Here is a 57,671-nt window from a genome sequence, read left to right on the forward strand (position 1 = left end):
ATCACCGTTCTGTCACCACACGCTAATGCATCTTTCATTGAGTGGGTCACCATCATTACGGTCAGGTTAAACTCTTTCACTATTTTCTTGGTTAAATCAATAATGAAAGCAGCCATACGAGGGTCTAGTGCCGCTGTATGCTCATCGAGCAAAAGCAACTTACTGTCTGAAAGTGTTGCCATTACAAGACTAACCGCTTGACGTTGACCACCAGAGAGCAAACCTATGTTGTCGCCAAGGCGATTTTCTAAGCCTAAGCCAAGAATGCTGATTCGTTCTTGAAAGAGTTTACGACGATTAGTAGAAAGCGAATGCTTCCAGCCACGACGTTTACCACGCATGTATGCGAGCGCCATATTCTCTTCAATCGTTAACGCACCACAAGTACCCGCAAGAGGGTCTTGGAATACGCGAGCACATAGACTTGCACGTTGGTCAACACTACGACGAGTAACATCAATATTGTCGATATTGACTTTGCCACCTACCATCGGCGTTTCGCCTGTCACCGCACCGAGCAGTGTTGATTTACCTGCACCATTTGAACCGATAACGGTAAGAAACTGATGCTCTGGCACTTGCAGATCAACGCCTCTTAACGCGCGGTTCTCAAGGATAGTGCCAGGATTAAATGTAACTTGAATATCTTCTAAACGGATCATAATACTTCTCCTGACGCCTTAACCTGCTTAGATACAACCGACTTCTCAGCAGGTGCACTACCCTTTTTTGGCTTTCGATTCCTTTTCATTTTCGGCATGATTAACGCCAGCGCAACAAGCACTGCGGTAACCAAGTTCAAATCTGATGCTTGTAATCCAAACATTCCAGAACTTAGTGCAAACGCCACTGCCAAACGATATAGAACCGAACCAACAATAACCGCGGTTACTGCCACCCAAATTTTACGACCAGGAATAAGTGTTTGGCCGAGAATTACCGCCGCCAAACCAACAACGATGGTACCCACGCCGGAAGTCACGTCAGCGAAGCTGTTTGTTTGTGCAAACAACGCACCTGCAAAGCCAACAAAACCATTTGAAAGTGCCAAGCAAAAATAGGTGTAAAACGCTGTGCTTGCACCTTGCGCTGCAACCATGCGAGCGTTAACACCCGTTGCACGAAGACCCAAACCAAAGTCACTGTTCAGCAAACGAACAACAAACAACGCCGAAATCAGTACTAATACCGCAACGACCAGAGGACGAATCAGCATAGGATCACCCATGGATTCGAATGGTGTCAAAATTGTATCTTCACCCAATAGCGCTAAGTTAGGACGTCCCATAATGCGGATATTGATTGAAAACGCAGCAATCATTGTTAGTATTGATGCTAACAGATGCAGTATTCCACAACGAACGGTTAGGAATGCCGTAACCCAGCCAGTTGCTGCACCAGCGATAATTGCTAAGCCCGTTGCAATCCATGGGTCGATACCAGCAACAATCGCTGTTGCTGCTACTGCAGCACCCATTGGGAAGCTACCGTCAACACTTAAATCTGGGAAATCAAGAACTCGGAAAGTCAGGTAAACACCCAGTGCCACCAGACCGTAGATAAGGCCAACCTCTAAGGCGCCAAAAAAGGCAAAAGCAGACATACATACTCCCTTTTCTGCTTAATGAAGTTGGCGTATTGCTACGCCAACTCTTTTAACAATGGTGCTACTTAACGCTTGTTGCACGATCCATAACAGATTTAGGAATTTCTAGACCTAGCTTATCGGCCGCAGTCTTGTTAATCACCAAATCAGAACCTTTAGCAACTTTAACATCCAAAGAACCAGGAGCAGCGCCTTCCAAGATAGCAGCTACATAATCTGCGGTTTGTACACCAATTTGGTAGTAATCAAAACCAAGACTAGCTACAGCACCACGCTCTACGTATGAAGTTGCAGCACCAAATACAGGTGTTTTTGCTTGGTTTGCAGCAACGATCATGCCTTCGATTGCACTAGCAACTGTGTTATCGATAAGTGCATAAATGATGTCAGACTTAGCCGAAATCGCTTGTGTTGCTGACTGAACATCCGCACTTTTCAGTGCAGTTGCTTCAACTAGAGTAATACCGTGTTTTTGAGTAGACGTTTTTAGCAGTTCCATCAAGCTTACTGCGTTTGCTTCACCCGGGTTGTAAACCACACCGATAGATTTCACGTTTGGCATAATTTCTTTAATTAGCTCAACGTGTTGTTCAACTGGAGAAAGGTCAGAAAGACCGGTAACGTTCTTTCCTGGTTGTTCCATTTTAGAAACTAATTTAGCACCTACTGGATCAGTAACCGCAGTAAATACCACTGGAATTGTTTTGGTTGCTGAAACTAAAGCTTGCGCAGTAGGTGTTGCAATACCAACTAATACGTCTGGCTTTTCACCTACAAACTGACGGGCAATTTGTACAGCGATTGCAGGGTTACCCTGTGCGGTTTTAAAATCAAACTCTAGGTTTTTGCCTTCTTCATAGCCTTTTGCTTTTAGGCCATCAAGCAGACCTTGACGTGTTGCATCGAGTGCTGGGTGTTCAACGATTTGTGAAACCGCCACTTTAGCGGTTTTAGCCATAATGCTGTGGGAAGAAAGTAATGCAGCTCCGGCTAGAACGGCGGTAGCAATGACCTTGCTTGCTTTCATCTTAACTCCTTGATTTAAAGCATATTATTATTTGATGTTGTGTGATGTTTTTTAGTTATTGTGCAATTAGCATGCACTTAGCAACATTATTACCAGTAAGTATGCGTAAATGGAAGAAACATTTAACCGAGAAATAACAAAAAGAGAGTAATAAACAGAGTCTTGAGTTAACAAAGAAAAAGTACAAAAACGATGAACCGTTTTCAGCAAATTTTTTTGTTGCTGATGAGAGATAATTCAACGGAGAAAGAGATATGAAAAAGGCTCCATATGAAACAAGAGCCTTTATGAATTTGTTAAATTAGAACCAGCGATCTAATGAGGTTTTATCAAGCTGACGGAAAGCTCGATTAAGAACCATTGCTAGCTCTTTGTATCGTGGTCGCGATTTTATTGGCTCGAGAGCAGAACCTGTTTCAATGATTTTTGCATGTATCTCACGATACCAACCTGCCAGAGCTGGTGGCAACTGGGTGTTTGCTCTATGACCTAACCACCACATACCTTGCAAAGGTAAGCTAATAGCAAATAAAGCGACAACAACAGCTTGCGGCATAGCTTGAACATTTTGAAAACTCATCTGAGTTAACACGCTAATAGCGGCAACGGCTGGCATCACTTTGATACCAAAGCGGGTCGCTTTAATGATTCGCGCTTCCGGAAAAAGAAGGTTCAACTCTTTCCGCATAGGCCAAACTTGCATGTACTTTTGGCCATCTTTCAAGCTGTGGATGATTCCGACACGATTGCTCATACCACTTCCTCACTCTCAGGTTATCGCCTCTTTTGGGCGAATTCGCTAAAAAATAGTTGAATAGTTCAACGAATAACGTAAAAATTTGATAAAAGCTAATATTGATTCAAATTTTTTTTGTTATATTACCCCATTATCGCTATCCTTTGCGGACTCTCAATCTCATTGTTGCTGTTATTTACAATTTAGGCAACTTTAAGACTTATCTGCAAGGAACGCAGCAGACGATTTCAATGACGAAGTCTCGTCTCAAGATAGGGAAGTTAAAGCTTTATTGATTAAGATTAGTACCAACTGCTTATGCATCTACTATTCTTGTCATTGATTTTGTCCTAACCGATTATTACAGGTAGTCACTCATGTCTAAGCTAGTTTTAGTTTTAAACTGCGGTAGTTCTTCACTTAAATTCGCTGTTGTCGATGCACAAAACGGCGACGAGCATCTTTCTGGTCTTGCAGAATGTTTACACCTTCCAGAAGCTCGTATCAAGTGGAAACTTGATGGTAAGCACGAAGCACAACTAGGTGAAGGCGCTGCACACGATGAAGCTCTATCTTTCATCGTAGAAACTATTCTTGCTTCTAAGCCAGAACTTGCGGCACAACTTAAAGCTATCGGTCACCGTGTTGTACACGGCGGCGAGAAGTTTACTAAATCTGCTCTAATTGATGATGCTGTACTTCAAGGTATCGAAGACTGCTCAACGCTAGCACCACTTCACAACCCAGCACACATCATCGGTATTAAAGCGGCACAGAAAGCGTTCCCTGCACTGAAAAACGTTGCTGTATTTGACACAGCTTTCCACCAAACTATGCCTGAAGAAGCGTTCTTATACGCACTTCCATACAAACTTTACAAAGAACACGGTGTTCGTCGTTACGGCATGCACGGTACTTCTCACCTATTTATCGCTCGCGAAGCCGCTGAGCGTCTAGGTAAGCCAGCTAACGAACTAAACATCATTAACTGTCACCTAGGTAACGGCGCATCTGTATGTGCAATTAAAAACGGTGAATCGGTTGATACTTCAATGGGCATGACTCCACTTGAAGGTCTAGTGATGGGTACTCGTTGTGGTGACATCGATCCTGCGATCATTTTCCACCTACACGACGCTCTTGGTTACTCAGTTGAGCAAATCAACAACATGCTGACTAAAGAGTCTGGTCTTCTAGGTCTAACTGAAGTGACTTCTGACTGTCGTTTCGTTGAAGACAACTACGGTACTAAAGAAGAAGCAACTCGTGCGATGGACGTATTCTGCCACCGTCTAGCTAAGTACGTAGCTGGCTACACTGCAAGCCTAGACGGTCGTCTAGACGCTATCGTATTTACTGGTGGTATTGGTGAAAACTCTGCACCAATCCGTGAAATGGTTCTTAACCGCCTAGCTATCTTTGGTATCAAAGTAGACAGCGAAGGTAACCTAAAAGCTCGTTTCGGTGGCGAAGGTGTGATCACTACAGCTGACAGCCGTATTCCTGCAATGGTTATCTCAACCAACGAAGAGTTGGTAATCGCTGAAGATACCGCAGCTCTAGCAGGTCTTTAATTTATCTCTGGCTAACCTAACGGTTAGCCAGATTTCTATAGGGGCTTAGAAAATATTCATTTTTGTCTGATTAACTAAGCTTTATATCAATCCAATCTATATCTTAGATTGCATCCAATAGTTTGAGGTACCTTACAGATGTCCCGTACTATTATGCTTATCCCTATCAGTGCTGGCGTAGGTTTAACCAGCGTGAGCATGGGTATTTTACGCGCTATGGAGCGTAAAGGCGTAAACGTTTCTTTCTACAAGCCTATTGCTCAACCACGCAGTGGTGAAGATCTACCAGATCTAACTTCTACTATCATCGGTCGCAACAGTGATCTTAAAATTGCTGAACCTTTAGCAATGTCTACAGCTGAGACTCTAATCGGCTCAGAGAAAATGGACGAGTTGCTTGAGACTATCGTTGAGCGTTACAACCAAATCAACAGTGAGTCAGAAGTTACTCTGATTGAAGGTCTAGTACCTACTCGTAAGCACCCATTCGCTAACCAAGTAAACGCTGAAATTGCGGCAACACTTGGCGCTGAAATTGTATTCGTTGCTACTCCTGGTACAAACAACCCAACACAGTTGAAAGAGCGTATTGAAATCGCTTGCTCAAACTTTGGCGGTACTAAGAACAAGAATATTAAAGGTGTAATAATCAACAAGCTTAACGCACCTGTTGATGAAGCTGGCCGTACTCGTCCAGATCTATCTGAAATGTTCGATGATGCTGATAGTGCGATTCAAACTAATCTTGAAGTGATGCAAATCTTCAATACTAGCCCTATTCGTGTTTTAGGTTGTGTGCCTTGGAACATAGAACTGATCGCGACACGTGCAATCGATATGGCTAAGCACTTAAATGCTGAAATCATTAATACTGGTGAAATCAAAACTCGCCGTATTAAGAGCATCACTTTCTGTGCACGTTCAATCCCTCACATGATTGAACACTTCAAGCCTGGTTCTCTACTGGTAACTTCAGCAGACCGCCCAGACGTAATCGTTGCAGCTTCTCTAGCAGCGATGAACGGCGTCGAAATTGGTGCTGTACTTCTTACTGGTGGTTACGATATCCCTTCAGAAATCGTTGACCTATGTAAACCTGCATTTGATTCTGGTCTACCAATTTTCAAAGCACAAGGTAACACTTGGCAGACTTCTCTGAACCTGCAAAGCTTCAGCTTAGAAGTACCTGCTGACGATAAAGAGCGTATTGAGTTCATCAGCGAACACGTAGCAAGCCACATTGATGGCCCTTGGATTGACTCTCTATCTGAAGGCACTCAAGGTATCCGTCGTCTAAGCCCACCAGCATTCCGTTACCAGTTGACTGAATTTGCTCGTCGTGCAGGTAAGCGTATCGTTCTTCCTGAAGGTGATGAGCCACGTACAGTAAAAGCTGCGGCTATCTGTGCTGAGCGCGGTATCGCAACGTGTGTACTATTAGGTAACCCTGACGAAATCCGTCGCGTTGCAGCGCAACAAGGCGTTGAGCTAGGCGCTGGCGTTGAAATCATTGATGCCGATTCAGTTCGTGAAAACTACGTTGCTCGTCTTGTAGAGCTACGTGGCTCGAAAGGTATGACCGAAGTGGTTGCTCGTGAGAAACTGGAAGATTCAGTTTTCCTAGGCACGATGATGCTTGAAGCAAACGAAGTTGACGGTCTAGTGTCTGGTGCTGTGCATACAACAGCGAACACTATCGTTCCTCCGTTCCAAATCATCAAGACTGCACCAAATGCGTCTATCGTTTCTTCAATCTTCTTCATGCTACTGCCTGATCAAGTATTGGTGTACGGTGACTGTGCAATCAACCCAGATCCAACAGCTGAACAACTTGCTGAAATCGCTATCCAATCTGCTGACTCTGCAGCGGCATTTGGTATCGACCCACGTGTTGCAATGATTTCATACTCTACTGGTGAATCTGGTAAGGGTGCTGACGTTGATAAAGTACGTGAAGCAACTCGTATTGCTCAAGAGAAGCGTCCTGATCTTATGATCGATGGTCCTCTACAGTACGATGCTGCAATCATGGAAAACGTAGCAGCTTCTAAAGCTCCTAACTCTCCAGTTGCAGGTAAAGCGACAGTATTCGTCTTCCCTGACCTAAACACGGGTAACACGACTTACAAAGCGGTACAACGTTCTGCGGACCTAGTATCTATCGGTCCTATGCTACAAGGTATGCGTAAGCCTGTTAACGACCTATCTCGTGGTGCGTTAGTAGACGATATCGTATACACAATCGCTCTGACTGCAATCCAAGCTGACCAAGAAGCAAAATAATCTTCACTATCTGCTAGTTAAGCCGTGACATATGTCGCGGCTTTTTTACACCAGATCTCTCCCATGAGGAGATTCCAAATCCAATACTGGTCCCATCGGAACCACTTGCGTCGGGTTAATACTGGTATGACTAAAATAATAGTGGCGTTTAATGTGGTAGAAATCTACCGTCCCTTTTACTCCAGGAACTTGGTATAGCTCTTTCAAATAACCATTCAGATTTGAGTAATCCGCTATTCTTTTCTTATTGCACTTAAAGTGCCCAACGTACACTGCGTCAAATCGAACAAGTGTGGTAAACAGACGCCAATCAGCTTCAGTAATACTTGAACCCGCTAAATATCTATTATGTGCTAGATGAGCATCTACTTTGTCTAACGCTTCAAACAATGACTCATAAGCTTCTTCATATGCTTCCTGAGTCGTTGCGAAACCACATCGGTAAACACCATTATTGATATTCGGATAAATGTAGTCATTCCACTCGTCGATAACACTACGTAGAGAATCAGGATAATAGTCGTCTTTGTTACCGGTTAGTTCATTAAATGCGCGGTTAAACATTCGAATAATTTCAGACGATTCATTGCTGACAATAGTTTGATGTTTTTTGTCCCACAATACAGGTACTGTCACGCGTCCTGTATAATCAGACTTAGCTTGTGTATAGATTTGGTGAAGTTTGGTATGCCCGAAAAGAGGTTCAGGAATACCGAACTTCCAACCTTCATGGAGCATATCTGGGCAAACAATGGTTACGTCGATAATATCTTGCAGCTGTTTTAACTCTCGGAATATTAACGTGCGGTGAGCCCAAGGGCACGCGAGAGAAACATATAAGTGATAACGACCAGCTTCAGGCTGAAACTGAGAATTGGGTCTGCCGTCTATCCAATCTCGAAATCCAGCATCTTCTCGAATGAATTTACCGCCACTGCTTTTGGTGTCATACCAAACATCTTGCCAGACACCATCAACTAATTTCCCCATCACTCACCTCATCGACGTTCAAACTTCTGGGTTATTATAGTTGATTGAGAGTTACACTCACCCGAGTGGTTTTGGCTTAGTCATTCGAATTTTTTGAAGGTTTCATTGGATACAAAAAAAGCGCGACTCAAAAAGAAGCCGCGCTTATGCCCGTCACAGGCTGAATTTACATCTCAACATGTAGACACGAAACTGCATGGGTATCACTACCTTGAATTTGTGGCTTGGTTTGAGCACAGATCTCTGTTGCCTGTGGGCAACGAGTTCTGAAAACACACCCTGATGGCGGGTTGATTGGTGAAGGCAGATCGCCTTCAAGCATTTGAATAGTCTTAGAACGTTCCAGCTTTGGATCTGGAATAGGAACCGCAGACATCAATGCTTTGGTGTACGGGTGTTTAGGGTTTGCAAATAATGCTTCAGATTCGCCTAGCTCTACTGCATTGCCTAAATACATCACCAACACACGATCAGAAATATGTTTCACTACAGACAAGTCATGCGCGATAAATACAAGGCTTAAACCCAGTTCACGTTGCAGTTCCTGTAGAAGGTTAACAACTTGAGCCTGAATTGACACATCAAGCGCCGACACAGGTTCATCACAGATGATCATCTTAGGCTTAAGAATCAATGCACGTGCAATACCGATACGTTGGCACTGACCGCCTGAAAACTCGTGCGGATAGCGGTTGATTACGTTAGGTAACAAACCCACTTTCGCCATCATCTCTTTCACACGATCTTTAACTTCCTGCTTAGAAAGCTGAGGATAGAAAGTCTGTAGAGGCTCGGCAATGATGTCCCCGACGGTCATACGTGGGTTCAATGATGCTAGAGGGTCTTGGAAAATCATCTGAATCTCTTTACGAGTTTCACGACGCTTCACTTCCTGCATACGAGTTAAATCTTGACCAAGCCAAACCACTTCACCTTCCGTCGCTTGTACTAGACCGATAATTGCACGCGCAAAAGTAGATTTGCCACAACCAGATTCACCCACAACGCCTAGCGTTTCACCTTCATAAAGGCGAACATTCACACCATCAACCGCTTTCAGTTTTAGAGGTTTAGCCCAAGGCCATGCTGATTTAGTCGCGATGTCAAAGTGTACTTTGAGTTCTTTAACATCTAACAGTAATTTTTTATCTATGCTCATTTCGTCCAAGTCTCCCAGTCAGAAAAACAGGCGCGTTGACGACCAGTTCCAAATGGAGTCAGGATCGGCGCTTCACGTTTACAGCGATCCATCACGCGATGACAACGTTCTTGATATGGACAGCCTGTTGGTAGACGAAGTAAGTTTGGCGGGTTACCCGGAATCGTTGGTAACACGTCGCCTTCAGTATCTAAACGAGGAATCGCTTTTAACAGACCTTCTGCATATGGATGGCTAGGTTGATAGAAAATTTCATCAACGGTGCCATATTCCATTGTACGGCCAGCGTACATCACTAGCACTTTGTCACAAGAACCTGCGACAACACCTAAGTCGTGAGTAATCATGATAATCGCTGTGTTGAACTCTGTTTTCAGTTCGTTCAACAACTCCATGATTTGGGCCTGTACTGTTACGTCAAGTGCCGTTGTCGGTTCATCGGCAATCAGCAGTTTAGGACGACATAACAGAGCCATTGCAATCATTACACGCTGGCGCATACCGCCTGAGAACTCGTGTGGGTACATAGTGATACGCTTACGAGCTTCTGGGATTTTCACTGCTTCTAGCATGCGCACAGACTCTTCGAACGCCTGTGCTTTGCTCATGCCTTTGTGCAGCATCAACACTTCCATTAGCTGATCGCTAACTTTCATGTATGGGTTAAGCGACGTCATTGGATCTTGGAAGATCATCGCAATTTGTTCTGCTCGAACTTTGTTCAGCTCTTTCTCTGGCAGGTTCAAAATCTCCTTGCCTTCGAATTTTGCGCTTCCTGAAATGATACCGTTTTTAGCCAAAAGGCCCATGATAGCGAATACAGTTTGAGATTTACCCGAACCTGATTCGCCTACGATACCTAATGTCTCACCCTGGTTAAGTGAGAAGTTCAAATCGTTTACTGCGGTAACAATACCATCTTGGGTAGTGAACTCTACACGCAGGTCTTTGACATCTAATAAAGCCATTAGTACTTCCTCAATTCTTATCTGTCTTTTGGATCCAGCGCGTCACGTAAACCGTCACCCACATAGTTAAAGCAGAACAGTGTTACCACCATGAATGCCGCAGGGAAGCCAAGCTGCCAAATTGCGATTTCCATCGTGTTTGCACCTTCTTGCAACAGTGCTCCCCAGCTAGTCATAGGCTCTTGAACACCTAAACCAAGGAAAGATAAGAACGATTCAGTCAGAATCATGCTTGGAATCAATAGCGTAGAGTATACGGCTACAATACCTAACACGTTTGGCACGATATGACGAGTAATGATTTTCCAGTTACTGACGCCACATACGTGCGCAGCTTCAATAAACTCTTTGCTACGCAGGCTTAATGTTTGACCACGAACGATACGAGCCATATCAAGCCAAGCGATAGCACCGATAGCAACGAAGATCAAAACGATGTTACGGCCGAAGAAGGTTACCAATACGATAACCAAGAACATGAACGGTACTGCGTATAAGATTTCAAGAATACGCATCATGATACGGTCAACACGCCCACCGATGAAGCCAGAAGCCGCACCGTAAAGCGTACCAATCAGTACGGCAACCAACGCGCCCATGACACCTACCATTAGGGAGATACGGCCACCGATCAAAGTACGAACATAGATATCACGACCTAAACTGTCTGTACCAAACCAATGCTCAGCGTTTGGTGCAACGTGCATTGCATACCAGTCGGTATCATCATAAGTATAAGGTGCGATCATTGGCAGAAATATTACTGCCAAGGTCATAATCGCGAGGATAACAAGACTCACCATCGCTGCTTTGTTTCGCATGAAGCGGATACGAGCGTCCTGCCACAGACTGCGACCCTCGATTTCAAGACTTTCGGAAAACTTTTCAATTGCTTCCAGATTTTCTTTTTTCGTCAACATAGTAATACTTCCTTAGTAACGAATTTTCGGGTCAATCGCTGCCAACAAGATATCTACAATTGCGTTGAACAGGATAAATAAGAAACCAATAAGAATGGTTACACCCATTACCAGAGAGTAGTCACGGTTAAACGCCGCGTTTACGAACAGCTTACCAATACCCGGAAGGCCAAAAATCGTCTCGATAACAACCGAACCAGTAATAATACCTACGAATGCAGGTCCCATGTAGGAAACTACAGGTAACATAGCTGGTTTTAGCGCGTGCTTAACGACGATGTAAGGATAGCTCAAACCTTTAGCACGAGCGGTTCTGATGAAGTTGCTGTTCAGCGTTTCAATCATAGAACCACGAGTGATACGAGCAAAGGTCGCTACGTATAGCAATGACATACCAAGTACAGGAAGCGCCATATACTTGAATGAGCCATCTAACCAGCCCCCTGCAGGGAACCAGCCTAAATTAATTGAGAACAGATAAATCAATACTGGTGCAAGTACGAACGAAGGCATAACTACACCAATCATAGCCGTAGCCATAATTGAATAATCAAGCCACGTGTTTTGCCTTAAAGCGGCAATAGTACCGACAAAGACACCCATGATTACTGTAAAGATGAAAGCGGCAAAACCAACTTTAGCTGACACTGGTAACGCTGCAAAAATCAGCTCGTTTACTGAGTAATCAAGGTACTTAAATGAAGGACCAAAATCACCTTGCAAAACGTTAGTCAGATAGGTGGTGTATTGCTCTAATACAGGCTTATCCAGTCCATATTTCGCTTCGATGTTCGCCATAACTTCTGGCGGTAGTGCGCGCTCACTTGAGAAAGGGTTTCCCGGTGCAAAACGCATTAGAAAGAACGAAACGGTAATCAAAACCAACATGGTTGGAATTGCTTCCAGAATTCGTCTGATAATGAATTTAAACATAAACTCACTCTTCCAGTCTGTGACAATTTAAAACAAAAAAATACTGCATGTACCATCCGCGAACCTCAAGTACATGCAGAATATTACTTAATTATAATTTTATAGCTTGGCTATTTTATTCAGCTTTGATGTACAAATCTTTTGAGTAGATTTTTTCTTCTGCGTTGTTTGCAGGGAAACCACCTACTTTCTTAGATAGTAGACGAGTTTTTACATACTGATAAATCGGAGCAATTGGCATATCTTTCGCCATCAGAGCTTCAGCATCTGCATAAAGTTTTTGACGCTCTTCTTCAGAAGTAGAAGTCAGTGCTTTATCGATGATTGCATCGTAGTCTTTATTACCCCAGTGTTGACCACCAGTTGTGTTATTACTTGTCATCAAAGTTAGGAACGAAGATGCTTCGTTGTAGTCGCCACACCAACCTGCGCGAGCCATTTCGAAGTTACCTTGGTCTTTAGAAGACAGGTACGTTTTCCACTCTTGGTTTTCAAGAGTCACGTCGATACCAAGAGTCTTCTTCCACATAGAACCGATTGCTACAGCCACTTTCTTATGGTTTTCAGAAGTGTTGTATAGAAGGGTAAACTTAAGTGGATTATTCTTATCGTAACCCGCTTCTTTCAGTAGACGTGCAGCTTCTTCGTTACGCTCTTTCTGAGTCATCTTGCCGTAAGCTGGCATTACTGGGTTGAAACCAGAAGTGATCTCAGGCGTTAAGAAGTAAGCTGGCTTTTGACCTTGTCCCATGATTGCATCGCTAACGATGTTACGGTCAATCGCGTAAGAAATCGCTTTACGAACACGAACGTCGTCAAATGGCTTTTTCTTAGTGTTGAACGAGTAGTAGTAAGAACATAGGTTACCTACTACAGAAACCAATTCTGGGTGCTCTTTCTTCAAGCGACGGAAGTGTTCAACTGGAACCTCGTAGCTGATATCGATCTCACCCGCTAGGAAACGGTTCATTTCAGCAACTTGGTTTTCGATCGGTAGGAAAGTTACTTTGTTGATTACAGTGTGTGAATCATCCCAGTATTGAGGGTTACGTTTAAGTACTAAACGCTCGTTCACTACCCAGTTTTCAACAACGTATGCGCCGTTACCAACAAAGTGTTCTGGCTTAGTCCATTGGTCACCAAATTTCTCTACTGTTGCTTGATTAACTGGTTTCATGGTTGTGTGACCAGTCATCATTACGAAATATGGAACCGCAGAATCAAGTTCAACAACTAGAGTATTTGCATCTTTAGCGTGTACACCTAGTTCGCTCTTGTCCTTTTTCCCTGCAATGATATCTGCTGCGTTCTTCATCTGGGTCATTTCCATGTACCAAGAGTATGGAGAAGCAGTTGCAGGATCTACAGCACGTTGCCAGCTGTATACGAAATCTTGTGCAGTTACAGGTTCGCCGTTAGACCATTTAGCACCTTCACGAATGTGGAAAGTGAATGTTTTGTTGTCTGAAGTTTCCCAGCGGTCTGCAACACCAGGAATAACCTTACCGTCAGCATCTTGGTTTACCAAGCCTTCTAGTAGGTCACGAATAACGTGTGATTCTGGAACACCTTGAGATTTGTGCGGGTCAATGGTCGCTACTTCTGTACCGTTACCACGAACGATCTCTTGCACTGGAGCTAGCTTAGTACCCGCAGGTACGTTCGCAGCAAAAGCTGTAAGAGAAGTTGTTGCCACCGCTAGACCAGCACCTAGTAAAAGTGCTTGTGTGATTTTGTTCTTATACATCTGTATAAACTCCAAGTTTTAGTATTGCATCCATGACTTCTTTGCATTTCGGCTAGAACGGCTAACCTAAAAGATGCTGGAATAGACTGAATATAGACATATTCCATACAAAGAATGCGGCAAACATTATCAAGCATTGAAGCAATTTGCCATAAAATTAGAATAAAAAGAGATTATATTCTTACTGAAACTTAATAATTAGAGATAAAATCCAATTCAAAGCCAACGCGCAGGACAACAGCGGAAAGTAATCCTTTACATTAGATATAAATATCGATTTATCTAACTAAAAACGCATTCTCAGCATCTTGCACTAGAAAATAACAATGATTTTAACATTTTGTGCACAATAACAGGGAGGTTGTGTGATTATCATCTCATCAGACGAGAAGAATTTGTGAGCAAGCTCACTCACATGCACTACCTTAGACTTAAACGCCCAATTTTAGCGCATATGAAACCTTAGATTCAGTGTTAAATGGCTATGCAGAACCACACTATGCATCCATACGCTCTACTAAAAAGGCTATGTTAACTACTTCGGATAAGCTCAGCCAAGCTAGTCAGGCGACGTTTTGAATCCTTAACATAAGGATTCTTGATATCCCATGCATAGCCAGCCAATATTGAGCAAATCATCTGTTTAATACGATCATTTGGGGTTTCATAGTAGATGACATCTTGAAACGTGCCATCATACCAACCCTCAACATAAGTTCTAAATGCATTAACTCCGATCATGAGCGGTGTTTCATAGTCGGCTTTCCAATCAACATTTTCACCTTTTATTTGGCGAATGACGCATTTTACAACCAATTGTGCCGATTTCATCGCAATTGTGACACCAGATGAAAAGACAGGATCTAAAAACTCGCCAGCGTTACCCAGTAAGGCATAATGCTGCGTCGCCAGATGCTTAACATTTGCGGAATAGCCTTTTAGCTCACCAGCTGCATTCGGAAACTCTGCGTTCTCAAGCAGTTGTGAAAGAGAGTGTTCTTCTTGAACAAGTTGTTTAATCGCTTCAATTTTTTCTTCAGCATAACCGTCAAAAAATTCAGGCGTCGCTACGATACCTATTGAACAGACACCATTTGAAAAAGGTATTAGCCAGTACCAAACATCAGAGTGCTGGGGATGAACAGAAACAAGAATTTTGTTTCTGTCATAAAGATATTTCTGAGAATCGATATGATCAATGATGTGAGTAAATATCGCTTTACGGGCGGGTAAACAAGAAGGCTCTTCGATATCCAGCAGTTTTGGCAAAACACGACCAAAGCCACTCGCATCTAAAACATAGCATGCGTGAAGCATGTAACAGTGACCACTTTCATCAGCAACAGTAATGATAGACGTTGAGCCCTCAAATTCGATGCTTTTCACTTCATGCTGATAACGAATTTCGACACCTTGTTGCTCTGCACTGTCCGCAAGAACTTTATCGAAATTAGCTCGCTGCACCTGAAAAGTTGTACCCGGGCCGGTTGTAAATTTATTGCAAAAATCAAATTCGGTATAAACGCCATTTTTTCTAAAGGCGGCACCGTTTTTAAACTGAAAACACGCCTCTTCGACAGCTTGAAGCATGCCCGCGTCCTCAAGCACTTCCATACAGGCAGGAAGTAAACTCTCTCCAATAGAGAAACGCGGGAACTTCAACTTCTCAATGACCAGGACCTCAATGCCTTGCCTATGTAACAAAGCTGCGGCTGTCGACCCTGACGGTCCAGCACCGATAATTACAACTTGGCGTTGTTGTATATCCATATACTATTACTATGCCTCTGAGTATTATTTTGCTTTTAACTCTAATAGGGTGTGACCTAAGCCAATATTATCTGTTCGTTCAACGACTTCTAAACCCGCAGCTTCAACGATTTCTAAGAAATCATCACTGCGATAAAAACGGCTGTTACCATTTGCTAGACAAGTAAAATAAAGTGATGTGGCATTTAAACTGTATGACGCTGCATCGTATTTTTGAGCGTCCCAAAATAATTCCAAAATATACACTTTTGAATCTGGCTTAAGCTGTTGTTTAACTCTTTGTAGAATACTCAGAATTTCCATTGGTGAAAAACAGTCCAAAAACTGGCTCATCCACCACACATCAGCCTGCTCAGGTAGCAGTTGATTGCGATCGAGCATATTGGCCGGATAACCACTTACTCTATTTGAAAAGCCATTGTCCTGCGCATTTTTCATTGCCATTTCAAGTTGCTGAGGCAAATCTACAATAGTCACCTGAACATCTTGATCGTAATTACAACACTTCATCGCCCATTTACCAGTATTGCCCCCGATATCAACCAAGGTTTTAGGCTTCGAAGCAAATACTCGCTCAAGAAGAATTGGGAAAGAACGATCAGAATAGAAGTGATCAAATTGGAACCAGCTTTGCTTGGCTTTTTCCGGTAAACGAGAAAGACCTTGATAAATCGTCTCCCAATCGCCCAACTCTTTCAGGCCAGCAGGTTTACCTTCGGTAATAGATTCGGTTAAATGCATCATTGCGGCGTAACACACGTCCGCAGTGAAATCCATATTCGCGCGAGTCATCCCATCATGAAGAATAAAATGTCCCAGATTTGCCAACATATAATTCGGCTTATCCCACGTTACGATATGTGCACTAATCGCCATATCCAAAAGGACCTTTACACCATACTCTGATACACCAGTTTTTTTAGCAAGCGCCTCTGCGTTCGCACCTTGCGAGCCAGCATTATCTAGAGCAGCCAATATACCTAAATCACGCAATGTACGTGCAGTATGAAAAATAATTGGCGCAAAAGATAACTTTTGCGCCTCAGTTTTAGCTTCTAGAGCATTATAAGGATCTTGTTTTTGTTCAAACACGAAAAAACCTAATGATTAGTTATTAAAATTATTTTACTGACGCTCTCGCCAAGTATTTCTGAATATCAACGTTTAAATTATTAATCCAACGATTGTAATTTCGATGAATAGTACCGTCACTAGCTAGTAAGTTTGTAGACGTAACGTAGTTGATTGAATAGTATTTCGCACTATAAGGGATGCTAATTTCTGCACTATGATCTCGAGACAGAAGTTTGAATCCTAGCTCAGTTGAGGTGTTGTTTGAAATAATCCAACCTCGATTAGTTGCTGCGGTAATAATTGCTGCTTTAACTTGTTCACTTTGAAGATTATAAGCGACTGGGGTATTCTCAACATTCATTACAGGCTGAACTCGCCCACAACCAACTAGAAGAACCGCTAACAGGATAGAGACCGTATATTTTATTGCTTTCATAGCATTTCCTTGCTTTGATTAGGGAATAAAGATAAACAAGCATAGTATTCAGCTCACCAAAAAACAAATCAATATCTTATGTCAAATCAATTGCAATTAATCTCATTTAACATCGATTCTTGGTCAGCTAATAGTTTAGGCCTAAATGATCTAAGCTCTTGGGAACAATGGTCCCAAAACCATATGTGGCCAGATAATACAACGATAGAAGCAAGCGCCATTCCTGCGATGATGCGTCGCCGAATGAGTTCACTAAGTAAACTCGCCGTACAAACAGCCATAACACTTATGCAAGAACAGCCAATTGATTACTTGGTTTTTTCAAGCCGTCATGGTGAACTACATCGAAGTACAGAACTCATCAAAAGCATTATTTTGGGAGAAGAAGCATCACCGATGAACTTTTCTCAATCAGTCCATAATACCGCAGCTGGATTATCCACAATAGCAACAAAGCAGGCTATTCCAGTAACTTCTATTTCATCAGCTGAGAATACATTTCATAGTGCTCTGATCGAAGCTTGGCTCTATTTAAAACAATACCCAAAAGCAAAGGTATTGTTAGTAGACTTTGATGAACCATTACCCACAGATTATTCTGAATATGAAGATAAACAGTTCAAAGGTTACGCTTTAGGGCTTGTTTTGTCCGCTGGCAATACATGGCAAGTTGCACAAAGTCCAAAAACAGATACTATCAGTCCCCTTCCGCAAGCTCTGAACTTTTTGACGTACTATTTACGCAAAGATTCAAGCTGGTTAATTGCGAGTAAAAAGGGATCATGGGAATGGCAACGGGCATGAATGCTGTGAACAAATATTGGCGAGTATTTGCTACTGGATTTTGTTTTACAATTTTTGGCATAGGTGGTTTAACACTTAGCTTCATTATTATTCCTTTGATTAGGCTTTCGACAAAAAATACGATTCAACGAGAATATCGAGTACAAAACGTCATTCGATTCACATTCAATCTATTTTGCCGATTAATGAAATTTACCGGTGCTATTGACTACCGCATTGATGGATCAGATATTCTCGCTAATGATAAAAACTGTCTCATCGTGGCTAACCACCCTAGCCTTATCGATTACGTGTTAGTGGCTTCGCAACTCAAGCAATGTGACTGTTTAGTTAAAGCGGCTATTTGGTCAAATCCATTTATGAAGCACATTGTCAAAGCGGCAGGCTATATTCCCAATGAGACACCTGACGACCTGCTTGATTTATGCGAAACGCGTTTTGAACGAGACAATGTTTTATTGGTGTTCCCAGAAGGAACTCGAACTACACCAGGAATGGAACCTAAACTGCAACGTGGCGCAGCCCAAATTGCCATTCGTACCCAAAGAGATTTGCGAGTCATACATATTACAGTTTCACCTAGCTTTCTAACAAAAGAAAAAAAATGGTATCAAGTTCCCGATACCAGACCTTTTTTCCATGTTGAAGTTAAGGATAAAGTTGAGGTTCTGCCCTTTATAGAGCAAACTAACAATCCAACTTCAGCGGCAAGAAGGCTTAATAGCTATCTTGCGAAAGCAATTTTTCCAACATTAAATAATAACTAAGTAGGTTCACGTGGAAGTACTACATAACGAAATTAAGCAGTTGATCATCGACGCACTAAACCTTGAAGATATCTCTATTGAAGAGATTGAAACCGATGCGCCATTATTTGGTGACGGACTTGGCTTAGATTCTATAGATGCGCTTGAACTTGGCTTGGCCATTAAAAAGAAATATAACGTTGTCATCGATGCTGATGATTCAAATACGCGCCAACACTTTTCATCAGTGGCTAACTTAGCCGCGTATATTTCATCTCAAACTGGCAACTAATTTGTAGACAACGATTATGACAGAATTAAATAAGCAACAGGTTTTTGACCAAGTTAAAGATGCATTGGTTGAGCTATTCGAAATCGATGAAGCCGACATTCAACCTGAAGCGCATCTGTATCAAGACCTTGATCTTGATAGTATTGATGCCGTTGATCTAGTCGTTCACCTTCAGAACGTAACTGGTAAAAAAATCAAGCCAGAAGAGTTCAAAATGGTACGCACTGTCGATGATGTTGTTGAATCAGTTCTTGAGCTGCTGAAGGAAGCCTAATGCGCCATTTGCTGACAGGATTGTCTGTAGTCGTCCTGCTCGCTTATCCATTTGCTATATACTTCGGTATCGAGAAATTTGGGCTTAGTATTTTAGGTGGAATCCTTGCTGTCTTCTTTGTATTACGAATTTTCACAGCAGGTCAAACCAAACTAAAAGAATTTAAACAGCTCGCAATTATAAGTGGTCTTGTCGGGATCACTTTAATTGTTCTAGGTGTACTTTTTCGCAGCAACGGTTGGCTACTGTTTTACCCTGTAGTTGTAAATGCATGTATGCTGATGGTCTTCGCCAGCAGTTTAAAGCAACCTCAGACTATCATCGAGAGACTGGCAAGACTTCAAGAGCCAGATCTCCCGAAAAGTGGTGTTCAATACACAAGAAAAGTGACGCAGGTTTGGTGTCTATTTTTCTTATTCAACGGAATTACAGCGCTCTACACCTGTTTCTTACCTATAGAAATTTGGACGTTTTATAACGGACTCATTAGCTACATCCTAATTGGCGCTTTGTTCGCTATCGAATGGGTGGTGCGTCAAATTGTTCGCAAGGATTAAAATTTAATGGCATTTAGTTGTACTGAACTTAGCCCACTCTCCCATTTGTTATTAAATCAACGTCCCAATTCCGCCGTGGCATTTGGTTCTGAAGGCGAAATTAATTGGGCTCAGTTTGTCGCTGATGTCGGTTATCACACCAACTTGCTTAACCATGAAAAGCATCAAAATATCGCACTTTGTGCACGTGACAGCTACTTGTTCACTGTTGGATTGTTTGCACTTTTCCATGCAGGGAAAACTGTTATCTTGCCGGGCAATTATCAACCAGAAGCGTTAGAAGAATTAAGCTCGCAATTTGATTTTTTGCTCTGCGATGACGCTATTTCACCATTACGATCAACGCCAACTCAGAGTTTAACTACCGGACATCAAGACAGTTTACAGATTTTCCAGTCTTTAGACTTAGAAAGCATCCAGCTTATCTTATTTACTTCAGGCTCAAGTGGTACGCCCAAAGCAATTCACAAAACGTTACATCAGCTCAATGTCGAAATTGAAATTTTGCATTCTCTGTGGGGAGAGAAAGCCCTTAACAGCAGATTTGAAAGTACTGTTTCGCATCAGCATATTTATGGTCTGCTGTTTAGAGTTCTTTGGCCAATCTGCGCAGGAAACCCTTTTGCTCGACACAGTTTGGAATTTCCAGAACAAATTACTCATCATGCAAATAACGACACAGTGCTCGTGAGCAGCCCAGCCCTGCTCAAACGTTTGACAGAAGAACATCAACCAACACAGTTAAGATGTCTTTTTTCATCGGGTGGACCACTGCCTTTTGTAGCAGCAAGCCACGCTGAGGAGCTATTTGGTATTCGACCGATAGAAGTGTTTGGTAGCACGGAAACTGGTGGTATTGCTTTTCGTCAGCAGACAACAGAACAATTGCCATGGACACTGTTTCCAAAAGTAGAAGCACAATTGAACCAAGAAAATTGCTTGCGTTTACGTTCATCACACATTGACCCAAGCGGTTGGTATCAAACCGCTGACGAATGTGAATTCGTGTCTAAAGATCAGTTTATTTTGAAAGGTCGCACGGATCGGATAATCAAAGTTGAAGAAAAGCGCGTATCACTGGTAGAAGTAGAAAAGCGTGTTGACCAACTGGACTACGTTAAAGAATGTGCCATTATCCCGATACAACAAGCAGAGCGTTTAATTCTGGCGGCAGCAATTGTGCTGACTGACAGTGGCAAAACAAAGCTTGTGGAACTAGGTAAAGGAAAATTTTGGCTCTTGCTTCGTAATGAACTAAGAAACTGGCTAGAGCCTATTGCTGTACCACGCAGTTTTAGAGTGGTAAAAGAGATCCCATTAAACAGTCAAGGTAAGCGACAAGTCGCTGAGCTTGAAAAATTATTCCAATAAAAACGAAGAAAACGCCGACACTATGATGGCTAAAAGAAAACCAACGTTACTGGCTTGCGAGCAATCAGAGCAACATGTGTTGCTGACTTTTAAAGTGGACGCAGACATCCAAGATTTTAAGGGGCATTTTAACCACTTTCCCCTACTGCCTGGTGTCACTCAAATTGATTGGGCAATCTTTTACTCTAGTCAGTATTTAAACACTCCGGTTAACTTTAAAGGCATGGAAGTAATTAAGTTCCAAGAACCTATTTTGCCAAACGCCGAAGTAACCCTTAGCCTGACTTGGGATGAAAGCAAACATAAGCTAGCTTTTCACTACCAATCTCAAAGAGACGGTGGCGTGGTAACGCATTCATCAGGCAAAATGAAGCTGGGAGATGCTAGTGAGTAAGCTTGATTACCGTCCATGCTTTTTAATTCCTTGTTATAACCATGGTGGAACCGTAGCCGGTGTTTTAGATTCGCTTACAGCGTTTAATCTTCCTGTATTCCTTGTCGATGACGGAAGTAATAACGAGACTAAATTTGCATTGCAAGAAGCAGCTCAGCGCGCAAATGTTTCGCTGATTACGTTACCTAATAACCAAGGCAAAGGCGCTGCGGTAATGGCGGGTATACGCCACGCTAATTGGCTTGGTTTCAGCCATGTGATTCAAATTGACGCTGACGGCCAACATGACATCGCAGCATTACCGAATCTTATTGAGACCTCCAAGAACAACCCAAACCACTTAATTTCCGGACAACCAGTTTACGACGAGAGTGTTCCCAAAGCTCGTCTGTATGGTCGATATGTCACTCATGTGTGGGTGTGGATTGAAACACTTTCGCTGGAAATTAAAGACAGCATGTGCGGTTTTCGCGCTTATCCGGTTAAAGCAGCTATAGATGTCATGAATAACAATGACATCGGTAGTCGCATGGATTTCGATACTGAAATTTTTGTTCGAATGTTTTGGAATGGTGCACAGTTTAAGTTCATCAATACTCGTGTGATTTATCCTGAGAACGGAATTTCCCATTTTGATTCACTTTGGGATAACCTCAAAATCAGTTGGATGCATACCCGATTGTTCTTCGGTATGTTGCCGAGAATTCCGAAGCTATTGCTGCATAAAAGAACGTCAGATGGCGATGAGCACTGGTCAAAGCGTCAAGAACGCGGAACCGTTTTAGGTATAAAAATACTGATGGCGATATACAAGCTGTTGGGTAGAAAGGTATTCCGTGGAATTTTAAAGCTGGTGATGGGTTATTATCATCTCACAGGCAAACAAGCGAAAACATCTTCAGAACAGTTTTTAGCTCAGCTTAAAACCTATGCCAAAGAGCAGCAGGTAACTCTCGACAAAAATCTGACCAGCTATAACCATTTATTGTCGTTCGGCGAAACCATGCTAGACAAGCTGGCAGCTTGGCGCGGAGATTTCAATGTCGACAATCTCACTGTGCATGGTCAGGAACAACTAACACCACTAATTGAACAAAAGCGTGGCGTGCTGCTGTTAGGTTCTCACTTAGGCAATATCGAACTGTGCCGAGCGTTAAGCCGACGCCATACGCATCTTAAAATAAATGCGTTAGTGTTTACTGAGCATGCCGAGCGATTTAATGCGGTAATGAAAGCCGTCAATCCGACATCAGAACTCAATCTTATTCAAGTTAGCAAGATAGGTCCTGATACCGCCATCATACTCCAGCAAATGATAGAGCGTGGAGAATGGGTGGTCATTGTTGGTGACAGAACATCGACTAGCGTAGAAAATCGGGTTGTTTGGGCAGAATTTCTCGGCAAGCAGGCACCGTTTCCACAAGGTCCTTTTATGCTGGCTTCCGTATTATCTGCGCCTGTATACCTTATTTTTGGATTGCGGGATGATCAAAGCAAGCAACCACATTTTGATGTCTACTTTGAACATTTTAGCGATGGTATCAAACTACCACGTTCAACTAGACAACAATCTTTGCAGCAAGTCGTTCAGCAATACGCTGATCGCTTACAACACTACACACTGAAAACTCCATTACAGTGGTACAACTTCTTCAACTTCTGGGAATTAAGTAAACACCATGACGAAGACCAACGACAATAACATTTTATTCGGCGCACAGCGTCTGACCATTGAGGACGTCGTTTCAATCGCACAAGGCGCTTCAGCTTCTATTAACTCTTCAGCCGAATTTACGGCCAAGATTGACCGTGGAGTGGCGTTTTTGGAACGTCTACTTAAAGAAGAAGGCGTGATTTATGGCGTAACAACGGGTTATGGCGATTCATGTACTGTAGCGATTCCAACAAACTTAGTTGAGGAGCTACCACTGCATCTAACCCGTTTTCATGGCTGTGGATTAGGTGAGATATTAACTCACCAACAGTCACGTGCGGTATTAGCAACTCGCTTATGTTCACTTGCACAGGGTGTATCAGGTGTGTCACACGATGTTCTCAATCAGATTATTCATCTGATTAATCACGATATTGCACCTCGTATTCCGCAAGAAGGTTCTGTGGGTGCAAGTGGTGACTTAACACCCCTGTCATACGTTGCTGCAACACTGATTGGTGAACGTGAAGTTCTCTACAAAGGTGAAATTCGCCCAACTCAAGACGTCTTTGCTGAACTAGGTTTAACGCCAATTAAACTCAAGCCAAAAGAAGGTTTGGCTTTGATGAACGGCACATCAGTTATGACAGCCCTCGCCTGCTTAGCCTATCAGCGCGCAGAATATTTAGCACAGCTATGCACTAAAATCACTGCACTGGTTTCAATCGGCATGCAAGGTAATGACTTCCATTTTGATGAAGCATTATTTGCCGTAAAACCTCACCCAGGACAGCAACAAATTGCAGCTTGGCTACGCGCAGATCTACAGGCAGAACGCCCACCTCGCAATAGTGACCGCTTACAAGACCGTTACTCGCTACGTTGTGCACCACATGTTATTGGTACTGTGCAAGATGCTCTTCCTTGGTTACGTCAGCTTATTGAAAACGAACTTAACAGCGCGAATGACAACCCAATTATTGATGGTGACAACGAGCGCGTGCTTCACGGTGGTCACTTCTATGGTGGTCATATTGCAATGGCGATGGACACTCTAAAAACCTGTATTGCTAACCTTGCAGATCTTCTTGACCGCCAGATGGCGCAGTTGATGGATTACAAATTCAACAACGGTTTACCGTTTAACTTAACGGGCGCCGAGGGAGAACGTAAACCAATCAATCACGGCTTCAAAGCGGTACAAATTGGCATTTCAGCGTGGACAGCAGAAGCATTGAAACATACCATGCCAGCAAGCGTGTTCTCTCGATCAACAGAGTGTCACAACCAAGATAAAGTAAGCATGGGCACTATCGCTGCTCGCGATTGTTTGCGCGTACTACAACTTACCGAGCAAGTTGCAGCGGCATCTTTGCTAGCATCCATCCAAGCCATCGAAATACGTAAACGCCACAATGAAATTGATGAATGTCACATGAGTGCCAGCGTGAACCAAATTATGGCGCAAGTCGAAGAAGACTTTAAGTTTGTGGTGGAAGATCGTCCGTTAGAGGCTGACCTTCGCTTGTGTATTGAACGTATTCAATCTCAGCACTGGAAGCTGTACTAGGAGTGGTGATGGAAAACATCAGCTTCCCATTAGAGACCGAAGTGGTGGTAACCACTTCGTTTCAAGATGCAGATCCTATGGGAGTTATCTACCACGGCAACTATTTCCGCTACTTCGAGGAAGCCCGTCGTGTATTACTGGATAAAATCGCTTACGGTTACATCGCAATGAGTGAATCAGGCCACATGTGGCCTGTCATTGATACTCGAGTGAAATATATCAAAGCCATTCCTTTTAATCATGAGATACGCATCTGTGCCAAGTTGACCGAGTGGGAAAACCGTCTACGTATTGATTACATCATTTTTGACGCGCAGACGGGTAAAAGAATGTGCAAGGCTTACACTACACAGGTTGCCGTAAGCATCAGTGATCAGGAAATGTGTTTCGTGTCGCCAAAACTCTTCTTGGATAAAGTTGAACATTGGCATCTAACAGGCGAGTGTTTGCAATGATTAAAGCACTAAAAAGCATAGCAATGTCTATCTGTTTGAGTTTACTCACTGCAACGAGTTCTTGGGCTCAAGTGGCAGACCTAGCCTCATTGCAAACCCAACTACAGCAACATCCAATTGTTCGTGGTAGCTTTACCCAAAGCCGCACCTTAGCGATGTTTGAACAGCCTTTAGTCTCTGAAGGCTCGTTTCTGCTTGAAAAACAAAACGGCTTATTATGGCAACAAAGCACACCGTTTCCTGTCAATCTGGTGCTAACACAAGACAAGCTACGCCAAACTTTTGCTAATCAGCCAGCTCAAGTCATTACTGCCAAAGAGAATCCTATGGCGTTTTACTTCAGCAAAATCTTCTTATCTGTTTTTCATGGGGACACACAGCAACTGAAAAGTCAGTTTGTTCTTCAATTCGAATCACATACTGAACACTGGCAGTTGGTATTAATCCCGAAGGAAGCGCCGCTGAATGCCGTTTTCAGTTCCATCGTTATACAAGGCAATCAAGATATCGATTCATTAGTTTTAGAAGAAGTGAGAGGCGATAAAACTGAGATCACCTTTACTAATCAGACTCACCAACCTGAGAATTTAACGGATGCTGAACAAGCTCAGTTCCAGTTTTAACCATTCCAAGCTCGCTCTAATCTGGCTTATATTGGTCGTACTAAGCTGTGCTCTACTGCTAAAACAGTGGGGCTTTAGTTCATCGGTACCGATCGAAACTGACATCATGAAGCTGCTTCCGCAAAGCCGGCAAGATCCCTTAGCTCAAGTTGCGTTTGATAAAATCACCAGTAGTGTCAGTGACAAAGTAGTTTTTGTTCTTAAAGGCAGTGACGACCAGAAACTGTTTGCCGCTGCTGAAACGTTTCAAGATTCGCTTTTAAAGCTAAGCGAGTTTGTCCAAATTACTGGCAAAATTGATCAGCAAAAACAAAACGCTTGGAGCCGTTACTACTTCTCTCATCGTTTTCAGTTTTTGACCGATGAACAGCGTACACGTTTACAAAAAGCACCTGATCAGCAAGTTCAAAAAGTCATTCAAACTATCTACAACCCTTTTTCTGGTGTTACTGGATCAGAGTTATCCAGTGACCCCTTTTTGCTGTTTCGCGATTATTTGAGCCAATTAAACCAACTGACAACACAATTTCAGATTCAAAAAGGTTTTCTGACGACTCAATATCAAAACGATACCTTTGTGTTGATTACGGCCACTTTGGCCGATTCACCGTATAGCATGAGTGCACAGCAAGTTGTGCCTAAACTGATGAGTTTAGAACAGGCACTAAAGACTAGCTACGACGTTGAAAGCGCTCATACCGGAGTTCTGTTCTATGCCGACTTTGGTACCCAAAGTGCGAAATCAGAGATCAGCACCATTGGTCTTTTCTCACTGCTAGGCGTTGTTGTTGTTATCCTATTTGTGTTCCGTAGCGCGGCACCTTTGCTAATGGCTCTGCTCTCTATCAGCGTAGGACTGTTGGTCGCCCTTGTCGCGACCACCGCGATATTCGGCAAAGTTCACCTGTTCAGCTTGGTATTTGGTGCAAGTTTAATCGGTGTATCTATCGACTATGCCTTCCATTACCTGACAGACCGCCTAGCCGCTCAGGACAAATGGGACAGCATAAAAGGACTGAAACACATTTTCACCGCGATTACTCTCGGACTGATCACCAGTTTAATTGGCTATTTAGGTTTGCTCATTGCGCCATTTCCTGGCTTGCAGCAACTGGCGTTGTTTTCTGCTCTTGGTTTAATTGCAGCTTATGCTACCGTCGTCGCTTGGTATCCAATCCTCGCTCGTAAAGCGACACCTCAACGAACATTACCAGGCAAGAAGCTTTGGCGTTGGTGGTTAGCACTATGGCAAAAACGAAGTACAAGAATAGCATTACCTGCTGTACTTCTGCTTTTGAGTGCAGTTCAATTGGTACAAGTGAACTACGACGATGATATTCGTCAGCTTCAAGCCATGCCTCAGGCGCTAAAGAAACAGGAAGACATTATTAACCAAGTCTCCGGGGTGAAATCTTCTCAGCAAATGTTGGTGGTCCGTGCACCTAGTGATGAGGCCCTACTCACTAGACTTGAGCAACTAGATAACACCTTAGGTGATTGGAAGAAACAACAAGCCATCATGGGCTATCAGAGTTTGAGTCAATATCTGCCCTCAATGTCCAGACAAAAGACTGATTATCAACTGGTGCAAACTCTTTATCAGAATTATGCCTCTTCACTGGCTCAGTTATTAAAATTGTCAGCACAACCATCACTAGATGAAACAATGGCCCCTGTTAGCCTTGCTGATTACCTGAAACAGAGTGTTTCAGAACCAGTACAGTTCCTTTATTTAGGCAAAGTTGGTGAGGATTTTGCGTCCGTTATCATGCTCAGAGAGGTGAACAACGCTGAACAAATAAAAGCTTTTGCTAACAAAAATATGGATATAAGTTACTTAGATAAAGCAGAAGAAATATCAACATTGTTTGGTGAATACCGAACTAAAGTGATGGAGTTATTAATCGCTGCTTTAGTCGGTATTTCTCTGCTACTGGCTAGACGGTATGGCTTTTCACATATGTTACGCATCGTGTTCCCATGTGTGATCGCCTGTTTAGTGGGGATAGCGGTAACCACATTAACCGGTTCTACGCTCAACCTGTTTAACTTACTCGCACTGGTTCTCGTCATCGGTATTGGTATCGACTACACATTGTTTTTCGCCGAACAAGCACAAAGTCGCAGTACTTTACTGGCGATTACTCTATCAGCCATGACAACCCTACTGTCCTTTGGTCTACTGTCACTCAGTGAAACCCATGCGATACACAGCTTTGGCTTAACGACTCTAAGCGGCATTTTTGTCGCGTGGCTGCTTTCGCCACTTGCAATTAAAAGGCAAATAAATCAATGAAATGGCTAACAACACTTTTGGCTTGCCTATGGCTAATGGGTTGTAGTTTGCAACCACAATCCTCTTCTACAACCGTGGAAATCGCACAAGATGTTTGGGTAGAGCTCCCTGCGCCAAATGCACTGGGTCAGTCCTTAAACGCTACTCAATTAATTTCGGCACAGTGGCAAGACGAGCGCGGTAATACGCAAACTCAACAATTACCAGTGCAGTTACAGATCGATGCTCAGCACGTTGTTTTAGCGGGTTTCTCATCTTGGGGAACGCGATTACTATCACTTGATTACGATGGTGAAAATATTTCAACACAAGTGTTAAGTGGTTTAGAAAATACCCTGCCGAAACCAGAACAAGTGTTATTTAATTTGATGATCACCCTATGGCCTCTAAGTGCTTGGGAAGCACCATTAAATAAGGTAAGGTGGTCCATTATTGATGACCAACATCAACGCATTATTAAGAACAATACTGGAGAATCAGTGTTGATCATTAGTTATGATGGTGAAACACCACTTGAAGGTGATATTCATTTTTTAAACAAGCCGTTGAATTATTCGATCACGATACAAACATTGAACCATCACGCAAATTTAACAACGACAGAATAGTAGAAAACCTAGATGAATTCAGCAACTTCGTTTCCAGTGTTTATTCATGATTGTGGCTTCCACTCAGCTCTAGGGTGTGAGCCAGCCTCTATTCATCAAGCGCTACAGACCGGGCAATCAAAAGGAATGCTCATCGACGATGGTATCCTAAACACTCACACATCTACTGTTATTGGGCGAGTGACTGAGGCGCTTCCAGAAATCCCTCAAGCATTATCACAACATTCAACACGTAACAATCAGCTTGCTTTGTCAGCACTTTTGCAGATCAAAACTAGCGTAGAAGATGCGGTTCTGCAGTATGGTTCAAATCGAATTGCCGTTATTGTCGGGACCAGTACCTCTGGAATTGCCGATGGTGAGGTCGCGTACGCCCAAAAAATCGATCAAGGGGTATTTCCAGAAAATTACCACTACTCCAAGCAAGAATTGGGGGACAGTGCTAATTTTGTTGCGGACTTATTCAATATCACAGGACCATGTTACACCATTTCGACGGCATGCTCTTCAAGCGGTCGCGTTTTTATCAGCGCAAAACGCATGCTTCAGGCAGGTATTGTTGACGCAGTAATCGTTGGGGGTGTCGATACTATTTGTAGACTCACCCTTAATGGATTTAATGGCCTAGAAGCACTTTCTAACCAACTATGCCAGCCATTTAGTGCTGAACGTTCAGGTATTAATATCGGTGAGTCAGCTGCATTTATGCTATTAAGTACCAAGCCAAGTGATATTGCATTACTAGGTGCAGGTGACAGCTCTGATGCTCACCACATTTCGGCGCCACATCCTGAAGGTAACGGCGCAGAACAAGCCATGCGCGCAGCACTTGATGATGCATGCTTAACACCTGATCATATTGGATACATCAATGCTCACGGTACCGCTACGCCACTCAATGACAGTATGGAAAGTAAAGCTATTTATCGGGTATTTGGCGACAAAGTACCTGTCAGCTCAACCAAACCTTTAACTGGACACACTCTGGGTGCCGCTAGTGCGACAGAGGCGGCGATTGCTTGGCACATTTTGCGTCATCAATTGCCATTGCCAATCCAGCGCTGCACCAACAAAGCAGAAGATATTGAAGTTGCCCTCGTAGAAAACGAGCAATATCTTGGCAGCAAAGCAATTCTTAGCAACTCATTTGCCTTTGGTGGCAATAATATCAGCTTAATTTTTGGATATACTCATGGTTGAACTCCCAGCAATTGAAACACTACTGCCTCATGATAATCCAATGATTTTGGTCGATCGCGCTTTGTCTATCGAAGCGACATCCATCCACAGTCAGGTTGATATTGACAAGCATCTTATGTTTTTCAATCCTGAAACTAATACGGTTCCAGCTTATGTCGGCATTGAGTTTATGGCGCAATCCATCGCAGCTTGGTCTGGATATCAAGCATTACAAAATGGGGAAGAACCGCCTATCGGTTTCTTACTCGGCAGCCGCCGCTACACAACAGAATGCGACAAGTTTACTCAAGGACAAACTCTCGATATCTTCGCAGAACAAGTAATGGAAGATAACGGTATGGCTGTATTTTCAGCCCGAATAGAATACCAAGGGGATACATTCGCTCAGTGCCAACTGAACGTTTATGTTCCTACACAAGAAAAATTACAAGAAATGAAAATTAGGAGTCATGTATGACCCGACAGGTTCTCGTCACTGGCGCTAGTAAGGGAATAGGCAAGGCTATTGCTATTCAGCTAGGTAAAGATGGATTCGACGTCGTCGTTCATTACATGGGAGACCAAAATGGTGCCCAAGCAACACTTGATACGATAGTTGAAAATGGTGGTTCTGGCCGCTTAATTCAGTTCGATATTAGTCATCGAGAAGAATGCCGAAATAAAATTGAAGCAGACATAGAACAACACGGTGCATACTACGGTGTGGTTAACAACGCAGGGATCACTCGTGACACAGCTTTTCCGGCAATGACAGAAGAAGAATGGGATGGTGTCATCCATACCAACTTAGACAGCTTTTACAACGTACTCCACCCTTGCGTAATGCCGATGGTGAAACTACGTAAAGGTGGACGTATTGTTACGCTAGCCTCTGTTTCAGGTATTGCCGGCAACCGTGGTCAAACCAACTACAGCGCAGCAAAAGCGGGGGTGATTGGGGCAACTAAATCGCTTGCACTAGAGCTGGCTAAACGAAAAATCACCGTTAACTGTGTAGCTCCAGGTTTAATTGATACTGGTATGGTCGATGAACATGTTAAAGAGCATGCACTACCACTTGTTCCACTAAGACGCATGGGTGAACCAGAAGAAGTCGCTGGACTTGTCAGCTATTTGATGTCAGATATTGCAGGATATGTCACTCGCCAAGTTATTTCAGTAAACGGAGGTCTCGTATGAGCCGTAGAGTCGTCGTAACGGGTATGTCTGGTGTAACCGCATTTGGTAACGACTGGCAGAGCATTGAACCTCGCTTACGTGCTTGCGAAAATGCAACTCAATACATGCCGTCATACGAACAATATGAGGGTCTGAATACAAAATTGGCAGCCCCTGTTAATGATTTCGAATTGCCAAAACATTACAAACGTAAGCAAGTTCGCGGTATGGGTCGTGTATCCATGCTAGCAACGGTGGCAACTGAGAACGCACTGATTCAAGCAGGTCTCATTGGTAACGAAGTGCTTACTAACGGTCAAACCGGGATTGCTTATGGCTCTTCGACAGGCAGTACCGACGCAGTAGGTGCGTTTGGCGTAATGCTAAATGAAAAATCTACCAGAGCCATTACTGCAACAACCTATGTGCAGATGATGCCTCATACTACAGCGGTAAACGTTGGCCTGTTTTTCGGTCTCCGTGGACGCGTAATTCCAACCAGCAGTGCCTGTACGTCAGGAAGCCAAGCTATTGGTTATGCCTATGAAGCCATCAAACATGGTTATCAAACAGTAATGGTTGCGGGGGGCGCTGAAGAGCTTTGCCCTACAGAGTCAGCAGTATTTGATACCCTGTTTGCTACCAGTCTGAAAAATGACGATCCCAAAAGCAGCCCTAGCCCATACGATAGAGATCGTGACGGTCTGGTCATTGGTGAAGGTGCTGGCACGCTAGTTCTAGAAGAGTACGAACACGCAAAAGCTCGCGGGGCAAAAATTTACGCAGAAATCGTGGGCTTTGCCAGCAACTGCGATGCGGCACACGTCACTCAACCACAAATGGAAACTATGCAGATTTGTATGGAGTTGGCTTTGAAGGACGCAAACTTATCTCCGGATAAGATTGGCTATGTGTCAGCTCACGGCACTGCGACCGATCGTGGTGACATAGCAGAAAGCAACGCGACAGAGAAAGCGGTAGGTAGAGTTCCAATCAGTTCACTCAAGAGCTACTTTGGTCATACCCTAGGCGCATGTGGTGCGGTCGAAGCATGGCTCAGCTTAGAAATGATGCACACAGGCTGGTTTAACCCAACACTCAATCTCAACAACTTAGACCCTGAGTGTGGTGACCTTGATTACATCACAGGTTCTGGTCGTGACATGCAGATTGACTATCTGATGAGCAACAACTTTGCGTTCGGTGGCATCAATACGTCAATCATCTTCAAGCGTATCGCAGAGTAAACCTCAGAAAGCATTCTAAAGCCGTCTTTTTTGTCATGATAAAGGCGGCTTTTTTAATTCGCTGTTTTTTATCTCTGCTTGCTTATACCATTCTGGAAAATTTCGCGATCAGTGAATGGGCGTCGATAAGCAAACCCTCCGAGCCATGAATGGCTCGGCGGAGCTTCAGGGACGAATGAATGCGCGTTTGCGTTTGACGCCTATTCGCTGTTCTACCGATGCTCAGTCTGATCATATTTTTATCTAGGATGGTATTATCTCATCCTTGTTTACTTTTCTACTTCGACTGTTTATCGGTTTGCTTTATGTATTCCAATTAGTGAATTGCCCAAATTTGTTAACTCAATTAAATATTCCAACCATTTTCGGGAACGTTACCGAAAACTGAATTATACTAGCGGCATTTTAAGTGTATACCCAAACTACTTGGAGTCGCAGATAGGCGGCAAGTAAGTGAATCCCCATGACCACAAATTACCATGCGTGATTGGGGTGAGCGAACGTAGCCCCCCATAGCAAAACATAAAGCCCTGCAGCTTCAAGTAGGAAGGGGATTGATTCAACGGAGAAACACAATGAATACAGTTTGGGTTACGGGCGACGCTGTCGTTGATTTGATTCCTGACGGTGAAAACCATTACCTCAAATGCCCAGGCGGCGCTCCTGCAAACGTTGCAGTAGCGATTTCTCGCTTAGCGGGCAAAGCCGCTTTCTTTGGTCGAGTAGGTAATGACCCGTTAGGAAGATTTATGGAACAAACCCTGACGCAAGAGCAAGTGGATTGCGAATATCTGGTACTGGACAGCGAGCAACGTACCTCAACAGTCATCGTCGATTTGGACGACACTGGCGAGCGTAGTTTTACCTTTATGGTCAAACCAAGCGCTGACCAATTCTTGCAATTGAGTGATATCCCTAACTTCAGCCAAGACGACTGGCTTCACGTGTGTTCTATTGCATTGGCAAATGAACCTAGCCGTCGTAGTACATTTGAAGCTATTGAACGCATTAAACGCTCTGGTGGCTACTTCAGTTTTGACCCGAACCTACGCCCTGAAGTTTGGCAAAAACCGCAAGAACTGATTGAGACTGTCATGAAAGCAGTCGCAAAAGCGGATGTGGTGAAGTTCTCTGAAGAGGAAATAACCTTGTTGACGAATACTGATTCTATCGAGCAAGGCATCAAAGCGATTCAAGCTTTGAATATTCCTCTAGTGATCATCACCCAAGGTTCTAAAGGAGCACTTGTGGTGACACAAGATGGTCAAACGCTGGTAAGTGGAAAAGTGGTAAAACCTATTGATACCACTGGCGCTGGCGATGCCTTTGTGGGTGGCTTGCTTTACCAGTTGTCACAATTGCCAAATTGGCAGAGTAAAGAGAATATTGCTCTTGCGGTAGAAACTGCACACGGCTGTGGAGCTCTAGCGACAACCCAGAAAGGCGCAATGACAGCTCTACCTAATCAGCAAGCGCTCAAAGCCTTCCTGTTATAGTCTTAAAACCAATTAAATACGAAAAAGCCACCTTTGATTCGGTGGCTTTTTGTTTTTGACTCATTTGGGTATACAGAGCGTGTTTTGGTAAACGGAGTGTGTTTTGTCACCAACAAACTCTAAAGTTACTGCATAGGAGCAAACGTTGAAGCGACTACTGATTTTAGCGCAGCGAACTCTGCGTTGGCACAAGCACCATTTAACGCAATATGTGTTGCACTCGCAGGTGTAAACACTCGTCCTGTCATAACGTGTTCACCGTGATTAATAAACACCTCTAGCGATGAACTATCGGCAAGTATTTGCAAATGGACGTCTTTTTCAGTGTCTAAAGACAGTTCGCGAACGACATCACCTTGACGAATCTCTGTATTAGTACGGTCAAAACGCAATACGCCTTGCGCTTTATCAAGCTCCAATAGCACACCAAATTTTTCGTCTGACATCAATTTCAATGCACTACCCCAAGGTAAAGTAACATTTAGCTCGTAGCTCTTAGTGGCCAAGTCGATACCATGCTCATCCAAACTCAGTATCGTTTGAGATTCTCTCAACTCAGCTAACTCGCGAATTGGGCTTTGCACGATTCTACCGCCATACCATTTCAGCTCTCGCAAAGCCGTGAATTGATGTATCCAACCATTGTCACAGCTCGGTTGATCAACTTCATCAGGAAGCCCCATCCACCCCACCATGACTCTTCGCCCATCTTCCGTCTCCATTGTCTGCGGAGCGTAGAAATCAAAACCCGCGTCCAGTTGCCAACCATCACCGAAATGAAACCTGCCTTGGTTGTCCTGCTCAATATTGAAAATGCGGTTTTGGTGTTCAATGGTGTGATTCGGGTTTTGTGACTTAATCCCTTGCGGGCCAAACACAAAAAACAGTTTGCCGTTAAGTTCGAACATATCTGGGCATTCCCACATATAGCCAAAAGGCGCAATGTCGTCTCCATAAAGGGAATCAAACGACCAGTGCATCAAATCATTTGAATGATAAACCGCTAAACGTCCTTGAAGGTCAGTTGTCTGAGCGCCCAGTAACATATGCCACTTATCTTGACGGAAAAGGATTTTCGGATCACGGAAGTGCTCCGTCACGCCTTCTGGCAACGAACGGATAATCGGACCTAACTTTTCAGCCGAGTTATCAGCGTTTAAACGAGCAACGCATTGCATTGTCTGTCTTTTTCGGTCATGACCTAGACGAGTGTTACCTGTGTAGAACAGCAACAACTCGCCTTCATGGCTAACAGCATGACCTGAAAATACGCCATGACTATCAAACCAATCTGAAGGTGTGAGTGCGATGGATTGCCAATTCCAGTTAACCAGGTCTTGGCTTTTTAGAAGAACCCAATACTTGTCCTTGTGCTCACAAGCATAGGGATACCACTGGTAGAACAGGTGATATTCGCCATTGTGAAAGATAAATCCATTAGGGTCGTTTAATAAGCCTTGTGGAGGAGAGATATGCCATTGAGGGCGATATGGACAATCCGTAGGTTTTAGGTAGTTTTGCGCGATAGCTTTCTGTTGCTTAGCGATTAAACGGCCTAGTGTCGCTAAATCCTCGTCACTGATACTGTTGCATCTTGGCATTGAAAGTTGCCATTCGCCCAAAACGGACTCTTCAACAACAAAATCGGGTGTTGGGAGTACTTGCTTAGCGTCTCGAACTGCAACGACGACACGCCCTTCCGGAGCCAAAATACGTGAAATGTTGTCTACACCACCAGCAAGTTCAATGAGGAATTGTAATGACATGGCCTTACCTAGCTAAATTGTAGCGAAAACGAAAATAAGTGTTTTCTGCAAATTATTTCGGGAACGTTCTCAAAATATAAAACAACCACTCGATTAGCAAGTATTTAAGCGAATAGGAAGGCATAGAGTATGGTTTGTGTGAAGCTGGGCACAAAGCCCAGCGTATTATAAGTGCTCAATGAATATGTTGAGCTAGCAGGTTTCGCGATCAATACTTTGGAAGGTTAGTACAACTTTGCTCATCTCTTGTCCTTTACCCGCTATACGTTCAAGGAGCATCTTGGCGGCATTTTCTCCCGCTTTATCAAAGGCATAATTGAATGTTGATAAGCTTGGCGTGCTCACAGAAGAAAGCTCATCGTTACCAACACCTAACACTTTTATTTGTGTACCCACTTTTACACCCTGCTCTTGCAGTGCTCGTATGGCGCCTAGAGCCAACCGGTCTGTGGCACAAAACAGACCATCTAATTTTGGATGTGCTTTTAACTGCTCTTTGGCTAAGCGATAGCCTGATTCTATGGAGAAATCGCCGTGTGCATGGAACAAAAGTGGCTGATGGTGAAAACTCAAAGACTGCTCTAATCCTTGTGAGCGCTGAACATCCACAGCAATATCATCGGATTGTACGCCAATAAAACCAATCTGTTTGCATCCCGCGGCGACCAGACGGTTACCCGCTTCATAGCCAACACGTGAGTCATCGTGCACCACACTCGGAATGTTATACAGAGAGCCATCTTGCCCCACCAGTACGACAGGCACCTGTGAACTCTGAATGGCTTTCACTAATGGCGCATCCAAATGCGTAGCGTAGAAAATAATACCTTCGACTCGTTTTTGGTTAAATATTTGAATATATTCAAGTTCCTTTTCATGAACCTGATGAGTGTTAGCCAACAACACATGTTTTCCAGCTTGCTCAAAAATAGCGGTTAATCCATCGACCCCTTGAGCTGTCGCATGTGAACTCACACGCGGAACAATCACACCCACCAAGTTAGTCTTCTGAGATTTCAAGTCTTTAGCAACCTGATTGACTACGTAACCACACTCCTCAACTGCCTTTAACACTTTGATTTTAGTTGATTCTTTTACGCCATACTCGTTATTGATAACACGAGACACTGTAGATTTCGATACACCAGATAATCTAGCAACATCGTGCAAACTTGCCATACTGCTCCCTGTTCCATTCAAATTGGGATTGTTTGCAAACTAGTTTGCCTTCGTCCCATCTATTTATCGTGATTTTAACCTTGTTTTTGTCATTTCTTACCTTCCTTTTGGCGATCATCTTCACAATATTTACTGTTTGCTTTTGACCGCGAGGAAATTTTTCACAAGAATTCATTTTGCAAACGTTCCCAAAAATATAATTAAGAACCAAACTTTAACTATACTGATTATTAACATGAACCGGGGTGAGTTATGGACTATCCAGTCATAGCGAAACAACTTCTCGACCTTTTGGGCGGACAATCCAATATCCAAGCTTTAGCACACTGTGCTACACGCTTACGCTTAGCCTTAAAAGATGATGATCTTATCGACGAGCGTGCGATTGAATCGCTTGAAGGCGTAAAAGGGCAATTTAAAGTTGCTGGTCAGTACCAGATTATTTTTGGTTCTGGCATCGTGAACCAAGTTTATGCGGAGATGGCAAAACTGACAGGGATGGCAGAAATGTCAACTAACGATGTCGCTGCCGTTGGCGCAGAAAAGCAGAACCTTCTGCAACGTGCAGTAAAAGGACTGTCGGATATTTTCGTGCCGATTATTCCTGCCATTGTTGCTGGTGGCCTATTAATGGGTTTGTTTAACGTACTAACAGCGCAAGGTCTGTTTATCGATGGACAATCGCTGATTGATGCAAATCCTGGTTTGGCCGATCTCGCTAGCATGATTAACACTTTTGCCAACGCCCCTTTTGTATACCTTCCGGTATTGCTAGCCTTCTCAGCTTCCCGCAAATTTGGCGGCAACCCTTTCCTTGGTGCGGCACTTGGTATGCTCATGGTGCACCCTGATCTCCTCAATGGCTGGGGATTCGGCAGTGCATCAGTTTCGGGCACTGTCCCAACTTGGAATATTCTTGGTCTGGAAATTCAAAAGGTTGGTTACCAAGGTTCAGTTCTGCCTGTTCTGGTATCGGCATTTATTCTAGCCAAAGTCGAAAATGGTCTTCGTAAGTTTATCCCTTCGGTATTGGATAACCTTCTTACTCCAATGCTGGCAATCTTCATCACTGGTTTTCTAACCTTCACATTGGTTGGTCCTATCACTCGTGATGTTGGCTTCATGCTAGGTGATGGACTGAACTGGCTTTACGATTCAGCAGGTTTTATTGGTGGCGCACTGTTTGGTTTTATCTATGCTCCATTTGTTATTACCGGTATGCACCACAGCTTCATCGCGATAGAAACCCAACTTTTAGCAGATATTGCCGTCACTGGAGGTACTTTCATCTTCCCTATCGCTGCAATGTCTAACGTCGCTCAAGGAGCAGCCTCATTGGCCGTTGGTTTCATAACAAAAGATATCAAACTAAAAGGTATCGCCGTTCCCTCAGGCATCACTGCTCTACTCGGTATTACAGAACCGGCTATGTTTGGTGTGAACTTAAAACTTCGCTATCCATTTATCGCGGCAATCACTGGCGCAGCAATATCTAGTGCATTTATCACGTTGTTTAACGTAAAAGCACAAGCACTAGGTGCAGCAGGCTTACCGGGTATTATTTCTATCACTCCAGATAAGATCAGCTATTACATCGTAGGTATGGTGATTTCATTTGCAGTGGCATTCGGTATGACCGTCGCTCTTGGCATTCGTGAAAAAGCAAAACAGAGTACCCAAGCCCTAGCGTAATCACCCTCAACGGTTACGCTTTGTATTGCCCACTACACTTTGTAGTGGGCATTTTTTATGACAGTAAAGTGAACGATTAAGATAACGCGGCAATGATTTGCGGACGGAAAATGAAAAACACAGCACCGAGAAGACAAAGCCCTGCCCATACGAAGTCCATGCGGAAAGGTTCTTTCATATAAATCAGTGCAAAAGGTACGAATACGGTCAAGGTGATCACCTCCTGCAATATTTTCAGCTGCCCTAGGTTTAATACCGTATAACCAATACGGTTAGCAGGAACCTGAAACAGATACTCAAACAGAGCAATTCCCCAACTGAGTAACGCAGCAATAATCCACGGCTTATGCCCTAACTCTCGTAAATGGGCATACCAAGCAAAAGTCATAAACACGTTGCTTATCAGCAGTAAACCAATGGTGATTAGCATCGGAGGGACGGCAAACATTCAATAAAACTCCACGTAAATTTATACTCAAACTACTTGGAGTTGCAGGTAGGCGGCAAGTAGGAAGAGCATAGTGACATTATTTGCTCGGAGTGTGCGCCTAACGATCTCTATTAGCAATAATAATTGCAGAGCATTTATGAAGTGAAATTGATACGGACATCACGACCATCTGGATACTCTTCAATAGTACAATCCCAGCTGTAGTGACGTATTATTCTGTGGGTTAATTCTAATCCTAAGCCAAATCCGAGTTGCTCTTGCGTATCTCCACAGCTAGTATCGCGATTTTTAATACTCACCTCCGCCCCTAATTGGGTAATGACCACAGTGCCACGTAAAGTATGTTGATAAGCGTTACGAATGAGGTTACTAAGAACAATTCGGCATAATGTCGTTGGCAGTTCAAATACCCCGCCTTCGACAGTTATTTCTACCTGTACATCTTTATCTCGAATCAGATAGTTGAGCTCTTGGCTTAACTGTTTTAGCAGCTCACCCAGATGAAGCTGAGACAGCGGCAACTGATTGTGGTGACCTCGGTTAAGCCACAGCAAAGTCTCACAAAGATCGGTCATGGTGACGCCCGCTCGCAAAATGCGTTCTAATACCTCTTTCTGCTTTTCGATAGAATTGGGTTTATCAACCAACTTCGTCATTAGCTCGGTATTACTGCGTACGACAGCAATTGGCGTTCTCAGTTCGTGGCTCGCATGCGCAAGAAACTTGTGCTCACGACGCAAACTATCTTCCACTGAAGATAGGCTGTTTTTGACAATAGTAGCCAAACGGTTGAGCTCGTTGTAATGGAAATCAGGCAAAGGGTGATTGAGCTGACAAGGCGTTAGTGTTTTCGCCCATTTAGCAAGACGCTCTATTGGCTGAGCTACTAACTGCATCACGAAATACATGCACACGGCAAACATCGCTAATGCTATCGTCGCATAGCCTAGGATCTGGCACAAATGAGGTAAATCATCTTGATTAAGCCGAGAGCTGAGATCGGCAGCTTCAATATCATCTACAATACGAGAGATATAGAGTACTTCGTTGTTACTGCGTTCATATCGAAGTAGGAACAGAGCGCCATTCGGCTCTGAATACCAATGATCGCGGTAGATTTTTTTATAGAATTCGAGATGTTTCGTTGGCTGAGCGAACACTTGCCTAATTTCAGGCGTTACCTCTTGCCATTGATGAACGATTTGAAAACCCAGTGTGTATTCTTCTTTATCAGAATTAGCCGGAGAAAATCGTCCAATTTCCTGCATGGTCATCCTAACGCCACCATCCAGTCCTTTTTCAAAATAGTTCGCAGTCAGTGTGGAGAACCCAACGACAGTGATCGTCGCCATACCCATGATGGCGCAAACAATAAATATTTTAAGACTGCGACGAATCTTCATGGTAAATCCTGAGGCTGGTGTTCCTGAAAACTGATACCAAAACCGAACCCTGGAATGGTTTGAATGAGTGGTGACCAATCATTTTGGTCAACCTGTTTACGCAAGTTGAAAATATGTACTTTTAAACTGTTACTATCTGGTTGCTCGTCGCCCCAAATGATTTGTACTATCTTCTCTCTGGAAACACCTGAAGGGTATTCTCTCATTAATACTTCAAGAATTTTCAAAGCAATAGGTGAAAGTTTAAGTATCGTCCCAGCTCTAATTGCTTGACGATGACTGAGATCCAGTTCGAGATCAGCGATAGTCAGTTTAGACACTTGCCCGCTACGACGTTTAGCTAACACCTTCATACGTACGAGTAGTTCTTCCATCGCAAAGGGTTTAACTAAATAATCATCCGCGCCACGGCTAAAACCTTCCAACTTATCGTCAAGCGTATCGCGGGCTGTCAGCATAAGAACAGGCGTTTCTACCCCGTTGTTGCGAATGCGTTCACACACCGCTAAACCTTCAATTTTGGGTAAGTTTAAGTCGAGAATAATCACATCGTAGCGATTAGACATAATCAGGTTATAGCCCACTTGACCATCTGCAGCATAGTCGCAATCAATGTCTTCCAGAGACATATAATCAATTAATGCCGTCGCAAGATCCAAATCGTCTTCTACTAATAATGCCTTTAACATTTCCCAAACCTAACCTTTTTCACGGCATTGCCAGCCGCTTGCCCTCGAAACAGACGCGCCAAGGATACTATTTTCATTCATCCCCGCATAACGATTCGTCGTGTCCAATTTCACAAATACACTTATCACTTATATCAGGCTAGATCATAAGCAGTTAAGGAAAGGTTAATATAAAAATGCCCAACACTTGTTGGGCATTTTGAAAGTAATTACGTCAAATTGGGCAAAAACAGCATTAAATGACAGGCTTAAAACTCATAGTTAAGTTTTAGCTCGATAGTACGTTCAGCACCGTACCAGCAGTTCGTTTTGTCGTAGCAAGTGTAATACTCTTCATCAAACAAGTTACTACTGATAATGTCTGCACTCGCACCAGCTAGAGAATCGCTGATCTCTGATAAATCATAGCCTAGAGACAAGTCAGCTACGATGTAGCTTGGTACTTTACCTTGGGTATTGGTTGCGTCCATATACATCTGACCAACATAACGTCCGCCCGCACTAACTCTCACACCACTAAGTGCACCCTGTTCAACATTATAGGTAGACCATAACGTCGCGCTGTGCTTCGGAACATAGATGGGAGTCGTGCCTTGTAAACCATTCGCACTGTCCTCGGTGACTTCTACATCGGCGTATGTATAGTTAGCCGATACGTCCCAATTTGGCATCAGCCACCAACGACCTTCAACTTCAACTCCTTGGGAACGAACTTCACCTACCTGAACTTCATCTTGATAGTTTGCCGATGTAGGGTCTGTCACCACCATATTGCTCTTTACGATACGGTAAAGTGACGTTGTCAGCTGTTTACTCATGTCCGCAGAGACATACTTAACGCCTACTTCGACCTGCTCACCAACTTCTGGTTCAAAAGGCTTACCAAATTTCGAATCAACACCCGCAACAGGCGAGAAGCTTGTAGCAAAGTTCACAAACGGCGAAATTCCTGAATCAAACTGATATAACGCACCTAAACGATAAGAGAACTCATTATGGTCTGCTTGTGAATTACTCCCAGAAAAATTATTGGTGCTTTTATAGTTATCAAATCGACCACCAGCGATAAACACCCATTGGTTCCAAAGTAGCTGGTCTTGAAAATACGTACCAAGCTGTTCTACCGACACTTCATCGTTGCCTGCGTAGACTTCGCTGACATTGGAGCGATTCAACAAATGATTATTGGCGTTGTAGATATTAAATTGATAGAAACCGCTGTCACTGGTTGAGTACTCTTTGTAAGCAGAATCTCCGCTAAGAGTTTGATAATCGAGACCTAGGAGGAGGTTATGCTCTACGCTTCCCCAGTTCACAATCCCCGAAAGCTGGTTATCTACCACGAGACCTTCATAGTCTTCTTCAGTGGTATAGATGTTACGACTTAACGTCCCTGTACTCTCATTAAAACCCGATGCTGAGTGATACGTGTTTTCCTGATAGAGCGATGCATCTGTATAACGAAGGTTTTGCAAAAAGCGCCAATCATCATTGAATTGATGTTGGATTTTATAACCCAGCATCATGATTTCGCGCTCGAAATGGCTCCAATTAGTATCACCAGCAAAGGTTGAAGCTGACGTTGTACCGTTGGTTATCGCAGCAAGCGGCAGCGAAGAGTTCATCCCCATTGCCGGATCATTCTGATAGTACATATTAAGATTTATTAGCGTGTTCTCGGTCGCTTGCCAATCAATAGATGGGGCGATGAGATATCGCTCTTCCTCTGTGCCATCCACCTGACCATCTTGTTTACGAGCTTTTGCAATCAAACGATAGGAGACATTGCTGTCACCGAACTGGCCAGTGGTATCCAACGTTGCTTGTGTTAGGTTGCGAGAGCCTGTAGAAGCGGACACTTCTGTGTGGTTTTCACTTTGTGGTGACTTAGCTATGGTGTTAACCATACCGCCCGGAGGCATAGAGCCGTACAAAACCGATGTCGGTCCTTTGAACACCTCTACCCTTTGTATTGCTAATGGGTCAATTTGTGGCTGTAAGTTCCAGCCTTTTAAATATTGAAGTACCAAACCATCGTAATAGGTCTGATCAATTCGAAAACCGCGAATGTAGAAGTTATCGTACATAGTGACCGCACCACCTTTGGTTTCAGTCACAACCCCTGACGCATATCGCAATGCCTGGCCAAGTGATGTTACACCGCGTTGCGCGAGTTCTTCTTGTTCAATCACTGAAATAGCTTGCGGCGTTTCTTCTGGCTCCAACGCCGTTTTGGTTGCGGTGTTTCGGTAGGTTTTTCCTAGAATGGTTACCGTTTCGACAGAATCAGAACTCTTTTCTTGAGCGAACGCTAGCGGAGCACAAAAAGCCGCGAGTAATGCCAACGCAATCGGCGAAAAATGCATTTGTTTTTTTCTATCCATAATGTTTCAAATACCCTGCTTTCTTTATAAGAATAAATATCATTTGCATCTTACTCATCAATACAGAGAAAAAGTTAACAATTTGGAGCATCTTGCATCTGAGAGAAAAAGGTTAAAGGCTTAAACGGGTAAAATTGGCAACCAGTATTCCATTTCGGCGTCTTGTTTCTCACAATCATAGCCTTGTGGATAACGTTCTAATTCAAAGCCGTCCACGCCTCGATAGTCTGACTGAGGTAGCCAATGAAAAATGAACCATTCCAAAGTTTGTGCAAGTGCCGAGACAGGACCTCTATGTTTGATTACCGCATAAGTCTGCGCAGGTATTGTTAGCTGCTCAATATCGACAGCCGATATCTGGATACTTTCCGTTACACCTGCCAAGTAGCGAAGATTGTTACCATTAGAACTGGCACAAGTGACATCAATCACTCCCGTTAATGGGTACTGCTTAACATCTGGGACAATGTGATACAAACGTTGCCAAAGCTCAGGAACTTGCTGAGAAAAGTTTGGTTGTGAAGATAAAATGCCACGAATATCGCCAATCACACCATAACAGTGAAAATCACTATAGGTTTCCACTCTGACTTCAATCAACTGTGGCGAAAGATGATGTTCTGGTTGATGCGCATCGAGCGATGAAAAGGAGGTGAGCAAGGGTGTTCTCAATCCATATCGCTTACCCTGCTTGCGATACACTCTTGGACTGACACCAAAATGCTGTTTAAAGGCACGGCTAAAACTCATTTCTGAACTAAAGCCCAAACCTATCGCAATATCGATGATCCTTTCCGAGCCAGTAAGAAGAGATTCGGCTGCGGCACTGAGCTTTATTTCTCTCACATAGTGAGCAACAGAGATGCCTGTTTCGCTTTGAAATACACGTTGCAGCTGCCAACGAGACCAACAACTTTGTTGTGCTAACTCATCCAGACTGAATGCCTGTTCCATATTGGAGTGAATATAGTTAAGTAGTTTGCAGACTCGCTGAAAAGACGCGCTGGAACGGTTCATGACTCAAAACTAACAGTATAAAAAGATGGCGTATTGTCGCATACAATCGATACAAATAAGAACTATTATCACTAACGAGCAACAAAAAAGGGGCATCAGCAAAAAAGAGTTCCTTCTCTTCGCTTTAGCCCCGTGGATTAAAGGTAAAATCTCTAAAAATTAATGTGCTGCACCTGGATCAACGGCATGTTGAGGTTTAGGTGCAAACCAGATGATGCATGCTGCGACAGCAAAGATAACAGCGATAACCATGAACAACTGATTGGTTGCCACCATGACGCTTTGTTTTTGCAGTAGCCAGTCCATAGAAGAACGTATCTGCCCTATTTCCATACCTGAGCTTTGCATCGCTTGTGTCGCAACACCTGCTCTGTCGGTTAAACCTGCAAGCTCCGCATGAACATACCGAGTCTGATGCTCCCAAGAGGTATTGATCATTGATGTCGCAAACGCGCCTGACAAAGTCCGAATGAAGTTCATCAAACCCGCGGCTGACTCCATCTCGCTAGGCTTCACACAACCTAGTGCAATCGCCGTTAGCGGTACGAAGAACAATGGCATACCAATACCTTGCAAGAACAGCGGATAACTCACTTGCTCAAAGGTCATATCCAAACTGCCAAAGCTACGCAGGAAGGTCCAAAGACCTAACCACATTACCCCGACAAACACGAATGGCCTCGGGTCAAACTTAGATGACAGATTGGCAATAATTGGCGCAAGGAATACAGCTAAAATCCCCATTGTTGCGGTCGCATAACCCGAGATCGTTGCGGTGTAACCCATATAGATTTGCAGCCACAACGGCGTGATAACCGAGATACTAAAGAACGCACCAAACGCCAGCGACAAAGTCATCATACTCATGGTGTACCCACGATGGCGAAACACTTTCAAGTCAACAACTGGGTCTTTTTCGGTCAGTTCCCAAATCAAGAAGGCAACAAACCCAATCACCGCAATGACAGCCAAGACGACAATTCGGCTTGATTCAAACCAATCGTGGTCTTTACCTTCATCTAGCATGATTTGCAGTGCTGCGACCCAAATAACCAATAGTGCCAAACCCACTTTATCGATTTTCGAACGTACGGTTTTGGTTTCAAATTGTTGAAGCAGTTTCCAACACAGTATCGCGGCAACAATAGCAAAAGGTGTTTTGACGAAGAAAATGTACGGCCAACTGAATTGGTCACACAATACACCGCCTAAAATCGGTCCCATGATTGGCGCAACTAACGTTGTCATACTCCAAATACCTATCGCAGCATGACTCTTATCTTTCGGGAAGATTCGAATCATCAACGTTTGCGACAAAGGCATCAATGGGCCACCCGCTAAACCTAAGAATACGCGGAAAGCCACAAGCATCGTCATGCTGGTCGCCAGTCCACATAATATTGAGAAGACACCAAACAGCACGAAACAGGTAACGAATACACGAATTGAACCAAAGCGTCTGGATAACCATCCGGTCAGAGGTACCGAAATCGCCTCTGCCACCGCATAAGAGGTGATTACATAGGTACCTTGGCTGGTTGATGTCCCCAAACTGCCTGCAATACTTGAAACCGAAACGTTAGCAATGGTGGTATCTAGAATGGCGAGAAAGTTCGCCATTGCCAGACACAGAGCGCCAATGAATAACGCTCCACCAGTCAAAGGTTTGATGTCATTGTCTGATGAATGACTCATGATCCACCTTAACCTTGTTCAGATTGCTTAGATGCACGGTATTGAGCGATGGTTTGCTTGTTCACGTCCGCTTTGGTATCAATTTCTACTTGCATAGAAAGACCCACTTGCAGCGGATGAGCTTGCAAATCTTCTGGATCAAGTTCGATACGAACAGGAAGACGTTGAACCACTTTAATCCAGTTACCCGTTGCATTTTGTGCAGGGATCATAGAGAACGCAGAACCCGTACCACCGGAAACACCCGCAACCACACCGTGATAAATGACTTCATCGCCGTAAAGGTCAGCAGTAATTGACACTGGTAAACCGATTTTCACATCACGTAATTCAACTTCTTTGAAGTTTGCATCTACATAGATGTTTTGTACTGGCACAACCGTCATTAGCGGTGTACCCATTTGAACTTGGCGACCAACCTGTACCTGACGTTTCGCGACCACACCTGAAATCGGTGCGCGAATAATGGTACGTTCTAGGTTAATTTTTGCCTGTTGCAGACGCGCTTTCGCTGCCAAAACTTCAGGGTTATTTTCAACGGTTGTGTTGTCTGTCATCGCGGCATTCGCTTTTTGAGCACCGATAGTTGATAGACGGTTTGCTTGTGCCTGAGCCAATGCTGCTTTTGCTGCATTTAGATTTGCTTGCGACTGCTCGAATGCTGTTTTCGCGTTTGTCAGTTCTTCACCTGATACTGAACCAGAACGCACTAAGTCTTCGCGGCGAGCTAAATCGATTTTCGCACGGTCAAAATCGGCTTTCGCTGCATTCAGTTGAGCTTTCGCACGAGTTTCATTTGATTTCTGTGCTTCAACTTGAGCAGTAAGACCTTCATCATTTGCTAAGTAGCTACGTACACGACGCTCAGCCAGTGCCAAATTTGCTTGCGCTTGGTCTACAGCAATTTGCGCATCGGTATCTTCGATCTGTACCAGTACATCACCTTTGTGGACGTACTGTGTATCAACCACATTAACACTCGCGATGATACCGCCAACCGCTGGCGTGACTTCTGCAATTTCAGCTGCGGTGTACGCGTTATCGGTAGAAATGTAACGCGAACCTACTAAATACCAGTAAGAACCGTAGCTGCCACCGGCAACAATAATCGCCGCAGCTAACGCTAAAAACCCTTTTTTACGTGACTTGTTTGCACCAGACGCATCGAATTCTGCAGCGTCGTTTTGTGATGAATTTGAACTCATTGATAGAAACCTTTTAAAAATTAAGACTCTGTGGTCTGAAAACTATCGCCTTCAAAACCGCCGCCTAAAGCGTGAATAAGAGCAAGATCAAGACTGAATGCGCGTGACTGTAAGTTAACCAACGCTCGTTGGTTATTGAGTAGCGACTCTTCAGCAACAAGCACATCTAGGTAAGTTGCTAAACCACCCTGATAACGGTTAGAAGCGATCTTCAATGCTTGTTCTGCCGCATCCACCGCTTCTTGCGTTTTCGCAATACGAGCATCAAGTGCTTGCGTGCTAGTCACAACATCAGCCACTTCATGCAGCGCTTGAGTGAGTGTTGCGTTGTAGCCGCTCACCGCTTCCTCATAACGCGCTTCCGCTGAGGTTAGTTGTCCATCAAGACGACCACCTGTAAACAAAGGCAAATATAGCGCTGGACCAATGCTGCCGGCGTCATTACCGCTGTTAAATAAGTCACTAAGACCAAACGCCTGATAGCCTATGAATGCAGAAATACTCAGATCTGGGTAGTACATAGCTTCAGCAATCCCTACACGTTCCGCGGCTGCTTCTGCTCGCCAACGAGCGGCGGTAATATCTGCTCGGTGACCAAGCAAACCAACACCCGCGTCTTGCGGCAAACCGTAACGCGTGTCCAATTGAATGTTTGGTTCTGAGATAGTTAATGCTCTATCTGGTCCTTGACCAACCAAGGCTGCAAGTGAATTTTTCTGTAACGCAATAGATTCGTTGATACCCAACATTTCAGCTTCAACATTCGCTGCAATCGCTTTCGCTTGGTTAACTGAACCCAGGGTTTCTAAGCCGCTTTCATAACGTTTAGTCAAAAGTTCAACGGTCTTGTGACGGATGTCTAATGCTGTTTCGACCGTATGTTTATTCGCATACAAACGAGACAATTCCGCATAAGCATTTGAAACGGCGGTCGCTAGCATCAAGCGCGCAGACACGGCTTCAGCTTCAGCAGCGGCTAACTCAGACGTTGCCGCAGCAACCGATGCACGATTTTTACCCCAGAAATCGAAATCGTACTGAAAGTTCAGAGTAAGAGTTCCATAGTCATTCCAACCACGTGGTGGCATCGCAGCCTGATACTGGTAACTCACTTTGGTTTCAGAAGCGCTAGCGGCTAATCCCACGTTAAGCGAACGACTTGCGCCAGCTTGCTCCGCAATACCCTGAGCATTTTTCAGCCTTGCTTCAGCCATTTTCAAACTTGGCGCTCCACTAAAAGCCTCATTAATAAGTTGGTTTAACTGAGCATCTTGATAGCGATTCCACCAGTCCTGAGTTGGCCACGCCATGGTTTCTGCGGCAGACAAACTTTGCTTAAACGCATAGTCATTCGCTTGAGAAATTTCAGGCAAGTTTTCATTTTTCGAGACAGAACAGCCTGCCAATAATGCAGCGCTGATCAAAGTTAGAGCAAAGTAAGGAACATTTTTGGCAATGTGCTTGTTCCTTTGGATAGATCTTTTCACATTAGACAACCTTATAACTAAACCGTACAGTACAGTTATACTCTTGACAGAAAGATTTCGTCAAGCGAAACTTACCCAGAATTTCCTCAAGGACTACAAATATTCATGCGAGTTAAAAGCGACGAAAAACGACAAGCGATCTTAGATATCGCCAAAGAATGCTTTTCACAACAAGGTGTTAGTGGGACATCTATGTCTCAGTTGGCGAAAGAATTGGGAGGTTCGAAAGCAACGCTTTATAACTATTTCAGTTCAAAAGAAGAGATATTTGCAGAAGTCATGCAGTCATCCGCAACGGAGCAGATCTCTAATTCTTTTCTTTCTTTGGACGTAAATCGTGATGTTCGAACGTCTCTTTTAGAATTTGGTTACAATTTTCTAGACTCCATTTTAACCCCTGATGCTATCTCTATTTATCGCATGGCAGTAGCCGAAGCTGATCGCACTGACATTGGCCGCCATTTCTATAACAATGGGCCTAAAAAAGGTTGGAAACATTTAAGTGAGTACATAGAGAAGCAGATTGCGAAAGGCGAATTGAGCCAATGCAATTCATGGATTGCTGCAATGCATTTTAAAGCCTTGCTATCGTCAGAATATGTTGAACAATACGCGTTTGCCGCTATCGATAAACCTAGCCAGCAGCAAATCAAATCCACAGTAGAACAAGCTGTGAATGCGTTTATGAAGCTTTACGGCAACGAATAACGCACTAGTGTCTCCTTGCACACACTTTTTCTGAATACAACGATCTTGCCCTCATTCTAAATTTTCGAATAAGGGCAACAAATTCAGCGGCTGTGATCACAACATCTAAAGTTCTAACATCTCTTCCATAGAGCGGCATTGCCATTAATGACCAAGTCGTTAATGAGCGAGAAAGCCAAGTGAGGAGAACAATATGATTGAAATTAGAAAAGCATCGCAACGCGGCCGAGCTAACTTCGGCTGGTTAGACAGCAAGCACACATTTTCTTTTGGTAGCTACTTTGATCCTAAACTCATGGGCTTTTCAGAGCTTCGTGTGATCAACGACGATACGGTTGCTCCTAGTGCTGGCTTTGAAACACATAGCCATCGCGATATGGAGATCATCAGCTACGTTCTACAAGGAACAATCGCTCACAAAGACAGCGAAGGAAATGTTGAAACGCTTCCAGCTGGTGAATTTCAATTAATGTCCGCAGGTCGTGGAATCGCGCACAGTGAATTTAATGCGTCTAACACAGAAACGTTGAAGTTTTTGCAAATCTGGATTCAGCCAAATAGCTATGGCGGCAAACCAGGCTATCAGCAAAAAGATTTCGGCCAAGAATCGGGGTTAACGACGATTGCAACACCAACCGGTGAGAAAGACACATTGCAAATCAAACAAGATGCGATGCTGCACCAACTGATTTTGGAACCTCACACAGAGCTAAGCTATGAGGTTGCTGAAGGTCGCCGAGTGTATGTTCACCAAATCAGTAGCGAACTGTTTGTTAACGATACACAACTGACACCGGGAGACGGCGCAAAAATTGTTTCTCAAGAGTATTTGAGCTTCTACAACAACAGCGATACACGCGCTACAGCGTTAGTGTTTGACCTACCATAACGTTCTTATAGTTTTCCGTTCCTTCCCTTTTCGCCACGAGCATTTCACTCGTGGCTTTTTTCTTTTAATCGAATATTTTTGTCGGTCTTTCATCAGCGTCTGAATGAGACTCACAAAGATATATTTATGAAAATTCATGTTGTAACCGGTTTCATTTTATATTTTTATCAATTAGAATGCAGCTAACTCACCTATTCTTACTAGGCTCACTTACTTCATTTGAGAAGGTATCACTATGTCACAACAAGGTTTTCCAAAAGATTTTCTCTGGGGCGGAGCAGTGGCTGCGCACCAAGTAGAAGGCGGTTGGAACAAAGATGGAAAAGGTCCTAGCGTCGTTGATGTACTCACGAAAGGTGCACATGGTGTACCTCGCGTCATCACAGAAACCGTGGAAGCTGATAAATTTTATCCAAACCACGAAGCAGTTGATTTTTACGGCCACTTCAAAGGCGATGTGGCTCTGTTCGCAGAAATGGGCTTTAAATGTTTCCGTACTTCCATTGCTTGGACACGTATATTCCCAAATGGCGATGAGGAGACACCGAACGAAGCTGGTCTTCAGTACTACGATGATCTTTTTGATGAGCTGCTGAAATACGGCATTGAACCCGTCATCACCCTTTCACACTTTGAAATGCCTAATCATCTAGTAAAAGAGTACGGCAGTTGGAAAAACCGTCAAGTAATGGATTTCTTTGTTAAGTTCAGTCTGACAGTTATGGAACGTTATAAAAACAAAGTGAAATACTGGATCACGTTTAACGAGATAAACAACCAACGTAACTGGAAACTGCCAATCTGGGGTTACTGTAACTCAGGTATGATTTATAGCGACTACGAAAATCCTGAACAGATGCTCTATCAAGTTCTGCACCACCAGTTTCTTGCCAGTGCGCTAGTAGTTAAACAAGGTCATGCAATCAACCCAGATTTCAAAATTGGCAGCATGATCCATATGATGCCGCTTTATCCTGCTTCATGCCGTCCCGAAGATATGTTGCTAGCGCAGGAAATGATGCGCGAAAAATACCAGTTTAGCGATGTTCAAGTCCGTGGTTACTACCCTAGTTACCTTCTTAAAGAGTGGGAGCGCAAAGGCATTACAGTCGAAATGCAACCGGGCGATGATGTAATTCTGCGTGAAGGTTGCGCGGATTACCTAGCAATCAGCTACTACATGACCAACATCGTGTCAGTGAAAATCGATGAAACAACCAATACACCTTCACTCTTCGAAGGCAGTCGTCTAAACCCATATTTACCAGCGTCTGACTGGGAATGGCAGATTGACCCAGACGGTTTACGCTATGCACTTTCTGAGCTGTACGAGCGTTATCAAAAGCCTATCTTCATTGTCGAGAACGGTCTTGGTGCATTAGACCAAATAGAACAAGACGGTTCAATCAATGACGATTACCGAATTGACTACCTTGGTTCACACATTAAAGCCGTGAAACAATCCATCAGTTATGACGGTGTAGATGTCATGGGGTACACTCCATGGGGCTGCATTGACTGTGTTTCATTTACTACTGGTGAATACAGAAAACGCTACGGCTTTATCTACGTAGATAAACACGATGATGGCAGCGGTACAATGGCTCGTTCGAAGAAAAAAAGCTTCCACTGGTACAAAACGGTTATCGAAACCAACGGTGAAGTCATCTAACTGCCACAAATTGAACAAATAAGCCTTTCAAAATTCGATTGAAATTGGCTAAACTTGTCTTCCTCTCGGCATATCTATTGCGTTTAAATATGCCGAGTTAGGTAGATAAGGAATTGTATGGCAACCATAAATGATGTGTGCAAAGCCGCTGGCGTTTCGAAAGCTACGGTATCACGAGTACTTAATAACAGCCCTCAGGTGAAAGAAGTCACCAGAAATGCGGTGCTGTCTGTAATGAAAGAGTTGGGCTATCAACCTAATACACTCGCTCAAGCTCTAGCAACCAATACCTCCAATTCTATCGGTTTAGTCCTTCCTGAATTCCAAAGTAACTATTTCGGCAGTGTCCTTCATCATGCAGGTCAAGCAGCCTTAAAAGCAGGCAAAAAACTATTGGTTATTCGCAGCAAAAATAGCGCAGAGGGTGAACGTGAATCGGTTGAAACCATTGCTAACCAACGCTGTGATGCCATTTTGCTTTATAGTCGCCATCTGTCAGAATCAGAGTTGGTAGAACTGCAACAAAAAATCGCCCAACCTTTGGTTATTCTAAATCGCCAACTAAGCGCTGAATCCTTATCGAGCTTCGGTTTAGAGCAAACCCAATTGGCTACATTAGCTATGGATCACCTACTCCAACTAGGTCACAAGAAGATCGCCTGTATTACTTCACCTCTTAATAGTGAGACTGGTCGATTACGTTTAGAAGCGTACAAGCATCAGCTCAACGCTGCGAATGTTTCAGTAAACAAACACTGGATTGTAGAAGGTGATAATAGCTTAGAAGGTGGTTATAAAGGCGCACAAATTCTGCTACAAACTAGCGAAAAATTTAGCGCTATTTTTGCTTGTAACGATGACATGGCGATTGGTGCAATACGTGCGTTACACGATCATGGTTTAAGAGTGCCACAGGATGTCTCTGTCATCGGAATTGATAACGAACCCGCAGCCGCTTATGCCATTCCAAGCCTTTCTACGGTCTCACTTCCCATCGTTCGCTTAACACAAGACGCAACTGCGCTTGCTTTGGCTCAGGCAAATAAACAGGGTCATCTTATTAGCCATCAGTCATACCACGGTGAGTTGGTTGCACGCGAATCTACACAAGATATTAGAGTTCGTTCACAAGACATTTGATGCCATTTACCATTCTGGAAAATTTCCTGATCAGTGAATGGGTGTAGATAAGCAAACCCTCCGAACCATGAATGGCTCGGCGGAGCTTCAGAGACGAATGAATGCGCGTTTGCATTTGACGCCCATTCGCTGTTCTATCGATGCTCAGTCTGAGCATATTTTTATCTATGATGATATGACAGCAATTCGAAATATTAAAAAGGCAGCCTAAGCTGCCTTTTTGCATTAATGCCGATAGAGAATTAACGAATAGCGCTGTAACGTTTCATCATAAACACAATCCAAACAAGTGATAGCAGTGCGAACAATGCACTTACGTAGCCAATGCCTTCGAGCGACATCAATAGAATCACTTTACCACCAATTAGCGCACCCGCACCGATCCCCAAGTTAATGATGCCGGAGAACATAGACATAATCATGTCCGACGCATTGGCATCAATATTGAGCACCTTAACCTGCATTACGAGGCTCACGATCATCAACGCAGCACTCCAGACCACCAGCAAAATGCTGATTGACCACAGATGAGGAACAGCAAAGTAAATCAACGCTGTACATACCATTACGGTTGCAGTGCAGCCGACTAAGATTGGAGTGTTTGGACGATCACCTAAGTTACCAAAAATCACACTACCCAAAATACCAGCTGCGCCAAACAGCAGCAGTAGGAACGTAGTGAAGTTTTCTGACAGTGAGCCAATCACTTTCAAAAAAGGTTCAATATAGCTGTACGCTGTGTAATGGGCGGTAAAGATCATGAAGATGAACAAATATAAGCCCATCAATGCTGGGTTTTTCAACAGCTCTGGAAGCTTCTTCATTGAACCAGTAAACAAACTCGGCATAACAGGTAATAAGCGATAAAGAGTGAACATGATAATTAACGCAGTAATACCGATAACGCCGAATGTCACGCGCCATCCCAACCATTGGCCAATTATACGTCCTAGTGGCACGCCTAATACCATTGCCAGTGAAGTGCCCGTTGCAAGAATGCTAAGTGCAAAGGTCTTTTTCCCTGGGGGAGCAACTCGAATTGCAATTGAGGCGGTTATCGACCAAAACACGGCATGAGCGAAGGCGATACCTATTCGACTTGCCACCAAAATTTCGAAGTTCCACGCAAACACAGAGAGGCAGTGGCTGGCAATAAACAGCGCAAACAAACCTAGCAATAATTTCTTACGCTCAATTCTACTGGTGATCATCATCATTGGTAATGACATTGATGCCACTATCCAAGCGTAGATAGTCAGCATCCAACCGACGGAAGCTGTCGATATTGAAAAATCATTCGCGATATCGGAAAGCAGTCCAACAGGCACAAATTCAGTGGTGTTGAAAATAAAGCCGCTGAAACCTAAAGCAAAAACGCGTAAGTATTGTGAACGACGAGAGTTATCATTCGTTGCGGACATGGTTTGTGTCATATAACCGTGTAAAGGAGGATAAATAAATGTGCCCATATTGTGATTTATTTCACAATTAAAGCCAACTGTTTATACAATTTTTTTAATACTTTTCAGAGCATTTTATTTTCTATTAACAGCAAAAACCGCTGTAACTATTTCCTCTTTTTCACGGCTATTAGATTGTAATGAGCTTGAGTGAAAATGTTACTAAGCCAGAGCTTCAGCGATCAAACTTACCGGGTGAATACACTCTAACTGGGTATTTTCCTCAATTTGCCATTTACAGGTTTCACAATCAGTAATCGCGTAATCTGCATTTGAGCGTCTGATCTTACTAAACAAGTCATCCCCTATTTTCATCGAAACTTCATAGTTTTCCTCTTTAAAGCCATAAGTACCCGCTAAACCGCAACATTCGCTATCGAGTACCACCACCTCTAAACCTGGGATCATTTTCAATACTTCAATGGTAAACACAGCCCCACCACTTCTTTCGAGGTGACAAGGCGTGTGATAGACAATTTTTTTATTGAGTGGTTTCATTTTCGGTAAGTTACCGCTCATAAACTCTTTCAGCAGAAAACGGCTCATATAGTGGATCTTACTGGCCACATGTTCATTGTCGACTCCAAGCACATGAGGATATTCCTCTTGTAGAGTGAATGAACAAGTCGAAGAAGTTGAAAGAATGGCAATACTGTTTTGCTCAATCGCTTTACCCACATGTTCAATATTAAACTCTGCGTTTTTCTTGGCTTTATCGTGAAAGCCATTAGCGATCATCGCTACACCACAGCACTTTTCTTTTTCAAGCAAACGCACGCCAATGTTCATAGCATTCATGACTCGAATAAAATCTTTGCCCAACTGTGGGTGGTTATAATTCACATAACAGCCGTGGTAATAGCTGACCGCGCGCGGATAGATCGACTGATCACTAACGTTACCCTTAAACCAGTTTCTGAAGGTGCCATGGGAGTACTTAGGCAAAGATTTGTGCTCATGCACGCCAATCGTTTTGTGCATGATTTTCTTCATCAATGGCAACTGCGTCGCCGCATTCACAATTGGAGCAAACGGTGTGGCGAGTGTTCCAAACAGATCGGTATGACTTAGAACAAAATCTCGGACCAACTTTGGATTTAAAGGGCGTTTGCCAAACTTGCCTCTCGCAACAGCAATAATATCGCCGATACGAACACCTGAAGGGCACGCTGTTTCACAGCGTTTGCAGTTGGTACAGTGCTTTAACATGTCATCATAGAACTCTGGGCTTTTAATGCGTAGCCTTTCTCCATCTGGCCCACACTGTTTTGGTCCAGGGAAATCTGGATTCGCCTTCGCCACCGGACAATACACAGTACAGACGGTGCATTTAATGCATTGGTCAAAGGTGGTATCTCTGCTTGCCACTGTCATGCACTGGCCTCCTTCATCAATAGCTCGCTTCTTAAACCCGCTACAATTTGTTCAACAACCCAGTATGCGGTACTGATCGCTACACCACCTCCACATCCATGGGCTATTGGGTTATATCCACTTAAAATCGCTCCTATGCAGTGCAGGTTATTGACTTTGTTGCCTCGAATTGAGGGAGTGAAATTTTTATCAGTGACCACACCAAACGACAAAAATGGATGAGGTTTAGAGCTAAAAAAATCATGTTGATGCCACTCGTTTCTCGCACCCGCCACTTCTGTATCTAAATCAAAAATTGGTTCTTTAATCGCATTTTGATTGGCTATCAAACCTTTGCTGAAAAAGCTACCTGAAGCGAGTATGTAGTTCTTCGCTATCAGATTCATATCGCCCATTTTCTTTGTCTGGATGGACATTAAGTTCAATGCACCGCCAAGATCTTCAAATTGACCACCTAATACTTCATCACCTTTATGCAGAACTCCCCCTTTGTTGACAAAGGTACGCATCATCACATCTTCGATGCGAATACCTAACAATGACGGCGGCATAGTTGGCACCTCATGCAATCTCAACCCCGTATAACGACTGAGTTTATGCATTAGCTCTAAACCATCACCGTTACCCATGATCGATGGCAGCACAACTAAGTCTTCCGGAGTAGCGGCTTTCAGTAACTGATTCGCGAACTCAGTAAATTGAGTTTCATCACGCAACAGTCTTGATATATCGATTGATCTTAAATCGTAAGGATTGCGATTGAGCTGCCCAAAAGCCGTTAAGCTTATTTTTGCCGTTTTTATAGGGATATCTTTAAACGCTGGATTCAGCTGCAAATTACCAAGAGCGATATGAGGTTGAAAATCTCTGAAACCGTCCACGGCAATCATTACAATACGTTTAATTTCAGAAAGATTTGAAAAATCCGGAGCTATTTTTTCGACATAGGGCTGTGAAAGCCAAGTCGATTTCAACGTGCCCAACGTAGTGATTCGAAAATGATTATTTGACGATGGCAGCGAACTCATTGCCAGCCCATTCGAAGCCAACATCTGCTGGTACCAATTCATGGCTAAACGTATATTTTTACTGCCCACTTTTGCATAAGGGTGTTGTGGAAGCGCTTTGGATAACACATCAAACTCTGTCCAAGGATTATCAATCATCTGGTGGTTTAACGGTGAATGAGAAAGCAGGTCGATAGAACCCGATGAAAAATGTAATGCGCTTTGCCCACTGCTTACGACAGCGGTTTTTAGCCCATGTTCTAAGCATTTAATGGCAGCCGAATAGCCAGCAACTCCACTACCTATCACTATGACATCGTAATTCATCATGACTGTTCTTGCTCCTGAGTTGATGGTGTAACGTAAGACTGTGCAACCGAAGCTTCTATTGCAGACTCAATATCTCCACAGCCAAATAACCCTTCGTATATCCAATAACTGAACTCAGCTTCTCTTAATGCATCACCCCAGAAAATTGGTTTAAT

Annotated in this window: 52 protein-coding genes (2 of these 52 only partly in view); 25 read left to right on the plus strand and 27 right to left on the minus strand. The window is 43.5% G+C overall.

The window, feature by feature from the left end:
• The 4 genes from G5S32_RS09200 to yfbV all read right to left on the minus strand — a co-directional run.
• Positions 1–662, minus strand: the 5' portion of a protein-coding gene (locus G5S32_RS09200; protein WP_165311734.1) for an ABC transporter ATP-binding protein. Its footprint begins 133 nt before the window's first position; only the first 662 of its 795 coding nucleotides appear in the window; the start codon lies at positions 660–662; its stop codon lies off the left edge, out of view.
• Entirely contained in the window at positions 659–1,603 is a 945-nt protein-coding gene (locus tag G5S32_RS09205; RefSeq protein WP_165311735.1) for an ABC transporter permease, read from the minus strand. Before G5S32_RS09205 ends, G5S32_RS09200 begins: the two co-directional genes overlap by 4 nt.
• Positions 1,604–1,667: 64 nt before the next feature.
• Entirely contained in the window at positions 1,668–2,633 is a 966-nt protein-coding gene (locus tag G5S32_RS09210) for an ABC transporter substrate-binding protein (protein ID WP_165311736.1), read from the minus strand.
• Between the two features lie 301 nt (positions 2,634–2,934).
• Positions 2,935–3,387, minus strand: coding sequence for a terminus macrodomain insulation protein YfbV (gene yfbV / locus G5S32_RS09215; RefSeq protein ID WP_165311737.1), 453 nt, complete (start codon positions 3,385–3,387; stop codon positions 2,935–2,937).
• 359 nt (positions 3,388–3,746) lie between these two features.
• Between yfbV and G5S32_RS09220 the strand changes: the two genes are divergently transcribed.
• Entirely contained in the window at positions 3,747–4,943 is a 1,197-nt protein-coding gene (locus tag G5S32_RS09220; RefSeq protein WP_165311738.1) for an acetate kinase, read from the plus strand.
• A 138-nt stretch (positions 4,944–5,081) separates the two neighbouring features.
• Positions 5,082–7,226, plus strand: coding sequence for a phosphate acetyltransferase (pta, locus tag G5S32_RS09225; protein WP_165311739.1), 2,145 nt, complete (start codon positions 5,082–5,084; stop codon positions 7,224–7,226).
• A gap of 45 nt (positions 7,227–7,271) precedes the next feature.
• On the opposite strand, the gene G5S32_RS09230 is transcribed toward pta, so the two are convergent.
• The 9 genes from G5S32_RS09230 to G5S32_RS09270 all read right to left on the minus strand — a co-directional run bounded on the left by G5S32_RS09230 (position 7,272) and on the right by G5S32_RS09270 (position 17,223).
• Positions 7,272–8,216, minus strand: coding sequence for a glutathione S-transferase family protein (locus G5S32_RS09230; protein WP_165311740.1), 945 nt, complete (start codon positions 8,214–8,216; stop codon positions 7,272–7,274).
• Positions 8,217–8,382: 166 nt separating this feature from the next.
• Complete coding sequence (oppF, locus tag G5S32_RS09235; protein ID WP_165311741.1) at positions 8,383–9,375, minus strand: murein tripeptide/oligopeptide ABC transporter ATP binding protein OppF; 993 nt, start codon at positions 9,373–9,375, stop codon at positions 8,383–8,385.
• Positions 9,372–10,343, minus strand: coding sequence for an ABC transporter ATP-binding protein (gene oppD / locus G5S32_RS09240; RefSeq protein ID WP_165311742.1), 972 nt, complete (start codon positions 10,341–10,343; stop codon positions 9,372–9,374). The genes oppF and oppD overlap by 4 nt, the downstream gene beginning before the upstream one ends.
• A 17-nt stretch (positions 10,344–10,360) precedes the next feature.
• Positions 10,361–11,263 carry an oligopeptide ABC transporter permease OppC gene (gene oppC, locus G5S32_RS09245; protein ID WP_165311743.1) on the minus strand — a complete coding sequence of 301 codons (903 nt, stop codon included), beginning with the start codon at positions 11,261–11,263 and terminating at the stop codon, positions 10,361–10,363.
• A 12-nt stretch (positions 11,264–11,275) separates the two neighbouring features.
• On the minus strand, positions 11,276–12,196 hold the full coding sequence (gene oppB / locus G5S32_RS09250; protein WP_165311744.1) for an oligopeptide ABC transporter permease OppB: 921 nt from the start codon (positions 12,194–12,196) through the stop codon (positions 11,276–11,278).
• A 115-nt stretch (positions 12,197–12,311) separates the two neighbouring features.
• Positions 12,312–13,943 (minus strand): ABC transporter substrate-binding protein, encoded by a 1,632-nt coding sequence (locus tag G5S32_RS09255; protein WP_165311745.1) that lies wholly within the window; start codon positions 13,941–13,943, stop codon positions 12,312–12,314.
• 531 nt (positions 13,944–14,474) lie between these two features.
• A complete protein-coding gene (locus tag G5S32_RS09260) occupies positions 14,475–15,713 on the minus strand; it encodes an NAD(P)/FAD-dependent oxidoreductase (protein WP_165311746.1) in 1,239 nt (412 codons plus the stop codon).
• Positions 15,714–15,737: 24 nt separating this feature from the next.
• A complete protein-coding gene (locus tag G5S32_RS09265; RefSeq protein WP_165311747.1) occupies positions 15,738–16,805 on the minus strand; it encodes a methyltransferase in 1,068 nt (355 codons plus the stop codon).
• A 28-nt stretch (positions 16,806–16,833) separates the two neighbouring features.
• Positions 16,834–17,223, minus strand: a complete 390-nt coding sequence (locus G5S32_RS09270) for a hypothetical protein (protein WP_165311748.1) — start codon at positions 17,221–17,223, stop codon at positions 16,834–16,836.
• A 78-nt stretch (positions 17,224–17,301) separates the two neighbouring features.
• On the opposite strand from G5S32_RS09270, the gene G5S32_RS09275 reads away from it, so the two are divergent.
• The 18 genes from G5S32_RS09275 (at position 17,302) to G5S32_RS09360 (ending at position 33,968) form a co-directional block, all read left to right on the plus strand.
• Complete coding sequence (locus G5S32_RS09275) at positions 17,302–18,027, plus strand: beta-ketoacyl synthase chain length factor (RefSeq protein WP_165311749.1); 726 nt, start codon at positions 17,302–17,304, stop codon at positions 18,025–18,027.
• The gene (locus G5S32_RS09280) at positions 18,024–18,794 is read left to right on the plus strand and encodes a lysophospholipid acyltransferase family protein (protein WP_165312765.1); all 771 of its coding nucleotides are present in this window, start codon (positions 18,024–18,026) and stop codon (positions 18,792–18,794) included. The genes G5S32_RS09275 and G5S32_RS09280 overlap by 4 nt, the downstream gene beginning before the upstream one ends.
• 10 nt (positions 18,795–18,804) lie before the next feature.
• A complete protein-coding gene (locus tag G5S32_RS09285; RefSeq protein ID WP_165311750.1) occupies positions 18,805–19,065 on the plus strand; it encodes a phosphopantetheine-binding protein in 261 nt (86 codons plus the stop codon).
• A gap of 16 nt (positions 19,066–19,081) precedes the next feature.
• Positions 19,082–19,339: an acyl carrier protein gene (locus tag G5S32_RS09290; protein ID WP_165311751.1), complete on the plus strand. Its 258-nt coding sequence runs from the start codon at positions 19,082–19,084 to the stop codon at positions 19,337–19,339.
• Positions 19,339–19,896: a COG4648 family protein gene (locus G5S32_RS09295; RefSeq protein WP_165311752.1), complete on the plus strand. Its 558-nt coding sequence runs from the start codon at positions 19,339–19,341 to the stop codon at positions 19,894–19,896. Before G5S32_RS09290 ends, G5S32_RS09295 begins: the two co-directional genes overlap by 1 nt.
• 6 nt (positions 19,897–19,902) lie before the next feature.
• Positions 19,903–21,267, plus strand: a complete 1,365-nt coding sequence (locus G5S32_RS09300) for an AMP-binding protein (protein ID WP_165311753.1) — start codon at positions 19,903–19,905, stop codon at positions 21,265–21,267.
• Positions 21,268–21,292: 25 nt separating this feature from the next.
• Positions 21,293–21,661, plus strand: a complete 369-nt coding sequence (locus tag G5S32_RS09305; protein ID WP_207621625.1) for an ApeI family dehydratase — start codon at positions 21,293–21,295, stop codon at positions 21,659–21,661.
• On the plus strand, positions 21,654–23,363 hold the full coding sequence (locus G5S32_RS09310; RefSeq protein ID WP_425509194.1) for a glycosyltransferase family 2 protein: 1,710 nt from the start codon (positions 21,654–21,656) through the stop codon (positions 23,361–23,363). Before G5S32_RS09305 ends, G5S32_RS09310 begins: the two co-directional genes overlap by 8 nt.
• Complete coding sequence (locus G5S32_RS09315) at positions 23,341–24,885, plus strand: HAL/PAL/TAL family ammonia-lyase (RefSeq protein WP_165311756.1); 1,545 nt, start codon at positions 23,341–23,343, stop codon at positions 24,883–24,885. Before G5S32_RS09310 ends, G5S32_RS09315 begins: the two co-directional genes overlap by 23 nt.
• 8 nt (positions 24,886–24,893) lie before the next feature.
• Positions 24,894–25,340: an acyl-CoA thioesterase gene (locus tag G5S32_RS09320; protein WP_425509195.1), complete on the plus strand. Its 447-nt coding sequence runs from the start codon at positions 24,894–24,896 to the stop codon at positions 25,338–25,340.
• Positions 25,337–25,963: an outer membrane lipoprotein carrier protein LolA gene (locus G5S32_RS09325; RefSeq protein WP_165311758.1), complete on the plus strand. Its 627-nt coding sequence runs from the start codon at positions 25,337–25,339 to the stop codon at positions 25,961–25,963. Before G5S32_RS09320 ends, G5S32_RS09325 begins: the two co-directional genes overlap by 4 nt.
• Positions 25,935–28,259, plus strand: a complete 2,325-nt coding sequence (locus tag G5S32_RS09330) for an MMPL family transporter (RefSeq protein WP_165311759.1) — start codon at positions 25,935–25,937, stop codon at positions 28,257–28,259. The genes G5S32_RS09325 and G5S32_RS09330 overlap by 29 nt, the downstream gene beginning before the upstream one ends.
• Positions 28,256–28,867 (plus strand): DUF3261 domain-containing protein, encoded by a 612-nt coding sequence (locus G5S32_RS09335; RefSeq protein WP_165311760.1) that lies wholly within the window; start codon positions 28,256–28,258, stop codon positions 28,865–28,867. The genes G5S32_RS09330 and G5S32_RS09335 overlap by 4 nt, the downstream gene beginning before the upstream one ends.
• 12 nt (positions 28,868–28,879) lie before the next feature.
• Complete coding sequence (locus G5S32_RS09340) at positions 28,880–30,067, plus strand: beta-ketoacyl-[acyl-carrier-protein] synthase family protein (protein WP_165311761.1); 1,188 nt, start codon at positions 28,880–28,882, stop codon at positions 30,065–30,067.
• Complete coding sequence (locus G5S32_RS09345; RefSeq protein WP_165311762.1) at positions 30,060–30,524, plus strand: hotdog family protein; 465 nt, start codon at positions 30,060–30,062, stop codon at positions 30,522–30,524. Before G5S32_RS09340 ends, G5S32_RS09345 begins: the two co-directional genes overlap by 8 nt.
• Complete coding sequence (locus G5S32_RS09350) at positions 30,521–31,246, plus strand: 3-ketoacyl-ACP reductase FabG2 (RefSeq protein WP_165311763.1); 726 nt, start codon at positions 30,521–30,523, stop codon at positions 31,244–31,246. Before G5S32_RS09345 ends, G5S32_RS09350 begins: the two co-directional genes overlap by 4 nt.
• Entirely contained in the window at positions 31,243–32,472 is a 1,230-nt protein-coding gene (locus G5S32_RS09355; protein WP_165311764.1) for a beta-ketoacyl-ACP synthase, read from the plus strand. Before G5S32_RS09350 ends, G5S32_RS09355 begins: the two co-directional genes overlap by 4 nt.
• Positions 32,473–33,047: 575 nt before the next feature.
• The gene (locus G5S32_RS09360; protein WP_165311765.1) at positions 33,048–33,968 is read left to right on the plus strand and encodes an aminoimidazole riboside kinase; all 921 of its coding nucleotides are present in this window, start codon (positions 33,048–33,050) and stop codon (positions 33,966–33,968) included.
• Positions 33,969–34,093: 125 nt separating this feature from the next.
• On the opposite strand, the gene G5S32_RS09365 is transcribed toward G5S32_RS09360, so the two are convergent.
• Positions 34,094–35,734 carry a glycoside hydrolase family 32 protein gene (locus G5S32_RS09365; RefSeq protein ID WP_165311766.1) on the minus strand — a complete coding sequence of 547 codons (1,641 nt, stop codon included), beginning with the start codon at positions 35,732–35,734 and terminating at the stop codon, positions 34,094–34,096.
• A gap of 192 nt (positions 35,735–35,926) precedes the next feature.
• Positions 35,927–36,913, minus strand: a complete 987-nt coding sequence (locus tag G5S32_RS09370; RefSeq protein WP_165311767.1) for a LacI family DNA-binding transcriptional regulator — start codon at positions 36,911–36,913, stop codon at positions 35,927–35,929.
• 252 nt (positions 36,914–37,165) lie between these two features.
• On the opposite strand from G5S32_RS09370, the gene G5S32_RS09375 reads away from it, so the two are divergent.
• Complete coding sequence (locus G5S32_RS09375) at positions 37,166–38,605, plus strand: sucrose-specific PTS transporter subunit IIBC (RefSeq protein WP_165311768.1); 1,440 nt, start codon at positions 37,166–37,168, stop codon at positions 38,603–38,605.
• 76 nt (positions 38,606–38,681) lie between these two features.
• On the opposite strand, the gene G5S32_RS09380 is transcribed toward G5S32_RS09375, so the two are convergent.
• The 8 genes from G5S32_RS09380 to G5S32_RS09415 all read right to left on the minus strand — a co-directional run bounded on the left by G5S32_RS09380 (position 38,682) and on the right by G5S32_RS09415 (position 48,936).
• Positions 38,682–39,053: a DMT family protein gene (locus G5S32_RS09380; RefSeq protein ID WP_165311769.1), complete on the minus strand. Its 372-nt coding sequence runs from the start codon at positions 39,051–39,053 to the stop codon at positions 38,682–38,684.
• A gap of 137 nt (positions 39,054–39,190) precedes the next feature.
• Positions 39,191–40,459, minus strand: coding sequence for a sensor histidine kinase (locus G5S32_RS09385; RefSeq protein ID WP_165311770.1), 1,269 nt, complete (start codon positions 40,457–40,459; stop codon positions 39,191–39,193).
• Positions 40,456–41,148 carry a response regulator transcription factor gene (locus G5S32_RS09390; RefSeq protein ID WP_165311771.1) on the minus strand — a complete coding sequence of 231 codons (693 nt, stop codon included), beginning with the start codon at positions 41,146–41,148 and terminating at the stop codon, positions 40,456–40,458. The genes G5S32_RS09385 and G5S32_RS09390 overlap by 4 nt, the downstream gene beginning before the upstream one ends.
• A 248-nt stretch (positions 41,149–41,396) precedes the next feature.
• Positions 41,397–43,532 (minus strand): TonB-dependent siderophore receptor, encoded by a 2,136-nt coding sequence (locus G5S32_RS09395; protein ID WP_165311772.1) that lies wholly within the window; start codon positions 43,530–43,532, stop codon positions 41,397–41,399.
• A gap of 120 nt (positions 43,533–43,652) precedes the next feature.
• A complete protein-coding gene (locus tag G5S32_RS09400) occupies positions 43,653–44,549 on the minus strand; it encodes an AraC family transcriptional regulator (RefSeq protein ID WP_165311773.1) in 897 nt (298 codons plus the stop codon).
• Positions 44,550–44,708: 159 nt separating this feature from the next.
• Positions 44,709–46,244 carry a multidrug efflux MFS transporter permease subunit VceB gene (gene vceB, locus G5S32_RS09405; RefSeq protein WP_165311774.1) on the minus strand — a complete coding sequence of 512 codons (1,536 nt, stop codon included), beginning with the start codon at positions 46,242–46,244 and terminating at the stop codon, positions 44,709–44,711.
• Positions 46,245–46,252: 8 nt separating this feature from the next.
• Positions 46,253–47,449: an HlyD family secretion protein gene (locus tag G5S32_RS09410; RefSeq protein ID WP_165311775.1), complete on the minus strand. Its 1,197-nt coding sequence runs from the start codon at positions 47,447–47,449 to the stop codon at positions 46,253–46,255.
• Between the two features lie 20 nt (positions 47,450–47,469).
• Entirely contained in the window at positions 47,470–48,936 is a 1,467-nt protein-coding gene (locus G5S32_RS09415; RefSeq protein WP_165311776.1) for an efflux transporter outer membrane subunit, read from the minus strand.
• Positions 48,937–49,041: 105 nt separating this feature from the next.
• On the opposite strand from G5S32_RS09415, the gene G5S32_RS09420 reads away from it, so the two are divergent.
• The 4 genes from G5S32_RS09420 to G5S32_RS09435 all read left to right on the plus strand — a co-directional run bounded on the left by G5S32_RS09420 (position 49,042) and on the right by G5S32_RS09435 (position 53,345).
• The gene (locus G5S32_RS09420; protein ID WP_165311777.1) at positions 49,042–49,644 is read left to right on the plus strand and encodes a TetR/AcrR family transcriptional regulator; all 603 of its coding nucleotides are present in this window, start codon (positions 49,042–49,044) and stop codon (positions 49,642–49,644) included.
• Positions 49,645–49,837: 193 nt separating this feature from the next.
• Complete coding sequence (locus G5S32_RS09425; protein WP_165311778.1) at positions 49,838–50,533, plus strand: pirin family protein; 696 nt, start codon at positions 49,838–49,840, stop codon at positions 50,531–50,533.
• A gap of 235 nt (positions 50,534–50,768) precedes the next feature.
• Positions 50,769–52,205, plus strand: coding sequence for a 6-phospho-beta-glucosidase (locus G5S32_RS09430; protein ID WP_165311779.1), 1,437 nt, complete (start codon positions 50,769–50,771; stop codon positions 52,203–52,205).
• A 117-nt stretch (positions 52,206–52,322) separates the two neighbouring features.
• A complete protein-coding gene (locus G5S32_RS09435) occupies positions 52,323–53,345 on the plus strand; it encodes a LacI family DNA-binding transcriptional regulator (RefSeq protein ID WP_165311780.1) in 1,023 nt (340 codons plus the stop codon).
• Between the two features lie 242 nt (positions 53,346–53,587).
• Here G5S32_RS09435 and G5S32_RS09440 read toward each other — a convergent pair whose 3' ends face one another.
• The 4 genes from G5S32_RS09440 to glpA form a co-directional block, all read right to left on the minus strand.
• Positions 53,588–54,766 carry a sugar transporter gene (locus G5S32_RS09440; protein ID WP_281347255.1) on the minus strand — a complete coding sequence of 393 codons (1,179 nt, stop codon included), beginning with the start codon at positions 54,764–54,766 and terminating at the stop codon, positions 53,588–53,590.
• A 201-nt stretch (positions 54,767–54,967) separates the two neighbouring features.
• A complete protein-coding gene (gene glpC / locus G5S32_RS09445) occupies positions 54,968–56,179 on the minus strand; it encodes an anaerobic glycerol-3-phosphate dehydrogenase subunit GlpC (RefSeq protein WP_165311781.1) in 1,212 nt (403 codons plus the stop codon).
• Positions 56,176–57,516: a glycerol-3-phosphate dehydrogenase subunit GlpB gene (glpB, locus tag G5S32_RS09450; protein WP_246201005.1), complete on the minus strand. Its 1,341-nt coding sequence runs from the start codon at positions 57,514–57,516 to the stop codon at positions 56,176–56,178. The genes glpC and glpB overlap by 4 nt, the downstream gene beginning before the upstream one ends.
• Positions 57,513–57,671, minus strand: the end of a protein-coding gene (gene glpA / locus G5S32_RS09455; RefSeq protein WP_165311782.1) for an anaerobic glycerol-3-phosphate dehydrogenase subunit A. Its footprint extends 1,521 nt past the window's final position; 159 of the gene's 1,680 nt are visible here — the last part of the coding sequence; its start codon lies beyond the right edge, outside the window; it ends in the stop codon at positions 57,513–57,515. Before glpA ends, glpB begins: the two co-directional genes overlap by 4 nt.

The sequence above is a fragment of the Vibrio ziniensis genome (assembly GCF_011064285.1).
GTDB classification, from domain to species: domain Bacteria; phylum Pseudomonadota; class Gammaproteobacteria; order Enterobacterales; family Vibrionaceae; genus Vibrio; species Vibrio ziniensis.

Excerpts from the sequence above, each read along its gene's own strand:
- G5S32_RS09205 (WP_165311735.1), bottom strand. The coding sequence starts at position 1,603 with ATGTCTGCTTTTGCCTTTTTTGGCGCCTTAGAGGTTGGCCTTATCTAC.
- G5S32_RS09210 (WP_165311736.1), bottom strand. The coding sequence starts at position 2,633 with ATGAAAGCAAGCAAGGTCATTGCTACCGCCGTTCTAGCCGGAGCTGCA.
- yfbV (WP_165311737.1), bottom strand. The coding sequence starts at position 3,387 with ATGAGCAATCGTGTCGGAATCATCCACAGCTTGAAAGATGGCCAAAAG.
- G5S32_RS09220 (WP_165311738.1), top strand. The coding sequence starts at position 3,747 with ATGTCTAAGCTAGTTTTAGTTTTAAACTGCGGTAGTTCTTCACTTAAA.
- pta (WP_165311739.1), top strand. The coding sequence starts at position 5,082 with ATGTCCCGTACTATTATGCTTATCCCTATCAGTGCTGGCGTAGGTTTA.
- G5S32_RS09230 (WP_165311740.1), bottom strand. The coding sequence starts at position 8,216 with ATGGGGAAATTAGTTGATGGTGTCTGGCAAGATGTTTGGTATGACACC.
- oppF (WP_165311741.1), bottom strand. The coding sequence starts at position 9,375 with ATGAGCATAGATAAAAAATTACTGTTAGATGTTAAAGAACTCAAAGTA.
- oppD (WP_165311742.1), bottom strand. The coding sequence starts at position 10,343 with ATGGCTTTATTAGATGTCAAAGACCTGCGTGTAGAGTTCACTACCCAA.
- oppC (WP_165311743.1), bottom strand. The coding sequence starts at position 11,263 with ATGTTGACGAAAAAAGAAAATCTGGAAGCAATTGAAAAGTTTTCCGAA.
- oppB (WP_165311744.1), bottom strand. The coding sequence starts at position 12,196 with ATGTTTAAATTCATTATCAGACGAATTCTGGAAGCAATTCCAACCATG.
- G5S32_RS09255 (WP_165311745.1), bottom strand. The coding sequence starts at position 13,943 with ATGTATAAGAACAAAATCACACAAGCACTTTTACTAGGTGCTGGTCTA.
- G5S32_RS09260 (WP_165311746.1), bottom strand. The coding sequence starts at position 15,713 with ATGGATATACAACAACGCCAAGTTGTAATTATCGGTGCTGGACCGTCA.
- G5S32_RS09270 (WP_165311748.1), bottom strand. The coding sequence starts at position 17,223 with ATGAAAGCAATAAAATATACGGTCTCTATCCTGTTAGCGGTTCTTCTA.
- G5S32_RS09275 (WP_165311749.1), top strand. The coding sequence starts at position 17,302 with ATGTCAAATCAATTGCAATTAATCTCATTTAACATCGATTCTTGGTCA.
- G5S32_RS09280 (WP_165312765.1), top strand. The coding sequence starts at position 18,024 with ATGAATGCTGTGAACAAATATTGGCGAGTATTTGCTACTGGATTTTGT.
- G5S32_RS09290 (WP_165311751.1), top strand. The coding sequence starts at position 19,082 with ATGACAGAATTAAATAAGCAACAGGTTTTTGACCAAGTTAAAGATGCA.
- G5S32_RS09295 (WP_165311752.1), top strand. The coding sequence starts at position 19,339 with ATGCGCCATTTGCTGACAGGATTGTCTGTAGTCGTCCTGCTCGCTTAT.
- G5S32_RS09300 (WP_165311753.1), top strand. The coding sequence starts at position 19,903 with ATGGCATTTAGTTGTACTGAACTTAGCCCACTCTCCCATTTGTTATTA.
- G5S32_RS09305 (WP_207621625.1), top strand. The coding sequence starts at position 21,293 with ATGGCTAAAAGAAAACCAACGTTACTGGCTTGCGAGCAATCAGAGCAA.
- G5S32_RS09315 (WP_165311756.1), top strand. The coding sequence starts at position 23,341 with ATGACGAAGACCAACGACAATAACATTTTATTCGGCGCACAGCGTCTG.
- G5S32_RS09320 (WP_425509195.1), top strand. The coding sequence starts at position 24,894 with ATGGAAAACATCAGCTTCCCATTAGAGACCGAAGTGGTGGTAACCACT.
- G5S32_RS09325 (WP_165311758.1), top strand. The coding sequence starts at position 25,337 with ATGATTAAAGCACTAAAAAGCATAGCAATGTCTATCTGTTTGAGTTTA.
- G5S32_RS09330 (WP_165311759.1), top strand. The coding sequence starts at position 25,935 with ATGCTGAACAAGCTCAGTTCCAGTTTTAACCATTCCAAGCTCGCTCTA.
- G5S32_RS09335 (WP_165311760.1), top strand. The coding sequence starts at position 28,256 with ATGAAATGGCTAACAACACTTTTGGCTTGCCTATGGCTAATGGGTTGT.
- G5S32_RS09340 (WP_165311761.1), top strand. The coding sequence starts at position 28,880 with ATGAATTCAGCAACTTCGTTTCCAGTGTTTATTCATGATTGTGGCTTC.
- G5S32_RS09345 (WP_165311762.1), top strand. The coding sequence starts at position 30,060 with ATGGTTGAACTCCCAGCAATTGAAACACTACTGCCTCATGATAATCCA.
- G5S32_RS09350 (WP_165311763.1), top strand. The coding sequence starts at position 30,521 with ATGACCCGACAGGTTCTCGTCACTGGCGCTAGTAAGGGAATAGGCAAG.
- G5S32_RS09355 (WP_165311764.1), top strand. The coding sequence starts at position 31,243 with ATGAGCCGTAGAGTCGTCGTAACGGGTATGTCTGGTGTAACCGCATTT.
- G5S32_RS09360 (WP_165311765.1), top strand. The coding sequence starts at position 33,048 with ATGAATACAGTTTGGGTTACGGGCGACGCTGTCGTTGATTTGATTCCT.
- G5S32_RS09365 (WP_165311766.1), bottom strand. The coding sequence starts at position 35,734 with ATGTCATTACAATTCCTCATTGAACTTGCTGGTGGTGTAGACAACATT.
- G5S32_RS09370 (WP_165311767.1), bottom strand. The coding sequence starts at position 36,913 with ATGGCAAGTTTGCACGATGTTGCTAGATTATCTGGTGTATCGAAATCT.
- G5S32_RS09375 (WP_165311768.1), top strand. The coding sequence starts at position 37,166 with ATGGACTATCCAGTCATAGCGAAACAACTTCTCGACCTTTTGGGCGGA.
- G5S32_RS09380 (WP_165311769.1), bottom strand. The coding sequence starts at position 39,053 with ATGTTTGCCGTCCCTCCGATGCTAATCACCATTGGTTTACTGCTGATA.
- G5S32_RS09385 (WP_165311770.1), bottom strand. The coding sequence starts at position 40,459 with ATGAAGATTCGTCGCAGTCTTAAAATATTTATTGTTTGCGCCATCATG.
- G5S32_RS09390 (WP_165311771.1), bottom strand. The coding sequence starts at position 41,148 with ATGTTAAAGGCATTATTAGTAGAAGACGATTTGGATCTTGCGACGGCA.
- G5S32_RS09395 (WP_165311772.1), bottom strand. The coding sequence starts at position 43,532 with ATGGATAGAAAAAAACAAATGCATTTTTCGCCGATTGCGTTGGCATTA.
- G5S32_RS09400 (WP_165311773.1), bottom strand. The coding sequence starts at position 44,549 with ATGAACCGTTCCAGCGCGTCTTTTCAGCGAGTCTGCAAACTACTTAAC.
- vceB (WP_165311774.1), bottom strand. The coding sequence starts at position 46,244 with ATGAGTCATTCATCAGACAATGACATCAAACCTTTGACTGGTGGAGCG.
- G5S32_RS09410 (WP_165311775.1), bottom strand. The coding sequence starts at position 47,449 with ATGAGTTCAAATTCATCACAAAACGACGCTGCAGAATTCGATGCGTCT.
- G5S32_RS09420 (WP_165311777.1), top strand. The coding sequence starts at position 49,042 with ATGCGAGTTAAAAGCGACGAAAAACGACAAGCGATCTTAGATATCGCC.
- G5S32_RS09425 (WP_165311778.1), top strand. The coding sequence starts at position 49,838 with ATGATTGAAATTAGAAAAGCATCGCAACGCGGCCGAGCTAACTTCGGC.
- G5S32_RS09430 (WP_165311779.1), top strand. The coding sequence starts at position 50,769 with ATGTCACAACAAGGTTTTCCAAAAGATTTTCTCTGGGGCGGAGCAGTG.
- G5S32_RS09435 (WP_165311780.1), top strand. The coding sequence starts at position 52,323 with ATGGCAACCATAAATGATGTGTGCAAAGCCGCTGGCGTTTCGAAAGCT.
- G5S32_RS09440 (WP_281347255.1), bottom strand. The coding sequence starts at position 54,766 with ATGTCCGCAACGAATGATAACTCTCGTCGTTCACAATACTTACGCGTT.
- glpC (WP_165311781.1), bottom strand. The coding sequence starts at position 56,179 with ATGACAGTGGCAAGCAGAGATACCACCTTTGACCAATGCATTAAATGC.
- glpB (WP_246201005.1), bottom strand. The coding sequence starts at position 57,516 with ATGATGAATTACGATGTCATAGTGATAGGTAGTGGAGTTGCTGGCTAT.